This is a genomic window from Rhizobium sp. BK098 (assembly GCF_014193155.1).
Taxonomy (GTDB): Bacteria; Pseudomonadota; Alphaproteobacteria; order Rhizobiales; family Rhizobiaceae; genus Rhizobium.
On record NZ_JACHYY010000008.1, the window covers coordinates 1 to 56156 of the forward strand.

Below are 56156 nucleotides of genomic sequence, written 5' to 3' on the forward strand. Positions count from 1 at the left end.
GCCACCAGATACGATAAGACCCAAAAATCATTCTCGGCATTCCTCGCTTTGGCCGCAGCCAAAATATGGCTGCCATACTTTGTCAACAGGGCCTAGAGTTGGGAGGCATCCTCTGGGTCATTGTATCGAGGTTTGTAAAACTCAGATGGCGTCTTCCAGGCCAGGAAAAAGTCCAGTGGATCCTGGCTGCCTAGGAAGTCGCGAGCGAGCGCAAGTCTTTCCAGCACGTGTCTTCGCTCGTCGTCGACTAGCATAGCAGCACGCTCCTCTACGCCCCTCAGAAACTGTTCCACTCCAATCACGTGAGACCATCGTTGAATAATTTCGGTCAAATGCTCCCGGCTTTCGCGAGAAGATTTTTCGACCAGACGTTGATCCTCCTCCTTCGCCCGGCGCTCCTGGGCTGCGAGTTGCTCTTGGCGAGCTATCTCAGCCCGGCGGTCCGCTTCCTCAAGTCTAGTAGCAAGCTCGACCGCCGCCCCTTCTATAGCCTTTACGATGGCGGAGAGCGTCTTTTCCAAGGTGGAATTTGCGGTCTCGTCCCAACGACTGGACCAGGAAACACGATGATAGGGGCTGTATGCCATAAGTCTCAGCCGCCCGGAGGGGATCTCCTTGTTTGTAGTCCAGGTAAAATCTCTCGCATATCGGGAAGCCTTCGGAGGAACGTAGTCCGCCTCGCGGATGTATTTGCTGTCACCAATATAACGCATGAGCACCTCTTCGGACGTCTCCACGATCGCGAGGCCGATGGGAATCGTTCCGACATACACTAAAGTCGAGCGCCCCGGCGACCAAAGGCTATTCTGATAATGGTTGCGCTGTTTGCCGGTATCTTGGCGCTCGTCGATCCGTGGTCGCGAAAATCGCTGATCAGATGGGGCCAGAACCACACGATGCCCTGCCGTCTCAAGCGAATTGAAGAGATTGTTGGCGAAGCCAAGGATTTTGCTCAAACAAGCTTTGGAGGTCGTCACATCGAGAAGCACCTTTTTGTACGGTTTGAGGTAGGCGCCGTCCTTGACCGGCCGGCCATTTTCGAAATGTTCTCGGGCACTTTGCACCAGCGCGTGAGTGCCGGACTTTGCCAAACGTGCCTCCAAAGAAGCAGGCGGAGCCTTAACCGAACGGTGATGACGCCGAGGTTTTTCTGGAGTGCTAAGCTCTCCTCCCTTGGACCAAGAAAGCTGATCACCAGGTCGAGCCTCAGGAAGGTCCTCGCGTGATGGTGCTTTCCCGACAGCCAGCTTCGCCCAATAGCCGCGCTCCGGGCGGGGGACATTCAGCGAAGCACAAACGCGGGCCATGTAGCTGTTTGACACTTCGAATTGCTCGGCGACCTTGGTCATGGGCTTGGACCAAACGAGTTCGTAGAGTTCGTCTCTGCTAATCAAGGCAAGCTCTCCTTTGTCGATTCCATCAGTTCGCTAGCGCCCGTGCAGGAGTGCGAGATCACAAGGCATTGCGACGGTGTGCGCCGTCGATCAAACAGCGAATGATGGGAGCTTGTCGATGGCAATCTTCTTTGCCGAAATCGTCACGTCACCGTAATTTTCGCCTGCGGTGCGCGGTGCGTGCCCTTGTATCGCGTCGAGAACTCGGCCATCGATCCCGGCCTCGAGGCCGAATGTCTTAAACGCATGCCGCCAACCGTGATTGGGCGAAACGCCGTCAGGAATGACATGGTTCTTTTGAAGCCAATTGGAAATTCGCCCAGAGACCGTTTGAGCGGGGTCCGCGGTCCTCTTGCCCTCCATAGGAGGGTAAAACAAGGCTCCGCCAGGTGAGTTCTGCACGAATTTCAGAAAGCCCTTTTCGATGATCTGCGGATGCAGCGGAACGTCCCGGTATTGTCGATTCTTCACTTTCCCGGCGTCCGGCGTGATCCTGATGTAGGCGACACCATTATCCTCTCGTACATCCTCCTTCCGCAATTGTGTAATCTCTGAAATACGTGAGCCCGTCAGCGCACAGATCAGTGGCGCCCACTTCTTGGCCGCGCTGGTGCCCGGTTTTTCGCGTGTCTGCGGATTGTCAGATTTGGGAGCTTCGTAAGCGAGAGAGAATTTCAATACGGCAACCGCTTCTTCGCGGGTAAAGCCCTTGGGGCGTGTCACCGGCTTGAGTGCTACCTTCAGCTTCACGTCCCTGGCCGGGTTGGTCTCGAGCAGGTCGTTTGAGACGGCCCAGTTCAACACAGCGTTCACAGCCGTCAGGTAGACATCCCTGACTGTGCGAGGAGCAAGTGTGGTGATTTTCGCGTCCTTCCACTCGACGATGTGTTTTTTGGTAAGCTTCTTGGCATCTGAGATCTTAGTGAATTTCACGAGATCTTCGATAATAGGGCGCCAGCGCTTCTCTGCGCCGGCGCCTTTGCCGTTTGCTTTCAGCTCAGCCATGTAGCGATTGAAAAGTTGCTCCATCGGCACAGGCGGAAGTTCCTCTTCGACGGACATCGACCTCCGAATGACTGGATGCGCCGGCTCGCCAGAATAGTCGCCTTCGTCCCGCTCAGCGACACGCGCCAAAGCCTCGAGCTCGGATATGCAAAGGGCACGCGCTACATCACGCCATTCATCGGTGCCGAACTCTGCTATTGTGTTGCCGAGTTGGCGATATCGCTCTAGCCGGCCACCAATAAGCTCAAGGAGAGCCTGATCGTTTAGCTTACCAGCTATGCCCGCACGGAGATCTGAGACGTAAATGTCATTGATGCCGACGGCGGGCCAGCCGGCACCGCTTCTCCGAAAGTAGTCATCAAGCGACAGCCGCTCTTGATAGTTTCGGGCTGCGATCTGTTCTGGGGTGAGCGGGTATCGGCCGGGTGCGGCGCGAATGCCGCTTTCTTGCTCGGCCCGCCTTTCCGCCAGATGAAGCTTGTGCTGTAGATTGGCAACGGCACTGTGGAGCCGTATGAGAGCAAGTCGGCGGTCCGGTCCCAGCGCTTCGCGAAGTTCTGTCCTGTTTTCGAGATAAGGACGTAGATCTTTAGGGATGACGAGACGGGCGAAATAGCGACCTTCTCTGTTCAATAAATATCTGGGCTGGCGGGCCATCTAGCTTCCGTTTTGTAACGCGATTTGTAACGGAAGAATGTACGAAAGCCTCTGGAATGCAAGGGCTTCAATGAAATCAATGGGGTAAGATGGTGCTGCTAGAGAGATTTGAACTCTCGGCCTCTCCCTTACCAAGGGAGTGCTCTACCCCTGAGCTATAGCAGCATTCCGTGGCGCGGTGTCGTGCGCCGTATTGGGCGAGGCGGCTATTGCCATAGGTCGGGGCGGAGTGCAAGCCGCAAATTGCAAGTTCTGTGAAAGATCGTTGGAAAAAATGTGTCGGTCTTTTGACGCCTAAGGTTTTCCGCTATGAGGAAGACATGGGTGCGGACAAGACGAAAATCGATGAAGGGCAGGCTTTGCAGGGCGGTTCTGCTCCAAGTGGGGCCAGCGGCGAGGCGGGCGAGCCCGTGAGCGGCAGGCAGGTCACGGAGGCCGATCGGCGGCGCGAGCGCGCGGCACAGAAGCTGCGGGAGAACTTGTCCCGCCGCAAGCAGCAGGTCCGGGCGCGGCGCGCCGGCCAGGCGGACGAGACGGATGGGCTGCCGGCTGCAAAGGCTGGGGATAATGCCGATTCCGCCGCAAAAAGGGACGAATCGCAATGATTGATGTCGTCCATCATCAAACGAATTGATGCGTTAATCTATTTCGTCTAAAGAGCGCCTTTTACCAAGGTGCACGAAACTTAGGTGCGCAAAACTCGGCGCCCGCAACCCGGGCGCTCGGAACTATCAGGAAAGGCGGGCCTCGCCCGTATTGCTTATATGGATCGTATCAGGATTGTCGGCGGCAACGAGCTCAACGGTATCATTCCGATCTCCGGCGCCAAGAATGCCGCGCTGCCGCTGATGATCGCCTCGCTTCTGACCAGCGATACCCTGACGCTCGAAAACGTGCCGCATCTGGCCGATGTCGAGCTTTTGATGCGCATTCTCGGCAATCACGGCGTCGATGTCGCCGTCAACGGCCGGCGCGAGCGCCAGGAAGACGGCTATTCCCGCACGATCCATTTCACCTGCCGCACCATCGTCGATACGACCGCGCCTTATGAGCTCGTCGCCAAGATGCGCGCGAGCTTCTGGGTCATCGGACCGCTGCTCGCCCGCGAGGGCCAGGCGCGCGTGTCGCTGCCCGGCGGCTGCGCCATCGGCACGCGTCCGGTCGATCTCTTCATCGAAGGCCTGCAGGCGCTCGGCGCCACCATGGAAATCGACGGCGGCTATATCAACGCCACGGCGCCGAAGGGCGGCCTCATCGGCGCCCGCTATGATTTCCCGAAGGTTTCCGTCGGTGCGACGCATGTGCTGATGATGGCGGCCACGCTTGCCCGCGGCACCACCGTCATCGGCAATGCTGCCCGCGAGCCTGAAATCGTCGATCTCGCCAACTGCCTGATCGCCATGGGCGCGAAGATTTCCGGCGCCGGCACCAGCACGATCACCATCGAGGGCGTTACCTCGCTTTCCGGCGCGCGTCACCGCGTGCTGCCCGACCGTATCGAGACCGGCACCTATGCCATGGCCGTCGCCATGGCCGGCGGCGACGTCACGCTCGAAAACACCGATGTGGCGCTGCTCGACACGGCGCTTGAAAGTCTGCGCCGCGCCGGCGCCACGGTTTCGCCGACCAACAACGGCATCCGCGTCATGCGCAATGGCGGCGGTATCCAGCCGGTCGACGTCGTCACCGATCCGTTCCCCGGCTTCCCGACAGACCTGCAGGCGCAGTTCATGGCGCTGATGACCCGCTCTTCGGGCGTCTCGCATATCACCGAGACCATCTTCGAAAACCGCTTCATGCATGTGCAGGAGCTGGCCCGCCTCGGCGCGAAGATTTCCCTTTCCGGCCAGACGGCCCGCATCGAGGGCGTCGAGAAGCTGAAGGGCGCGCCCGTGATGGCGACCGACCTTCGCGCTTCCGTCTCGCTCGTGATCGCTGGCCTTGCCGCCGAAGGCGAGACGCTGGTGTCGCGCATCTATCACCTCGATCGCGGTTTCGAGCGGCTCGAAGACAAGCTGACGCGCTGTGGTGCAGTGGTCGAGCGCATCAGCGACTAAGATCGTCGCGCACCCCCCCGAGCAGCGCTCCGGTTTTTGCATCCCGCTGTCGCAAAAGCGCGACAGCATTTTGCGGGATCCGGCCTATTTCCATCCATCGGCGAGAAGAGAGCGGACAACCCCGCTTTCTTCGGTTGCGTCTTTTGCGCTCGCATTTTATGTCCAGAATGGAGAAACCTCGGCAATCGTGCTTGCCGGGCGTTCTAGAGCAATTCCAGGAAAAGTGCGTAGCGGTTTTCCGTCCGGAATTGCGTAAGTAGAAAGGATAGAGCGTTTTCGCGATTCGAAGAAAAGCAGAAACGCTCTATTGGCGCGATTAGGGATAAAAGGACGAATGAGCGATCTCAAGCTAATGGCACTCGACACCGAGGACCTGGATGTCATCTCTGCCTATATGCAGGATAGCGTCTTCAAGGTCGGCGACATGTCCTTTGCGCCGAAGCAGGAGCAGTTTTCGCTCGCGGCCAACCGTTTCGTGTGGGAGCAGTCGGATCAGCGCAGCAAGCCTTACGAACGCCATCGTTCCGCGCTGGTGTTCAAGCGCGTCAAGGCAGTCCGCTCCAGTGGCATCGACCGGCGCAAGCGTGATGAGGTGTTGTCGCTGCTTGCCATCCGCTTCGAGCAGAAGGGCGAGGGGCCTGACGGCACGATCGAGCTTGCCCTTGCGGCCGACGCCACGATTGCGCTTGATGTCGAATGCATCGAGGCCCAGCTCGCGGATATCGGCGGCGCATGGGAAACGGCCCATAAGCCTCGACATCCCGACGCGGGCGAATAGATAGCGACGTTTGGATTTTTGCCGCCGCAGGCGGCCGCAGTGAAAGAGGAATATCAGTTTGGCTATCTGGCTGGATCAGGCGTCGGAAGGGTTCGAGCAGCAGTTCGCCGCATTCCTGACGACCAAGCGGGAAGTGTCCGAGGATGTGAATGCGGTGGTGCGCGGCATCATCGACGATGTGCGGGCGCGGGGCGATGCCGCCCTTGCTCACTATTCCAAGAAATTCGAGGGCATCGATTTCGCCGTGACACCGATGCGCGTCACCGAAGCCGAGATCGATGCGGCCGTTGCCGCCGTTCCGGCCGAGGTCCTGGGCGCGCTGAAGGTCGCCGCCACCCGCATCGAATCGCATCACCGCCGGCAACTGCCGAAGGACGATATCTATGAGGACGATCTCGGCGTCGGCCTGGGATCGCGCTGGACGGCGATCGAGGCCGTCGGCCTCTATGTACCCGGCGGTACGGCTAGCTATCCGAGCTCGGTGCTGATGAATGCCGTGCCGGCCAAGGTCGCCGGTGTCGACCGCGTCGTCATCGCCGTGCCGACCAAGGATGGCGCCGTCAATCCGGCCGTGCTTGCCGCCGCCCGCATGGCCGGCGTCGAGGAAATCTACCGTATCGGCGGCGCGCAGGCGATTGCCGCGCTTGCCTACGGTACCGAGACGATCGAGCCGGTCTATAAGATCACCGGCCCGGGCAATGCCTATGTTGCCGCAGCCAAGCGCCAGGTCTTCGGCACCGTCGGCATCGACATGATCGCCGGCCCTTCCGAAGTACTCGTCATTGCCGACAAGAACAACGATCCGGATTGGATCGCCGCCGACCTGCTGGCGCAGGCCGAGCACGACGAAAGTGCTCAATCGATCCTGATTACCGACGATGCCGAATTTGGCAGAGCCGTGGAAGCGGCGGTCGAGCGGCAGCTGAAGCAGCTCAGCCGCTCGCAGACGGCGGCAGCGAGCTGGCGGGATTTCGGCGCGGTCATCCTGGTCTCCGATCTGAAGAAGGCCATTCCGCTTGCCAACCGGATCGCCGCCGAGCATCTGGAACTTGCGGTCGACGACCCCGAGCCGCTGCTTGCCGGCGTGCGCAATGCCGGCGCGATCTTCATCGGCCGTCATACGCCGGAGGTGATCGGCGATTATGTTGGCGGCTCGAACCATGTGCTGCCGACGGCCCGCTCCGCGCGCTTTTCCTCCGGGCTCTCGGTGCTCGATTTCGTCAAGCGCACCTCGATCCTGCGGCTTGGGCCGGATCAGCTTCGTGCACTCGGGCCGGCGGCGATCGCGCTTGCCAATTCCGAGGGGCTGGATGCACATGCGCGATCGGTCGCGATCCGCCTCAATCTCGAGGGGTAAGGCATGACCAAGGGCGTCTTCCGGCTGAGCGATGTGGTCCTCGACGACACGATCGGCCGTTCGACGCCCGATGTCGAGCATGAGCGCGCCGTCGCCATTTTCGACCTGATTGAGGAAAACAGCTTCACGCCCGTCGGGCATGAGGGCGGGCCCTATCTGCTCAATCTTTCGCTGGTCGACCAGAAGCTGGTCTTCGACATCCGCATGGAAGATGGCGGCGTTGTCGCCACCCATATCCTGTCGCTGACGCCGTTTCGCCGGATCGTGAAGGACTATTTCATGATCTGTGAGAGCTATTACGAGGCGATCCGCTCGGCCACGCCAAGCCGTATCGAAGCGATCGACATGGGCCGGCGCGGCATCCACAACGAAGGCTCGCAGACGCTGATGGACCGGCTGAACGGCAAGATCAGCGTGGATTTCGACACGGCGCGCCGGCTCTTCACGCTCGTCTGCGTGCTCTATTGGCGCGGGTGATTGCCATGGACGAGCCGCAGGCGATCGAGCACAATGGCAGGTCGTCCGGGGGCAAATCCCCCGGTGCCATCCTCTTTATGTGCGGCCTGAATACCATCCGTTCGCCGATGGCCGAAGCGATCGCTCGGCAGATGCTGCCGCAGGGCACCTATATCGCCTCGGCCGGCGTGCGTGCCGGCGAGCGCAATCCCTTCGTCGATGTCGTGCTTTCCGAGATGGGGCTTTCGCTCGGCCGGCGCCAGCCGCAGACCATGGAGGAGCTGGAGGACGATTTCTTCGATGTCATCATCACGCTCTCTCCCGAGGCGCATCACGCCGCGCTGGAACTGACGCGGGCCAATGCCGTCGACGTTATCTATTGGCCGACGATAGACCCCTCCGCCACGGACGGAACCCGCGAGCAGATTCTCGATGCCTATCGCGGCGTAAGGGACTATCTTCTCGGTCTCATCGAGAGCAGGCTTGTGGAACATCGTGGTTCGCTTTAGAGCCGCAAGTGAAACAAATGCAGAAACCCTTATCAACGTGGTTCACAAAACCGCGGCGATTGTGTAGTTTCCGCCCAAATTTCCGGCGACCCAGCCTTTTTGTCACGGGCGCCGACCTCAACCGACAGGAAAAGAAGCTTTAATGCCGAAAGAAGAAGTCCTCGAATTTCCCGGTGTCGTTACCGAACTCCTGCCGAACGCAACCTTTCGCGTGAAGCTGGAAAACGAGCACGAGATCATTGCCCACACCGCGGGCCGCATGCGCAAGAACCGCATCCGCGTTCTGGCCGGCGACAAGGTGCTGGTGGAAATGACCCCTTACGACCTGACCAAGGGCCGCATCACCTACCGTTTCAAATAGTACGCCGCTCGCTGGAGCCGGATGCCCCGACATTTTTCGGCATCATGCTCCGGAGCCGGCTCTCATTCCCGCATGACAGGTCGAGATCTGATGGCGTTGAAACACAAGCTGATACTGGCCTCCGGATCGCCGCGTCGCGTCGAGCTCCTGCATCAGTCAGGCATCGAGCCCGCGCGCCTTATGCCCATGGACATCGACGAGACGCCGAAGAAGGCGGAGCATCCGCGCTCGCTGGCGCGGCGGCTTTCGGCGGAGAAGGGTGATGCAGCCTTTGCGGCTATCAAGAGCGATGCCGCCTGGCAGGGGAGCTATATCCTTTCGGCCGATACGGTCGTTGCCGTCGGACGGCGCATCCTGCCCAAGGCGGAATTCGTCGATGAAGCGGCTGCGGCGCTGCATCTGCTCTCCGGGCGCGGCCATGTCGTCTATACCGGCATCTGCCTGATCACGCCGGACCGCAAGGCGCGCCAGAAGGTCATCGAGACCAAGGTGCGTTTCAAGCGGCTCTCCGGCCGCGACATCGACATGTATCTCGCCTCCGGACAATGGCGGGGCAAGGCCGGGGCCTACGGCATACAGGGGCTTGCAGGCTCCTTCGTGCAGAAGCTGGTCGGTTCCTACACCAATGTCGTCGGATTGCCGCTTTATGAGACCATGCTGCTGCTCGCGGGCGAGGGGTTCGACGTCCACGCCGGATGGCAGGAAGGATAGAGCTGATGACGAAGGCTGAAGAGATCAAGGTTGGCTCGAAGGTCGAGCCGCTGCGCAAGACGCGTCCCTGTCCGGAATGCGGCCGCCAGTCGGTGCGCGAGCACTATCCCTTCTGCTCGGATCGCTGCCGTTCCGTCGATCTTTCGCGCTGGCTCAACGGCTCCTATGCCATCCCAGTGACCGAAGACGAGACGAAGGCCGACGGCTCCCATCAGGACTGAATGAGGTTTTCCAAAGAGGTTCTATGTTGCGAACCTCCTCATTTTGTTCGCGAATTGGCAAAATTCGATTTCCTGTCAAAAAAGAGTCATTTGCGGCTGGACATGGCCGAACAAGATGCTATAACCCCGCTCGCTTCCGGGGTGAACCAACCGCCCAGCGCCTTTCACGGCTCTTCTCTCGACGCGAAGCACGGATGCCCAGATAGCTCAGTTGGTAGAGCAGCGGATTGAAAATCCGCGTGTCGCTGGTTCGATTCCGGCTCTGGGCACCACTACCAACTTTCGAAATTTTCCACTTCTGTCGGATGCCTGGTCGGTCCTGGCGACCTCGGAACGAGGGTGGAGTACGCTTCTGCGTCCATACGACTATCAAGTCGGAAGAATTATCAAACGATGCTCTCTTCGGGGTCAGGTCCTTCGGCGGTTCGATGGGCGCGGCGGAGGCCAACTCCTCCGCGATCCTCAGGATCATGGCTCGCAGCTCAAAGCCAAATAGCCAACGGCGCTCGTCCGATGGAGGGAGAGTGTTTGTAAGCGGCTTTCAGCTTCGCTCGCTGAACGTTCGGCGTCATGACAGAAATCGTTCAGCGCCAAAAGAAAGGCGACCTTGGTCAGTTGATCAGAGCGGACTATGCCGCATTGAAACAAAACGATCAGCTTTGATTCAAAACCTTCCTTACTATAGTCATTTGGATCGAACCATGCCTGCTTTACCACCTCATTAAACACTATTCGAACTTTGTCCAAATCGTTCGGCATCAAAGTGTCATTGGAGAGGCGTTGCAAACGCTCCATGGTATCCCTTTCAACCAGCCTAGCGCTGGAAGCGCCCAAAGGAACTATTGAATGCTTCCGGATTCAGGGGGGCGGCTAAAGTACAGTTTGAGGACGCGTTGGCCGATCGCGCTCGATCCGTAGGGCCTTAAGCATTGCAGCCTTCTCGATTCGGGCGGCAACGTCACCTGTTGTAATGGGACGGAAGACCGTGTCGGTTTTCTCTCTGATGGGGCATTGGAACCGCTTTGAACGTTTTGACATGATCACAACCAAAGATGAACTGACGGAAGGCTGAGGCTGAGAATAGCCGCCGCACCAGCGATCAAGACAGAGGTCTCTATCAGCATGCGCATCGAGCGTCGTACTGTGTTGGCAATAAGAACGTTTTGCATTTTGGCTCCTTGTTATAATTATTTTCTAGGATTTAGGCATACTATCACATTTTTTAGAAAATTTTCATAATATTTTTGATTGTTAATTTTAGCGGTAACTTACTGTTTTGGCTCTGTCATTGGGAGAGATTGAATAGCCCCGAGTTTCGTAGAGATCTCGGGTCAGATTTTTTGCTGCTTCTCGAACGCGACAGGCGATAGCATCCCGTTCCTGACGTGTTTGCGTTTCGGCTTGTGGAACATCTCGATGTAATCGAACACGTCCCGACGTGCTTCATTGCCTGATCGGTAGACCCTGCCTGCATCGGAACTGCGCGGCTGCGATATCGATACAATTGCGACATGACATGCTAGAATGTCTACGAATGGTAGAATGGTTCGATTCCGGCGCTGGGCACCATCTTTTCTCCCAAATCATGCGGACAATGAAGCGCGACGCTGGCTTCGACCAATTCTTCGTTCAGATCGCGTTTTCGGATGAGTGCCCGCCGTGCATGCTTGGTCATTGAAGTGAAGATTTTTGCGTGCGGTGTTTTGATCGCAACCATCTTATGGTTGTGTTTCATTAATTCGGTGCATGATCCCATCAAGATATTGATGACATTCGGAATCAAGCGTACGAATTATTGACAGATCACCTATTGATTCGAAGCGAGTCATACCGCACTTTAGATATGGCGGGATAAAGTGATCTCGTAAAAGCCGGCGTTAATTGCAATAGCAAGCTACCGAGGCGCCATGTTAAACAACGATGTTCTGTTCAACACGTTCGCCCGTACTTTTGAAGCACGGCGCGAAGTCGAGATGTCATTCTCAGAATACCTGGAAGCCTGCCGGGATGACCCGCTCATGTACGCAAATGCGGCAGAGCGGCTACTGGCAGCCATGGGCGAACCACTGCTGATCGATACGGCCAAGGATACAAGGCTTGGGCGTATTTTCATGAACCGGACCATCCGGACTTATCCGGCTTTTTCGGGCTTTTTCGGCATGGAAGAGACGATCGAACGCATCGTCGCCTTCTTCCGACATGCGGCCCAGGGGCTGGAGGAGCGCAAGCAGATCCTCTATCTGCTCGGGCCAGTCGGCGGCGGCAAGTCATCGCTTGCCGAGCGGCTGAAATCCTTGATGGAAGTTCATCCCATCTATGTGCTGAAGGCCGGAAACGAGCTGAGCCCGGTCTTCGAAAGCCCGCTCAGCCTGTTCGATCCCGTCACCATGGGGCCGATGATCGAGGAGCGCTACGGCATTCCGCGTCGGCGTCTGACCGGGCTTATGAGCCCCTGGTGCCTCAAACGGCTGGAAGAGTTCGAAGGCGATATTTCCCGCTTCCGCGTCGTCAGGATACAGCCCTCAAGGCTGCGGCAAATTGCCGTCGCCAAGACGGAACCGGGCGATGAGAACAACCAGGACATTTCCTCGCTGGTCGGCAAGGTGGATATCCGCAAGCTCGAAAGTCTCGCGCAGAATGATCCGGATGCCTATAGCTACTCCGGCGCATTGAACCGTGCCAACCAGGGCATTCTCGAGTTCGTCGAAATGTTCAAGGCGCCCATCAAGATGCTGCACCCGTTGCTGACGGCGACGCAGGAAGGCAATTACATCGGTACGGAAAATATCGGTGCGATACCCTTCTCCGGCATTATCCTGGCGCACTCAAACGAGTCGGAATGGCAGACATTCAAGGCCAACAAGAACAATGAGGCATTCATCGACCGTATCTGCGTGGTGAAAGTGCCTTATTGCCTCAGGGTCACCGAAGAGCAGAAGATCTACGAGAAGCTGATCGAGGAATCCGAGCTCAGCGACGCGCCCTGCGCGCCGTCGACCCTGGAAACTCTCGCCCGCTTCACGGTTCTGACGCGGCTTTCCAAGCACGAGAATTCGACCGCCTTCTCCAAGCTTCGGGTTTATGACGGCGAGAGCCTGAAGGAGACCGATCCGAGAGCGCGCAGCGTGCAGGAATATCGCGATACGGCCGGTGTCGATGAAGGTATGGATGGGGCCTCTACCCGTTTTGCCTTCAAAGTGCTGGCGGCGACCTTCAATTACGATACGACAGAAGTCGGTGCCGATCCGGTGCATCTGATGTACATGCTGGAGCAGGCAATCCGCCGCGAACAGCTGCCGCTTGAAACCGAGAAGCTCTATATCGAGTTTATCAAGAGCGAACTCGGACCACGCTACGCGGAGTTCATCGGCAACGAGATCCAGAAGGCCTATCTGGAATCCTATTCGGATTACGGACAGAACCTCTTTGATCGCTACGTCGACTATGCCGACGCCTGGATCGAGGATGTGGACTTCAAGGATCCCGATACAGGCCAGCTTCTGGACCGCGAGCTTCTCAACCAGGAGCTCACCAAAATCGAGAAGCCGGCCGGCATCGCCAATCCGAAGGATTTCCGCAACGAGGTCGTCAAGTTTTGCCTGCGGGCGCGAGCGAGCCACGGCGGCAAGAACCCGTCCTGGACCAGCTACGAGAAGATCCGTGAAGTCATCGAAAAGCGGATGTTCTCCCAGGTCGAGGACCTTCTGCCCGTCATCTCGTTCGGTTCCAAGAAGGATGGCGAGACGGAGAAGAAACATGGCGAATTCGTCGAGCGGATGGTCGCGCGGGGTTACACCGAGCGGCAGGTCCGGCGCCTTGTGGAATGGTACATGCGTGTGAAACAGGCGGGATGAGCCACCAAGGAAGAAGGAATGCACATTGTTGACAGACGCCTGAACCCAGGCGGAAAAAGTCTGGAAAATCGTCAACGATTTTTGCGAAGAGCAAAAGCGCTGGTGCAGAGAGCGGTCTATGAATCCTCTCAAAATCGCGACATTCAGGACATTCTGAAGGGTGGCGAAGTCAGCATTCCCCTGGATGGAACCGAGGAACCTCGGTTCCATCGTGGCCCAGAGGGCCTGAAGGAACATATTCTTCCCGGTAATAAGGACTTCATCGAAGGTGATGTTCTGCCGCGGCCAGAAGGTGGCGGCGGCAAAGGTCGCGCCGGTGGTGACGGCTCTGGGGAGGATGCCTTCCGCTTCATCCTGACGCGGGATGAGTTCCTCGATCTCTTCCTTGATGATCTCGAATTGCCCGATCTTGCCAAGCGGCGGTTGATGTCGGCGGATCAGATCAACCCGGTGCGCTCGGGCTATTCGGTGACGGGATCTCCCGCCAATCTCGCCATCAACCGTACGATGCGGCTTGCGATGATGCGCCGTGTCGCGCTGCATCGCCCGAAGCCGGAAACGGTCGAAAAGCTCATCGAGGAGGCCGAGGAGTGCACGGACGAGAAGCGCCGCGCACAGCTCGAAGAAGAGATCAAGAGGCTGGAATCGAAGGTCCGGCGCATTCCCTATATCGATCCGATCGACATTCGCTATCGTCGTTTCGAGAACGAGCCGAAACCGGTGGCACAGGCCGTTATGTTCTGTCTGATGGACGTCTCCGGTTCGATGACCGAGCATATGAAGGATCTCGCCAAGCGCTTCTACATGCTCCTCTATATTTTCCTGACCCGGCAGTATCGCCGTGTGGAGATCGTCTTCATCCGCCACACTGACGTCGCCGAGGAGGTGGACGAGGAGACCTTCTTCCGCAGCCCTGCAACCGGTGGCACCCAGGTTTCGAGCGCGCTCGAGGCGATGCGGCGGATCGTGCGTGACCGCTTCCCGGCGTCCGACTGGAACATCTACGCCGCCCAGGCGTCGGACGGCGACAACGCCTATTCAGACAATGCGACGACGGCAGCGCTGATGACGAGCGAGATCCTGCCCGTCTGCCAATATTTCGCCTATCTCGAAGTGGGGGAATCGCGCAGCGTCGCAATCTCGTCCGGCTCGGCGATCTGGTCGCTCTACGAACGGCTGCAGGCGGGATGGCCGGTGCTTTCCATGCGGCGTGTCAGCGATCGCAGCCAGATCTATCCGGTCTTCCACGATCTCTTCCAGCGCCGGACGGCGGAAACAAGGAGCGGATAATGGCAAAGAAGGCATCGATGGAGCGGCTTTTCGAAGGTGCGGACTGGGATTTCGCCACCATCCAGCGAATTCACGATGCCTGTGAGAAGATCGCCGTCGGCGAACTCGGTCTCGATGTCTATCCCAATCAGATCGAGATCATCACTGCCGAGCAGATGCTCGACGTCTATTCCTCGATCGGCATGCCGCTGTTCTACAAGCACTGGTCCTTCGGCAAGCATTTCGCCCATCACGAGGCCTTCTACCGCAAGGGCCTGCGCGGCCTTGCCTATGAGATCGTCATCAACAGCTCGCCCTGCATTTCCTACCTGATGGAGGAGAATACGGCGACGATGCAGGCGCTCGTCATCGCGCATGCCGCCTTCGGCCATAATCATTTCTTCAAGAACAATTATCTCTTCAAGCTCTGGACCGATGCCGAAGGCATTCTCGATTATCTCAACTTCGCCAAGAGCTATATCGCGCGTTGCGAGGAGCGCTACGGTCACGCCGCGGTCGAGCGCACGCTGGATGCCGCGCATGCGCTGATGTCGCATGGCGTGCATCGCTATGCGGGCAAGAAGACGCCGGACCTGCGCGACGAGGAGAAGCGCGAGCGCGAGCGGCGCGAATATGACGAGAAGATCTTCAACGATCTCTGGCGCACGGTTCCGGCCGGGTCTGGCAAGAAGACCCATGATCTCGATCTGGAGCGCCGGCGTGCGCTGGCCGGTCTGCCGCAGGAGAACATCCTCTATTTCCTGGAAAAGATGGCGCCGCGGCTGAAACCCTGGCAGCGCGAGATCATCCGCATCGTGCGGCATGTCGCGCAATATTTCTATCCGCAGAGCCAGACCAAGGTGATGAACGAGGGCACGGCGACCTATGTGCACTATCGCATCATGACGCGGCTGCACGAGCTTGGCGGCATCGGCGACGGCGATTTTCTGGAATTTCTGAAATCGCATACCAACGTGGTTTTCCAGCCGACCTTCAACGATCCCCGTTATTCCGGCCTCAACCCGTACGCGATCGGTTTTGCCATGATGCAGGATATCGAGCGCATCGTAACGAAGCCGGAGGAAGAGGATCGCCAATGGTTCCCGGAAATCGCCGGCACCGGCGATGCCATGGCGGTGCTGCGCGATCTCTGGGCCAATTATCGCGACGAGAGTTTCGTTGCGCAGTTCCTCAGCCCGCACCTGATGCGCAAGATGCGCATGTTCCAGCTGACGGATGATCCCGAGGAGGAAGAGGGGCTGAGGGTTGCAGCCATTCATGATGAGCGCGGCTACCGGCGTATCCGCCGCGAGTTGTCACGGCAATATGATGTCGGCTGGATCGATCCGCATATCGAGATCGTCGATGTGGATCTTGCCGGCGATAGGCGGCTGCTGGTCAAGCATACGGTGCTGAACGGCGCGATGCTCGACGACATGGATGCCAAGCGCGTGCTGCAGCATCTGGCCGATCTCTGGAGCTACGACGTGCTGATGCAAGAGGTCGATCGCTCGGGCGCGGTGCTGCGCGATCATCTTGTGCATCCACGGTCTTCGGCGCTGGCGGCGTAAACACCTCTATCCCCGTTTTATGTCTTCGGCAGCCGGTGGTGGCCGCTCACCTGCATGCCATCCTCAGGCTGCAACTTCAGAAAGCCGGGTATGCCGAGCAGCGGGATGACCGCCATCAGCAAAAATGCAATGTGGAATTTTTCCGGCGTCAGCGGCGATCCATCCAAGGTCACCAGCCCCAGTAGCATGGCGGCGACGGAGACGCCGAAGCTGACGCTCAATTGCTGCAGCACGCCGCCCAAGCTGGTCGCGCGGCTGAGCTGTGCCGCCGGGGTATCGGAATAGGACAGCGTGTTGGACGTCATGAACTGACCGGCCCGCGCCAGCCCGAAGATGAAAACATAGACGATGATGAACCAGTGCGGCGTGTCGGGCGTGATCAATGCGAAGCCCGCGACGACGGCGGCACCGAATACGGCGCTCCAGGTGAGCATGCGATCGAAGCCATAGAGCTTCAGCAGTTTTGCCGAGACCGGCCGCACGGCAAGCGCGCTTAGGGCGCTGACGAAGGTCAGCGTGCCCGAGACGATCGGGCTCAAGCCGAAGCCGATCTGCAGCATCAGCGGTAGCAGGAAGGGCACGCCATTAAGCCCGACACGACAGATGCCGCCGGCAAGGGTACCGATGCGGAAGGTGCGCAGCTTGAAGAGGGTGAGATCCACGGCTGGCGACGCCGCCGTTTTTGCGTAGCGGATGAAACCGACGAGCAGCAGACCCGCGGCAGCAAGCGTGAGGACAATAGCCCAGCCGGGGATCGTCGGCCGGCCGATATTTTCGATGCCGTATTGCAGCAGCACGCAGCCGAGGCCGACCATGATGAAGCCGGGAAAATCGAATTTGATCGTCGCGTCGCGTTCGGTATCCTCGACATAGCGCAGCGCCATGGCCATGCCGATCAGCCCGAAGGGCAGGTTTACCCAGAAAATCCAGCGCCAGGACAGATAGGTCGTCAGGAAGCCGCCAAGTACCGGGCCGATGACAGGTCCCATGACGGCTGGCAGGGTCATGTAGGTCATGGCAGTCACGAGTTGGCTGCGCGGGAAGCTGCGGATGAGGATGAGGCGCCCGACCGGCGTCATCATCGCGCCGCCAAAGCCCTGCAACGCGCGCGTGGCGATGAGCATCGGCAGGCTGGTCGCCAGCCCGCAGAGGATCGAGCCAATCGTGAAGATGAAAAGGGAAAGCGTGAAGATGCGCCGGGCGCCGAAGCGATCCGCAAACCAGCCGCTCACCGGAATGAACATGGCAAGCGTTAGAATATAGGTCGTGACAGCCAGATTCATGCGAAGGGGCGTCGTATCGAGGCTCTTGGCGATATCGGGAACGGCGGTGACGAGGATGGTCGAATCCAGCTGCTCCATCAGGAAGGCGACGGCGACCACGGCGGGGATGATGTAGCGCAGGCGAGGATTGCGTTCGACCGCAAAAGTCTGACCCTGCGGATTGGGATCTATCGAATCCATGGAATGTAACGGCTTTCCAACGCCCGGCTGGGGACCGGCGCGTTTGACGATTTGCATGGATCCCTTCGGAAACCGCCTCGTGCTCTCGGGAAACATGGTGCTGGCGGCCGGTGATCCGCCGGCCATCGGAATCGTTGCCTATATGAGCATCATCCCTGGCGCGGTGCAACAGGAACACGGCCTCTTGAATTCCCGGAAATCCATATGATCAGTTGGTTGATGGGGGAGAGGGCAATGTCCAGCGTGCCTTGTCGAAGACGATCGCGGTTCGGAGCTGCTCCGGCGAGGTTCTGCGCAATTCCAGCTGCAGATTGAAATTGTTGTTGCTCTGGAATTCCTTGAAGAAGGCAAGCTTGGCGCCGAAGGCTTGCAGCGTCACGTCCTGCAGTTTGCCGATTGCCTCGAGCGCGGCCTGAAAGTCCAACCAATGGGTCTCGTTCAGCAATAGGACGACAGTATCGACAAAAGTGCCGGCAACGGCCTTTCCGTCGTCATTGTCCGGCATGATGACCTTGATGCGGATGGCATCGATTTCACCTGATGGTTTGCCCCTGGCGATGATGAAGAAGGAAGCCGCCTTGGGATCGCCATAGGCGCCCTTCTGAACGGCATAGCTGCACTCCGAAGTGCCGGTCCCCAGCTCGCTTTGCCGCCATTCGCCCACGGATAGGCCGAATTTCTGGAGATCAGCGCAAAGCGTCTGGCCCGATATCCGCCAGCTTCGCACGAAGGCACTCAGCAGAGCGTCGATAGGCTCGTCCAGTAGATGGGATCTTTTCTTGACGAATGGCTTGGCGGTGACGGTCGCCGGCTTGACGCGGACGCTGCTTGATGCCGGGGCTGATGTCTTTGGCGCCGCTGCCGGAGGCGTGGCTGCATGAGATGGCTGTGGTTCCTGCACGGGCGTAGTCGGCGCTGCTGCGTGTTGTTCCGGTTTCGGAAAAAGATTGAGATGATAACGATCATCCAGCGCTCGCAGATTGCGCATATCGTTAGCCAGGAGCGCGGTTGCGAGGATGATCGAACCGATGACAACGGCGGCAATCCAAAAGACAGCTCTGCTTTTCTTGCGAGGTGGCGCCACCGACATGGTTCAGATCACAGCTACTCCCGAGGAAACTTACTTGCTGCAATAACTGTATGTTGCGCAGCCATGTTCATGGCTACAGCATATGCGTTTATGAACGATTGATCATTCTAATGTTTCTTTGTCAATTCATGATGTTGCTCAAAGCAGACCGCGATCTTGGGCAGCCGGTTTTTCTGGCTTTTTGCATGTTCTTGTCGCAGAACCGCAGCACGTCCCTGTGTAGTCTGTTCTACGCGAAATATGCCTTGAGTGCCTTGACGGTGGCGGCATCCGTGCGGCGGGCCGATGGCGCCGAGAAGCCAAGGGTGATGGCTCGCTCATCCGTCTCGGAGACGGGTGCCGAGCAGGAGGCATGGATCTCGCTGATCTGCAGGTGCGGCCATAACTGGCCGACCGTCGCAAGCGTCACGCCGGAGCCAGGCATGACGGAGATGCGACCAGCGGCGGCTGCAATCGCCTGTTCGAGCACGGCGAGCCCTTCCGCCGCGGTCTTTGCGCCGCCGGATGTCAGGATGCGTTCGAAGCCGAGGGAGATAGCGACATCGACGGCTTCCTCGACGTCGGGCACCAGATCGAAGGCGCGGTGCAGCGTCTTGCCGAGGCCTTCCGCATAGGCGGTGAGAGCCGAGAGCGTGTCAACATCAAGTCGCCCATCGGGCAGGGAGGCACCGAGCACGACGCCTGCCAGACCGACGGTCCGCGCCGCATCGATGTCGCGCTTCATGATTTCAAGTTCATCCGCCGAGTAGACGAAGCTGCCGGCGCGCGGACGGATAATGGCGTATGCCGGGACGGGCATCCTCGCCGCTGCGGCCATCAGCCCGGCACTCGGCGTCAGCCCACCAAGAGGAAGCGCGCTGCAAAGCTCGATGCGATCGCCGCCGCCCTCGACAGCGGCCTTGAGGCCGGCAATATCCTCGACGCAGACCTCAAGCAGCATGGATGCGCTCTCCGGCATATTGCAGGCCCAGCAGAGCGGCACCGATGAGGCCAGGTTCCAGCTTGCACTCGCTCGGCACGACGAGAGGCCGGCCGAACTTGCGCAGGATGCGGGCACGTACTGCCTCGTCCAGTCGTACCAGGAGCGGTTCGACGTTGGAAAGGCCGCCGCCGACGGGCACGATGGTCGCGCCGGTTATGTTGATGGTCAGCGCCAGCGGCGAGGCGACCAGATCGACCATCACGTCGATCGTGCGTTCCGCGCGGCTTTCGCCCTTCAGCCAGTCGCCGATGATCTCTTCGCTGGAAAGTTCCAGGTCGTGAAGCGTCTTGTGCAGGCGTTCGATACCGCGGGCGCCACCGACCGTGTCGACGCAGCCCTTCTGGCCGCAGCCGCAGGGATAGGCGGGAATGGCAACCGGCGGATTGCCGGCAAGGGAGGCGATGATCGGGCCGTGGCCCCATTCCCCGGCAAAGCCGCCGGCTGCATTGACCAGCCGGCCATCAGCGACAAGGCCACCACCGACGCCGGTGCCAAGAATGGCGCCGAACACGATGCGATGGCCACGGCCTGCGCCCGACATGGCTTCGGCCATGGCGAAGCAATCGGCATCGTTGGCAATCAGCACGGGATAGCCGAGTTCCGCTTCGAGGTCAGCGGCAAGGTGTCGGCCGTGAATGCAGGGAATGTTGGCGCAGGTGAGTGCCTGCGTATCGGGATCGACGACGCCGGCGATCGAGAAGGAGAGGCAATCCGGCTTGTCTTGCGCCTCCGCGATCACGTCGTGCAGGGCGGCAACGAATTCGACGAAGTCATGCCTGGGCGTCGGGCGCCGTGCCAGCGGAACGATATCCGTCATGGAGCGGGCGATGCCGCCTTTGATGGCGCTGCCGCCGATGTCGAAGGAAACGATCATGGATACCGACCCGCTGGAAACATGGCGCACTTGCTCGCACCCTTTGCCGGTCTTTGCAAGATCAATCCGGTGCGGGCCAATCCTTCCCGGGCGGGCAGTCGTCAATCCGTTGGAAGCGGCAAGGTGATTCTTGCTTCGAAGCCATCGGTCCTGCCGGCCGCCGGCGAGAGCAGATCGAGATGACCGCCGATCTGGCCAACGATGCGCTCGACGATCGACAATCCCAAGCCTGAGCCCGCCGCTTTCGTCTTGCCGCGCCAGAAACGCTTCTTTAGGCCGGCAAGCTCATGGGCGGACAGCACGGCGCCGCCATTGACGACGCGGACGGTACGATCGTCAACGCTCACGGTGACCTCGTCATCGGCCGGACCGTGGATCAAAGCGTTTTCGATCAGATTGCGCATGACGATCGCAAAGGCATCGATATCGACATTGCGGATCAGTTTCCCGGAAGTCTCGTTTTCCAACAGGACGCGGCCCGCCGTGCCGGTATCGCGGTTGTAATCGCCGATGACCGTTTCGATGACGGCCGTAAGATCGGCCGGTTTGTCGCCGGTGCCGATACCGGCCTGAGCGCGAGAAAGCTGCAGCAGCTTTTCCGCCAACCGGCTGAGATTGGAGAGAGATGTTTCGATGCGGCCGGCGCGTTCCGCCAGTTGCCCTTGCGGCAATTCGGCGATCAGCCGCTGCGTCTGGGCAAGCGCTCCCGCAATCGGAGTGCGCAGCTCATGGGCGCTGTTGGCGGTGAATTCCCGCTCCGCTTCAAGGGCGAGCCGCAGGCGTTCGAGCAGCAGGTTGACGGAACGGGCGATCGGCTGCAGTTCGAGCGGCAGCGTTTCGCTCTCGAGCGGCGCCATGTTGCCGCCGTCCTTGGTGGCGATCTCGGAGCGCAGGCGGTCGATCGGCCGCAGCGATCGGCCAACGATGATGCCGATGGCGATGATGCTCGCCGGAATGAGCGCCAGCAGCGGCCAGAGCAGCGCGACGCCGCTCTCGCGCAATGCCTCGCGGCGATTCTTGAAGGCATCGGCGACATGCAGGAAGATCGTCCCATCAGCCGAGGATTCGGTATAGATCCGGTATCGTGATGTATTGTGGAAGCCGATTGCCAGCGGCACCTCATAGGCGGTTGGAGGGGCATCGTGGGAATGCAGGATGACCTTGCCGTTCCCATCGAGCACTTGGTAGGTCAGATATTCGCGGTTCAGCCCCTTGTTGAGCGCTTCCAGGCTCTGGGGATCGCCGGAATGGTCGCGGTTGGCGAGATCGTCGAGCACCAGCGGCAGTAGACGCTCGGCGGTTTCCTGCAATGCGCCGTCGAAGGTTTCCGAGAGTTCCTTGTTGACGACATAAACGCCAATGCCGACCGCGATCAGCCAGAAGATGACGACCGTGCCGGTCAGCGCAGTGATCAGACGCCGGGTGATGCTGGCGCGGCTCGCGGTTTTGGCCTCACTCATCGTTCGCCCAGGCAATAGCCGACACCGCGGGCCGTCTTTATGCGATCCTTGCCGATCTTCTTGCGCAGGCGGCTGACATAGACTTCCACCGTGTTGCTCTCGATCTCGGAGCCGAAGGCATAGAGCGCTTCCTCTATCTTGTCCTTGGAGACGATGGCGCCCGGCCGCGTGATCAACAGGTCGAGCACGGCCCATTCCCGGCCGGTCAGGATGACATCCTTGCCTGCCAGCTTGACGCGGCGCTGCGGTTGATCGATTTCCAGGTCGTCGAAGCGCAGGGTCGGCTGCGGGCTGCCCGCATACCGTCGGGCAACCGCCAGGATGCGGGCCGTGAGTTCGCCGAGATTGAACGGCTTGACGAGATAATCGTCGGCACCGCTGTTCAGGCCCTCTATTCGGTCGGAAATCTGGTCGCGTGCCGTCAGGATGATGACGGGGGTTTCATCCGGCCTGCGGCGCAGCCGCTTCAAGAAATCGATGCCGCTGCCGTCCGGAAGTTGCAGATCCAGCAGGACGAGGCCGTATTGCACGGCGCTGGTGACCTCTTCCGCATCGGCCAGGTTCTTGACCCAATCCACGGCGTGAGGCCCTGCCGCGATATGGTCGCGAACCGCACCGCCGATCGTGTCGTCGTCCTCCACCACAAGAATGCGCACCTGCACCTCTCAACCGTTGAACGTACTTCAGTTAATGCCGACGAACCTATCGGGTCAATAACGGCTGAAATAAGCCATGACTGGATGCACAGTTCATGGCTCGCTGACACAGCGAAAACGTTCCCGGTACCTATGGACAGACAGAAACGCGATGGTTACTTGTGCGGAGAACGAGGCGGCACGGGTGCCGCCGGAGGCTATCGGAGGATATCGGTCATGCTGAAGGGAATTTCACCGCTGTTGAATGCGGATGTGCTCTACGCACTCAAATCCATGGGGCATGGCGATATGCTCGCTGTCGTCGACACGAATTTCCCCGCCGAATCGGTGGCAAGCCAGACCGTTCTGGGCGAGCTGCTGCGTATCGACAACGTGTCGTCTGCCGAAGCGGTTGCGGCGATCCTGTCGCTAATGCCGCTCGATACCTTCATCGATGATGCGGCGGCACGCATGGAAGTGGTTGGTGCGCCGGATGAGGTGCCGCAGGTGCAGCGTGAAGTTCAGGCCGTGATCGACAAAGCCGAGGGCAAGCATTGGCCGCTGACGCCGGTCGAGCGTTTTGCCTTCTATGAGCGTGCCAAGGATGCCTTTTGCGTCATTCAGACCGGCGAGCGCCGTTTCTACGGTTGTTTTACCTTGACCAAGGGTGTCATCCCGCCGGAAGCTGAGTGATCAGGCACGCTTGATCCGGATGGCGGCAAGGGCGCTGTTTCGATAAAGGAAGGCGATGGCGAGAAAGCTGGATTCCCAGGGACGGCTTGATGATGCGGCGCGAGCCGGTTGGCTCTATTATGTTGCCGGCCGCACGCAGGACGAAATCGCCGTCGCGATGGGAGTATCCAGGCAGTCGGCCCAGCGGCTGGTGTCGCTTGCCGTCGCCGAGCGGCTGATCAAGGTCCGGCTGGATCATCCGATCGCCGTCTGCATGGAATATGCGGCAGAGCTCAAGAAGAAATTCAATCTGCGGCATATCGATATCGTGCCGAGCGATCCGGACAGCACATCCTCCACCATCGGCATTGCCGAAGCGGGTGCTGCCGAAATCGAGCGCTGGCTGCGGCGGCCCGAACCGATCGTGCTGGCGATCGGCACGGGGCGCACGCTGAAGGCTGCGGTCGATCAGCTGCCGGCGATCGAATGTCTGCAGCACCGGGTTGTGTCGCTGACGGGCAATATCGGCCCCGACGGTTCGGCCGCCTATTACAACGTCATTTTCAGCATGGCCGATGTCGTCAAGGCGCGGCATTTTCCCATGCCGCTGCCGGTACTGGTGTCTTCCGCCGAGGAGCGCGAATTGTTGCATGCGCAGGCACTGGTGCGCTCGACGCTCGATATCAGCGCGCAGGCCGACGTGACCTTCGTCGGCATCGGCGAGATGGGTGTCGAGGCGCCGCTCTGTCTCGACGGCTTTCTCGAGAGAGACGAGATGCTGGCATTGATGGATCGGGGCGCTGCCGGCGAGATCTGCGGATGGGTTTTCGATGGCAATGGCAAGCTCATGCCCGATGATGTCAACGAGCGCGTCGCCAGTGCGCCCTTGCCGTCGCGCGATACCTGCAGCGTCATCGGAATCGCCAAGGGCCGGCGCAAATTCGAGGCAATCAAGGCGGCCGTCGTCGGTCAGCAGATCAATGGTTTGATCACCGACGAGGCAGTTGCTGAATTTTTGCTCAAGGCGTGAGCAAAAAATTTAACTCATAAAAACAAAGAGATAGGCTGCTTGCTCGGCAATGCAGCAACGAATCTGCATTGACATTTTGTCGCAAGAAGTGAGTAATTGCTCACGAGCAAAGCGAATGCTCATTTTAATCTTCTGGGAGGAAGATATGAAATTGAAAACTTTACTGCTGAGCGCCTGCTCGGCCTTGATGTTTGCCGGCCTGGCATCTGCCGAAACCCTCACGATTGCGACGGTCAATAACGGCGACATGGTCCGTATGCAGAAGCTTACGGACGATTTCAAAGCCAAGAACCCCGGCATCGACCTTCAATGGGTCACGCTCGAAGAAAACGTATTGCGCCAGAAGGTTACGACCGACATCGCTACCAAGGCCGGCCAGTACGACGTGCTGACTATCGGCACCTATGAAGTGCCGATCTGGAGCAAGCTCGGCTGGCTTGCCTCGCTCGACAAGCTTTCCGCCGACAAGAACTATGACGTGGATGACCTTCTCCCGGCCATTCGCAGCGGTCTGACCACCGGCGGCAAGCTTTATGCAGCACCGTTCTACGGCGAAAGCTCGATGGTGATGTACCGCAAGGACCTGTTCGAAAAGGCCGGTCTTAAGATGCCGGACGCACCGACCTGGGACTTCGTTGCCGATGCGGCCCGCAAGATCACCGACAAGGACCATGAAGTCTACGGCATCTGCCTTCGCGGCAAGGCAGGCTGGGGCGAGAATATGGCGTTCCTGACGGCGATGTCGAATTCCTTCGGCGCTCGCTGGTTCGATGAGAAGTGGAAGGCGCAGTTCGACCAGCCGGAATGGAAGAACACGCTCGACTTCTACGTCAAGCTGATGAAGGATGCCGGCCCTCCGGGCGCTTCTTCCAACGGCTTCAATGAGAACCTGGCCCTGTTCCAGTCCGGCAAGTGCGGCATGTGGATCGACGCGACCGTTGCTGCCTCCTTCGTTTCCGATCCGAAGGAATCGAAGGTCGCCGACAAGGTCGGCTTCGCCCTGGCGCCGGATAAGGGCCTCGGCAAGCGCGGCAACTGGCTCTGGGCATGGAACCTCGCCATCCCGGCTTCCTCGAAGAAGACCGAAGCGGCGGAAAAGTTCATCTCCTGGGCAACCAGCAAGGAATACACCAACCTGGTCGCGCAGAAGGAAGGCTGGCTGAATGCACCTCCCGGCACCCGCACCTCGCTTTATGCGAATGCGGACTACCAGAAGGCAGCACCTTTCGCCAAGATGACGCTCGACTCGATCAACTCGGCTGATCCGACGCATCCGACCGTCAAGCCGGTTCCCTATGTCGGCGTCCAGTTCGTTGCTATCCCTGAATTCCAGGGCATCGGCACTGCTGTCGGCCAGCAGTTCTCGGCTGCTCTCGCCGGCCAGATATCGGTCGACCAGGCTCTGAAGGCTGCCCAGCAGCTGACGGAACGCGAAATGAAGAAGGCCGGCTACCCGAAGTAAGGGCCTTCGAAGCTAAGGAAAGCAGCGCACCCTCTCGAGCACTGCTTTCCCCTAGGCCGCCGAGCGCCGAACTGCCCTTGGCGGCCCTTTTGTTTCAGCCGGTCCGCGGCCACCCCCTCCTTTAAAGATAGGTCGGTACTTGCCATGGCAACGTTGCACACCCGTTCCACCGCACGCGTCATGATGGCGCCTTCGGTTCTGCTCCTCTTCGCTTGGATGATCGTCCCGCTCGTGATGACGATCTATTTCTCGACGCTGAACTACAATCTGCTGAATCCCGGCACGCATGATTTCCTCGGGTTTCTCAACTACGAATATTTCATCACCGATCCGGCCTTCCTCAGCTCTCTGATCGTAACTCTGCTGCTTGTCGGCGGTGCGTTGCTGATCACCGTCGTCGGCGGCATCGCGCTGGCTCTCCTTCTTGATCAGCCGATCTTCGGCCAGGGCATCGTGCGCATGCTGGTGCTTGCGCCCTTCTTCGTGATGCCGACGGTCGCAGCCCTCATCTGGAAGCATATGTTCATGAACCCGGTGAACGGGCTCCTGGCACATCTCTTCCGGTTTTTCGGGCTTGATCCGCTGACCTGGCTGGAGACGGTTCCGCTGCTGTCGATCATCATCATCATCGCCTGGCAGTGGCTGCCTTTCGCGACACTTATCCTGCTGACTGCCCTGCAGTCGCTGGATGAGGAGCAGAAGGAAGCCGCCGAGATGGATGGCGCCGGACCGGTTTCGAAGTTCATCTATATCATCCTGCCGCATCTGGCGCGGGCCATCACCGTCGTCATCCTGATCGAGACGATCTTCATGCTGTCGGCCTTCGCCGAGATCCTCGTCACCACCAATGGCGGTCCGGGCACGGCGACAACGAACCTGACTTATCTCGTCTATTCGCAGATCGTTCTGTCGCAGGACGTCGGCGGCGCATCGGCGGGCGGCATCATCGCCGTCATCCTCGCCAATATCGTCGCGATCTTCCTGATGCGCGCAGTCGGCAAGAATCTGGAGGCTTGAGATGGCACGCAAAGTCACCACGCAACGCAAGATCGTTGTATCGATCGCCGCCTGGATCGTGGCAATCCTTATCTTCTTCCCGATCCTGTGGACGATCCTGACGAGCTTCAAGACGGAAGGCGATGCGATTGCCTCGCCGCCGCAGTTCCTCTTCTTCCACTGGACGCTGGAGAACTATTTCGAGGTGCAGTCACGCTCGGACTACTTCCTCCACTTCGGCAACTCGGTCATCATCGCCTTCGGTTCGACCATTCTCGGTCTGCTCGTCGCAGTACCCGCCGCCTGGGCCATGGCATTCTCGCCGACCAAGCGGACCAAGGACGTCCTGATGTGGATGCTGTCGACGAAGATGATGCCGCCGGTCGGCGCCTTCATCCCGATCTACCTGTTGTTCCAGAGCTTCGGTCTCCTGAACAACCAGTTCGCCAGCCGGGTGGGCATGGTCGTCGTGCTGATGCTCATCAACCTGCCGATCATCGTCTGGATGCTCTACACCTACTTCAAGGAAATTCCCGGCGAAATCCTCGAGGCGGCCCGCATGGACGGTGCGACGCTTGCCAAGGAGATCATCTACGTCCTGACGCCGATGGCGATCCCGGGCCTTGCCTCGACGATGCTGCTCAACATCATCCTCGCCTGGAACGAGGCCTTCTGGACGCTCAACCTCTCCGCGGTCGACGCGGCGCCGCTGAGCACCTTCATCGCCTCCTATTCCAGTCCCGAGGGCCTGTTCTATGCCAAGCTTTCGGCGGCATCGACCATGGCGATCGCTCCGATCCTGATCCTTGGCTGGTTCAGCCAGAAGCAACTCGTTCGCGGCCTGACCTTCGGCGCGGTTAAGTAAGGAAGAGAAACATGGGTAGTATTGTTCTCAAACAAGTCTCCAAGGTCTTCGGCGAAGCCAAGGTCATCCCTTCCATCGACCTCGAGATCGATAACGGCGAGTTCGTGGTATTCGTCGGCCCGTCGGGCTGTGGCAAATCCACGCTGCTGCGCCTGATCGCCGGCCTCGAAGACGTCTCCGGCGGTCAGATCATGATCGACGGCAAGGACGGCACCAATCTGAAGCCGTCCGATCGCGGCCTTGCCATGGTGTTCCAGTCCTACGCGCTTTATCCGCATATGAGCGTGCGCAAGAACATCGCCTTTCCGCTGAAGATGGCGAACATGCCGCAGGCGGAAATCGACAAGAAGGTTGCGGATGCCGCGCGGGTCCTCAACCTGACGGACTATCTGGAGCGCAAGCCGCGCCAGCTTTCCGGCGGTCAGCGCCAGCGTGTTGCCATCGGCCGCGCCATCGTGCGCCAGCCGGCCGCCTTCCTATTCGACGAGCCCTTGTCGAACCTCGATGCGGCGCTGCGCGTCAACATGCGCCTTGAGATCAGCGAGCTGCATCAGCAGCTGAAGACGACGATGGTCTATGTGACGCACGACCAGGTCGAGGCCATGACCATGGCCGACAAGATCGTTGTGCTCAACCGCGGCAATATCGAGCAGGTGGGTTCGCCATTGGAGCTCTACCGCAGCCCGCGCAACCTCTTCGTCGCGGGCTTCATCGGCTCGCCGAAGATGAACTTCGTCAAGGGCGCCTATGCACAGAGCCTTGGCGGCGACACGATCGGCGTCAGGCCGGAACATACCCTGCTGTCGACTACCGCAGGCGACTGGCAGGGCAAGGTGCTCGTGGCCGAGCATCTCGGCTCCGACACTTTCCTGCATATCGACGTTGACGGGATCGGCACGGTGACTGCGCGCGGCTCGGGCGATTTCCCGGCCCGGGCCGGCGATACCGTCTACCTGACACCGGACAAGGCGCATATTCACCGGTTCAACGCCGAAGGGCTTGCGATTTCAGCTTAAAAGCCAAGGCCGTGTGCGCTGGAGCGGGCACGGCCGACGCATCTGTTCCGGTTCGCATCATCGATCTGCGTGCACCGGTCAAGCATACCAGCCGGCGCGGGTTTCCCTGCCGCCCGGAGCCAAGACCTTTCAGAAGGACCAGAGACATGACGTGCAAATTATCGCTCGCAACTCTCCAGCAGGCGGCTGCAAAGGTGGCCATTCCTGCCTATGACCGGAAGTCGCTTTCGGCTGGTATCGTGCATTTCGGTGTCGGCAATTTCCATCGTGCCCATCAGGCAATCTATCTCGACGACCTTTTCAATACGGGCGAGGCGCATGACTGGGCGATCATCGGCGCCGGCGTATTGCCGTCGGATGCAGCCATGCGTGAAAAGCTGGCCGCCCAGGACTTCCTGACGACCGTTGTCGAGCAGGACAACAACCGCACGGCTGCGCGTGTCACCGCGCCCATGATCGACATCCTGCCGGTCGGCGACGCCAGGGCGATCATTGCCAAGCTCGCTGACCCGACAATCCGCATCGTCTCGATGACGATTACCGAGGGTGGCTACTTCATCGATGCCTCGGGCAAGTTCAATCCCGCCCATCCGGCAATCGTGGCCGATGGGCAGAACCCGGATGCGCCGAAGACGGTGTTCGGCCTGATCGTCGCCGGTCTGAAGGCGCGTCGCGCTGCCGGCCTGCCGCCCTTCACCGTCATGTCCTGCGACAATATCCCCCATAATGGCGGCGTCACCAAAGCCGCCGTCGTCGGCACGGCAAAGCTTTCCGACCCGGCCTTTGCCGATTGGATCGCCGCGAACGTCGCCTTCCCGAACGGCATGGTCGACCGCATCACGCCGGCAACGGGTGCGCGTGAGATCGATCTCCTGAAGGACGTTTTCGATATCGAAGACAACTGGCCGGTCTATTGCGAAGAGTTCAAGCAATGGGTGCTGGAGGACAATTTCCCGGCCGATCGTCCGCCGCTTGAAAAGGTCGGCGTCACCTTCGTGCCCGACGTCACTCCCTATGAGCACATGAAGATTCGCATCCTCAATGGCGGCCATGCGGCCATCGCCTATCCGGCGGCGCTGATGGATATTCATTTCGTGCATGAAGCCATGGAAGAGCCGCTGATCCGCGCCTTTCTGGCCAAGCTCGAAAATGACGAGATCATCCCCGTCATCCCGCCGGTGCCAAATACCGTGCTTGCGGATTACTTCAAGCTGATCGAGCACCGCTTCGCCAATCCAAAGATCGCCGATACCATCCCGCGGCTGGCGCAGGACGGCTCGAACCGCCAGCCGAAATTCATTCTGCCATCGACGGCCGATCGTCTCCGCCGCGGCGAGGATATTGTCGGCCTCGCGCTCGTTTCGGCGTTGTGGTGCCGTTACTTCGCCGGCAAGAGCGACAGCGGCAAGGAGATCGTCTTCAACGATGCCAGCGCCGATCGGCTGCATGAGGCGGCCCTCAAGGCGAAGGACGATCCGAATGCCTTCCTCGTGTTCGACGACATCTTCGGAGATGTCGCCAAATCCGATCTTTTCCGCAAGCGCTTTGCGCATGCACTGAAAACGCTGTGGGAAAAGGGTACCCGCGTCACCCTGCAGCTATACTTGGACAACAAACTCGCGGAATAATTTCGAACGGTCGGACCTCTCCTGTTCCGGCCGTTTTCCATTGTCCCGCCGGTGTTTCGGGCATGACAGGGCTACGAATAGAATTCAGGTTGGATCTGTGATGGCGGATGCGGGAACAGGGCTCGTAATCTTCGATTGCGATGGTGTGCTTGTCGACAGCGAGCCGCTGTCGGTCGGCGTGCTCATTCAGGCGATGCATGATGTCGGCGTAGAGATGAGCGAAGAGGATGTCTATAGCCGCTTCCTCGGCAAGAGCCTGGCGACGCTCGTCGATACGATGCAGACGGAATTCGACGTCTTTATCGATCAGGCATTTCTCGACCGCATCCGCAACGATCTCTATGAACGCTTCAAGCATGAGCTGAAGCCGATCGACGGTATCGGCGCGACGCTGGATGCGCTTTCGCTGCCGCGCTGCGTCGCCTCGTCCAGCCAGCTGGAGCGCATCCGCCTCTCGCTCGGCGTGACCGGACTGCTGGACAGACTGGAGCCGAATATATTCAGTGCCAGCATGGTGAAACGCGGCAAGCCGGCGCCGGATCTTTTCCTCTATGCGGCCGAAAAGATGGGCGTGCCGCCGAAGGATTGCATCGTCGTAGAAGATAGCCCGGCGGGCATCACGGCAGCGCGTGCGGCCGGCATGACGGTCTTTGCCTTCACCGGTGGTTCGCATGCCCATTCGCCGAGTTACCGGGCGGAGTTGGAGCAGCTTTCGCCGGAAGTCGTGTTTGACGCGATGCCGGAATTGATACAACTTGTCCGCAACAAGAGATAAGTGGGCGGGACCTCTTTTGCATGCGTGATCACGTGGTTGCGGTCGATATCGGCACAGGCAGCGCGCGCGCTGGTGTCTTCACCGCGAGCGGTTCACTGCTGGGTAAAAGCGAACATCCGATCCTGATGAATCGCCCGCGTGAAAACCACGCCGAGCATGATTCTGAAGACATATGGACTGCCGTCTGCATCGTCGTTCGCGCAGCGGTAAAGGCTGCCGGTGTCGACTCCTCTGTCATCGGCGCGATCGGCTTCGATGCGACCTGCTCGCTGGTCGTGCGTGACCGCGATGGCGGGCAGCTCACCGTTTCCACCGGCGGCGAGAAAAGGTTCGACACCATCGTCTGGCTCGATCATCGGGCGTTGGCTGAGGCGGATTACTGCACGGCGACGAAGCATGCGGTTCTTGAATATTCCGGCGCTTTCATGTCGCCCGAAATGGAAATGCCGAAGCTGATGTGGCTGAAGGAAAACCTGCCGGAAACCTGGGCTGAGGCCGGCTATTTTTTCGACCTCGCCGATTTCATGACATGGAAGGCGACCGGTTCGCTTGCACGGTCGCGTTCGACGCTGGTGGCGAAATGGAACTATCTTGCGCATCGCGAGCCGGGCTGGCAGGCCGATTTCCTCAATGTGATCGGCCTTGGCGATCTGCGCGAACGCGGCAGCCTGCCTGACGAGAGCGTTGCCGTTGGACGGTCTATCGGCACACTGACGGCCGAGGCGGCGCACGCGCTGGGTCTCGACCGTAAATGCCATGTCGGTGCGGGCATGATCGACGCCTACGCGGGCGCGCTAGGCGCGCTTGCAGCCCATGCCGGCGACGCCACCACGTTGGAACATCAACTGGCGCTGATTGCGGGAACCTCGAGCTGTGTCGTTTCCTTTGCGCGCGAGCGCAAGCGCAGCACAGGCATGTGGGGGCCATATTACGAGGCTGTCTTCCCGGGGATGTGGCTCGCCGAGGCCGGGCAGTCGGCGACGGGCGCACTGCTCGATCATATCGTCAGCATGCATGCGGCCGGTGGGCCGCCGACAGCGGCGTTGCACGATCGTATCGTCCGGCGGATTGCGGAGCTCAGGCGTGCGGAGGGCGATTCCCTTGGCGGGCGTATCCATGTGCTGCCCGATTTTCACGGCAATCGCTCTCCCCTTGCCGATCCGCATGCGTTGGGTGTCATCAGCGGCATGACGCTGGATGCGTCCTTCGATGGCCTCTGCCGGCTGTACTGGCGCACCAGCGTCGGCATTGCGCTCGGCATTCGCCATATCCTGGAGCGGATGCGGGATTATGGCTATGTGCCCGACACGCTGCACGTCGCCGGCGGCCATGTGAAGAATTCGGTGCTGATGGAACTCTACTCGGACGTGACCGGCTGCAAGGTGGTCATCCCGAAGATGAACGAAACCGTGCTGCTTGGCACGGCAATCGCAGCTTCCGTCTCCTGCGGGATTCACGAAAGCCTCGGCGTTGCCGGCGCCGCCATGTATCCGGGCGGTCATGAGCGGCTGCCGAATGCCGAAAAGACGAAACTCTACGATCGTGACTACCGACGTTTCCTCGCCATGTATCGCCATCGCGCGGAGCTGGATGCCATGGAATAGGCGGATTACCGGAGCGGTGCCTGGGCGAACATGCCCTGAAGCTCTTCTATGCGGCGCGTCCTCGTTTCCGCCGCTTCGCCCGCGGCGTGAGCGACAGAAGTCGCCAGATATTCCAGCAGCGCCATTATGGCTGAAAGATTTTCGCGGCTGTTGGCGCGCTGCGGCGGCAGGGACAGCGTGATGTTTGCGAATTCATGCGCCCATTCCGTGAATTGTCCAGTTAACAGCAATACCTTGTAGCCTGCCCGACGAGCCGAGCGAGCCAGAAGCCGTGAGGTGACAAAGCTCGGGGAGTCGATGACGACAAGCAATCCGTCTTCGGCGGGCTCGCCGAACAGCTCGATGTAGCTGCCATTGGCGCCGTCAAGGAAAAGGACCTGATCGCGGGCGAAGGTCAGGCGATCGCGAAAATAGCGACCGATCCCTGCGAGACTCGGGTGAGAGGTGACAAAGACATGTCCGGAGGACAGAATTGTCGAAACCGCGTCGCGCCATTGCGGCTGGCCGGCGAGGTTGTAGATATGCTGCAGCATCTCGATCTGTTCGGCAATCTGCGTCGCAAGCGGGCGCCCTTCGCTCGCATCTTTCTGCAACTGTTCCAGGATATTGGGCAATTGCGATGTGATACCGGGCGCATTCTCCTTGAGGTGCACCTTTATCCCATCGAGACCGTGGTAGCCGAGCGACCGCAGAAACCTACCTACCGTCATCGGGCTCAATTCCAGCCTGTCGGCAACGGAGGAGGCCGTCTCGAAGGGTAGTTCATTCAAATGCTCGGAGAAATACTTAGCAATTCTTCGTTCGGCCGGAGTGCCGATCTTTATATATTGTCTAAGTTTCTGGCTAAGGTCTTCCAAGTTTTGCGCCTCTTTGATGGTCTTTTCGATGTTATGTTGCGCCAATTTCTACGCCAATTGGCTATTCAATTTTGATCGGGCCGCCGTTCTTGTTGCGGTTGTTGTTCCTAATGTGGCGTACAGAATATATTAGTGCAAAATGTATTACAATAATTCAAATTTTTAATTGTTACATTCATATATCTCTGCGGGATATTGATATCGATACAACCGTTTCTTAAGTGTCCATTTGCCACTAAGAGAGGTAGAACGAATGATTGGCCTTGCCGCCCGCCGCTCCTTCGAGAATCTTTTTGCGCCTGAAACGCGCAAAGTTTTCTGGAAGGTACTCGGCCTTACATTGCTGGCGCTCCTCGTGCTGTGGTTCGTCCTGCGGGGCGTCTTTAATTTCCTCGTATTGCCTTGGCTGCAGGGCTTCATGCCATCCACCTCGGATTGGACGGGTTGGCTCGCATTCCTTCTTGCCATCTTCGCCGGGATTGCATTGGCATTGGCGATGGCGCTGCTGATTTCACCGGTCACGGCGCTGATTGCCGGCTTATTTCTCGACGACGTCGCCGAAGTGGTGGAAAAGCGCGACTATCCTGGTGATGCGCCGGGAACGGCAATGCCAATCGTCGCGGCGATGAAGAGTTCCCTACGCTTTCTCGGCGTCGTCATCGTCGGCAACATCGTGGCGCTGTTCCTACTGTTCATTCCGGGCGTCAATCTCGTCGCCTTCTTTCTGGTGAACGGCTATCTGCTGGGGCGGGAATTCTTCGAATTTGCCGCCATGCGTTTCCGCTCGCCGGACGAGGCGCGGGAATTCCGCGTCAAGCACGCACTCACGGTCTTCCTGGCCGGCCTGGTGATCGCGGCGTTTCTGGCGATCCCGCTGCTCAATCTGCTGACGCCGCTCTTTGCTGCCGGCATGATGGTACATCTGCACAAGCTGATCTCGCACAGGGAGGCGAAGGTGCGGTCAAGATAGGCTTAGCTCGCCGCTTCCGCTCCGATGATCTGAGGCGGAAGTTCGACCAGAGGAGCAGGTATGTCCCAGGTCTTTTCCGGGGAGCGACAGAGGTCTGCGATTACGCAGCGTTCGCATTCGGGCTTGCGTGCCTTGCAGACATAGCGGCCATGCAGGATCAGCCAATGGTGCGCATGATAGAGATACTGGTCGGGAATGATCTTCATCAACCGCTGTTCGACTTCGTCGGGCGTCTTGCCCGGAGCCAATAGCAGCCGGTTGGCGATGCGGAAAATATGTGTATCGACGGCCATCGTCGCCTGGCCGAAGGCCATGGAAAGCACGACATTCGCGGTCTTGCGGCCGACGCCGGGCAGGGTGATCAATTCTTCGCGGGTGCGCGGCACCTCGCCGCCGAAATCCGTGATCAGCTTTTCCGACAGAGCCACGACGTTCTTCGCCTTATTGCGGTAAAGGCCGATCGTCTTGATATATTCGCGGATGTGCTCCTCGCCGAGATCGAGCATCTTCTGCGGGGTATCGGCAACGGCAAAGAGGGCACGCGTCGCCTTGTTGACGCCGGCGTCAGTCGCCTGCGCTGAAAGCGCCACGGCAACGACCAGCGTGAAAGGATTGACGTGCTCCAGCTCGCCCTTCGGTTCCGGCCGCTGGATGGAGAAACGCCGGAAGATCTCTTCCAAGTCCGCTTTGGAATAAAGGCTCTTTCCCGCCGGCTTGCGGCCTGCGGTCGCATTTGACTTTTTCGCGGTTTGGGCGCTGGATTTGATCTTTGGATTTGCCATAAGCGACCTATACTCAAGTCCTATGACGAAACGCAACGCCGATACGGCTGGAGACGGCAACAGGCCGGTTTTCGCTGCCGAATTGTTTCCCCATCGCTCGCTGTCGCGAAAGGGGTTCAGGGTCATGCTGGTCTTGGCGGGCATCTTCTGTCTCTTCTACAGCATTCTCTTCGTCACGCGCGGCGCCTGGCCGATCGGCATTTTCTTCGGCGCCGATTTCTTCCTGCTCTATGGCGCCTTCTGGCTGAACTACCGCTCGGGCCGTGTGCGCGAAGAGGTGACGGTATCGCGCACCAACGTTTCCATCCGCAAATTCTCGCCGACGGGCCGCATGGTGGAGCATGATTTCAATCCGTTTTGGACGCGGTTCCTGGTTCGCCGTCACAGCGAGATCGGCGTTGTTTCCATGCATGTCCGCGACAGAAGCCACGACACCGATGTCGGCTCCTTCCTCAATCCGGAAGATCGTGAGAGCTTTGCCAAGGCCTTCAAGCGTGCCTTGGCGACCGTGACGCAACGGATATGAGCGGACTTTACAGACCGGCGATATCACATTTTTGCAGAGAGACCACTGGCGCAAGAAACGGGTGGTTTTAGCCGTCTTGCCGTGGTTTTCTCCTTTTCAAGGAGAAAGATCATGAATGCGATTGCACAGCTGAAGAAAGACATCACCCCGGAAGGTCAGGATTACGACACCGTGCGGGAGGTCATCGAGCTCATCACTGAGGAATATCGCGACCAACCGTCGCTGGAGATGCTGGCCGAAAGGCTCGGCCAGTCGCCGACCCAGCTGCAGAAGACGTTTACACGCTGGGCCGGGCTGTCACCCAAGGCTTTCCTTCAGGCCGTCACGCTCGACCATGCCAAGCGGCTCCTGCGCAAGGAGGATCTGCCGCTGCTGGAGACCTCTTTCGAGGTCGGCCTTTCCGGACCAAGCCGACTGCACGATCTCTTCGTCACGCATGAGGCGATGTCTCCGGGCGAATGGAAGGCGAGGGGCAGCGGCCTGGTGATGCGCTATGCGTTTCACATCTCGCCCTTTGGTCTTGCCTTGATCATGGTCACCGATCGCGGCCTTGCCGGTCTCGCCTTCAGCGATTCCGGCAATGAGAAGGCTTGTCTCGCCGACATGACCTGCCGCTGGCCGAATGCAGAGTTCATCGAGGATCCGCATGCGACCGCACCTTACGCGGCCCGCATCTTCGAGCGAGGGAACTGGTCGAGTGATCAGCCGCTGCGGGTCGTGCTGATCGGTTCGGATTTCCAACTCCGCGTCTGGGAAAGCCTGTTGAAGATCCCGATGGGCCGCGCGGTGACGTATTCCGACATCGCAAGGGATATCGGCCAGCCGACGGCGATGCGGGCCGTGGGTGCGGCTGTCGGCCGCAACCCGATCTCTTTTGTCGTGCCCTGCCATCGTGCGCTCGGGAAGAACGGGCAGCTCACAGGGTATCACTGGGGGCTGACGCGCAAGCGGGCGATGCTGGGATGGGAAGCCGGGGATGCTTGAGGGGGGCTGAGGCTCTGAAGTTTGCGGAGGGGGGTGCGCACTCTCCGTAAACTCGTATCAAGCTTCTCAAGCCGCCTTCGCCATAGCCATCTGCAGCAGCGCCTTCGCAGCACTTTCATCCGTAATCAAAGTATTGCAGCCGATTCGCTTGATGGTGGCGCTGATCGCCCGGGCGCGGTGGGCGCCGCCGGAGGAGATCACGATGTGCTTGGCCTTTTTCAGCGTATCGAGATCGACGGACATGACGCGCTTGTTGATCGGGTGATCGACGGAATTGCCCTCGGCATCGAGGAAGTTGAACATGGTGTCGCAGACGCAGCCCATTTCGATCAGCTCTTCCAGCTCGCGTTTCGAAATGAAACCTTCCGACAGCGATGTCGAGTGCGGGCCGATGTCGCCGCAGCTGACGATGGCGAGATCGAGGTTTTCCGCCAGCCGGTAGATCGCCTCCAGCCCGCATTTCTCGATGAGATTGCGCTTGGTCTCGACCGAGTCGACGAGAAGCGGCGCCAGGAACATGTAGCACTCCGCGCCGAGCTGGCTCGCCAGACGCCAGGTGTAATCGATCGGATTGGTCTGATGGACGGCGACGATGCCGCCGAGCAGGGAAACCACCTTGCAATTGTCACGGCGGGTCGGGCGGAAGCTTGCAAGCGACGCGGTCATCGTCCGGCCCCAGCCGACGCCGATCGTATAGTTGTCGGGGATGGCTTCGGTCAGGAACTGGCCGAGCGCCAGGCCGACGCTCTTTGCCTGTGCGTTCACATCTCCATTGGCCGGCTCGGGAACGACGATCGCTTCATCGAGGCCAAAGGTGCGCTCGAGCTTGATCGCCAGTTCAACGCAGTCATCGATGCCTTCGGTGATCCAGATCTGCACCTCGGCCCGGCGCATGGCCTCATCCAGCAGGCGGATGACGGTGGTGCGGCTGATGCCCAGCTGTTCGGCGACATCCTTTTGCGTCAGTCCCTGGTTGTAATAAAGCCAGGCGGCGCGGAGCCTCAGGGAGGAGGTCTCCGAATAGGCGGTGTGGGTTCCGCGTCTCAGTTTGGCCACAGGTCCTCCGGCGAGATTGTCGCATGCGCCGTTTAACGTCATGATCCGCTTGAGATGCGAAAAGGAATGATGGCGGATGACTGGAGCAGGCGAGATCGGCTCTTCTGCTGCCGATATTCTATGACATGAAACTTATGTCAATCGAATTGCACAAATGTCCTTGACTTTTCGATGCGAGATTGCTGATAGTCGGTGATGAGGAATTCGGTCTTGTCCAACCGAGGAGGACAATGTGCGAGTGCTGCTGCAAGCAAGTGCCAGACCGGACAGGGAGCCATATAGGGCGCCCGGTGCCGGTGAAAAGCCTGCTTTCGGAAGGTTGTTTCTTCACCGCTCGGCCGTTCACCGGAAATGGAACTCCAGCGCGTTTTATCCCGTTACCGACACATAGGAGAAGGAAGGCTACACCCCGACGCCTTCGGTCCCGTCCGGCGAAAAGACCGGATCTGCTGCCAACATCTCCCATTCCAATGGGCTTCATTCAACAAGGATACCTGTTATGACTTCCAAGCTTGACCAACTCCGCGCCATGACCACGGTCGTGGCCGATACCGGCGATATCGAGGCAGTTGCCCGCCTGAAGCCGGTGGATTGCACCACCAACCCGACGATCGTGTTGAAGGCACTGGGCACGCCGATGTTCGCCGACGCGATCAAGGAAGCCGTTGCCTGGGGCAAGAAACAGGGCGGTGCCTCCGAGGCCGTGGTTGCCGCCGTTGCCGACCGCCTGGCAATTTCCGTCGGTGCAGCGCTTTCCGGCCTCGTTCCCGGTCGTGTCTCGACCGAAGTCGATGCCGACCTCTCCTTCAACACGGAAGCTTCGCTTGCCAAGGCCCGCGCCATTATCGCCGCCTACAAAGAGCGCGGCATCGAGCGTGACCGCATCCTGATCAAGCTCGCTTCCACCTGGGAAGGTATCCGCGCTGCCGAAGTGCTGCAAAAGGAAGGCATCGACTGCAATCTAACGCTGCTCTTCAGCAAGGCCCAGGCGATTGCCTGCGCCGACGCCAAGGCATTCCTCATTTCGCCCTTCGTCGGCCGCATCCTCGACTGGTACAAGAAGTCGACCGGCAAGGACTACACGGCAGAGGAAGATCCGGGCGTCGTCTCGGTGCGTGACATCTACCACTATTACAAGGCCAACGACATCAAGACGATCGTCATGGGCGCCTCCTTCCGCAATACCGGCGAAATCGAAGCGCTGGCCGGCTGCGATCGCCTGACGATCAGCCCGAACCTGCTTGACGAACTTTCCAAGGATGAAGGCAAGCTGGAGCGCAAGCTCTCGCCGGAGCCCAAGGGCTCGGTCGAGAAGATCGCGGTCGACGAAAAGACCTTCCGCTGGATGATGAACGAAGATGCGATGGCTACCGAGAAGCTCTCCGAAGGCATCCGCGCCTTCGCCAAGGATCTCGGCACGCTGCGCGCCATGGTCAGCAAGGAACTGCAGCTCGCAGCCGCTTGACGGTGATCGGGCGTCTCTCCGTCGGGGGAGCTATGATTCGACAGGGTGTCGCAGGGATGCGGCGCCCTTTTTGTTTGAAGACAGGGTTTTGAGGTCGCCGCAGTTAGACGGCATGCGCGGCCTTAGAGAGACCAGAGGCGCTTTGCATTGAGGTGATAAAGCCGATCGCGTTCATCGGCACTGACACCATGCATCAGGGCATGAGTGGCGGCGACCCAGGTGGAGAGATTGCCGCCAAGCGTGCAGACGGGCCAATCGCTGCCCCAGATGACACGGTCCCAGCCGAAGCTTGCGATGCAATGTTCGACGAATGGCCGCAGCGTTTCCGGCGACCAGTTGTCCGGATCGGCATAGGCAACGACGCCGGAAATCTTCACGATGATATTCGGCCGTTTCGCCACCTCGCTGATGCCCAACGACCAGCTTTCGCTCAGCCCATCCTTCACCGCCGGCACGCCACAATGGTCGAGGATGAAGCGAACATCGGGATTGAGGTCGATGAGTGCGATCGCCTTGGATATCTGATGCGGCAGGACGCAGAGATCGAAGGTAAAGCGGGTATCGCTTAGCCGCTTCAGGTTTTCGCGGAAGAGGACACCCTCTGAGACGTCATCCGGCACGACATGCAGCACGCGGCGGAAGCCTTTGACGAAGGGGTCGGCGAGCGCGCGCTCGAGATATGCGGGAAAGTTTGCATTTTCGGGGCGGCAGGCGGCGATGGCGCCGCGCAGCAGGCTGCCAGGCTCGCGGCTCAGGCCTTTGACATATTCGGTCTCGCGCTCGATATCCTCTTCGGCGACATCGACTTCCATGTGCAGCGTGTCGGTGATCCCAAGGCGTTTGGCCTCTCGCGCATAATCTTCATAAAGGCTGTCACGATCGAGTGCGCCGGCATCTGCCAGCCAAGGATAGCCGAGCCGCTTGCGGTCGACGATGTGAAGATGGCTGTCGAAAAGCATGGCGTTCCCCCCGAGCTGCTAGCTCTCTACATACTCACAGAAAAATTATTCATTCAAATAAAAATTATAGCTCGGCCTGATCCACAGTTCCTGCGACGATTTCAGAGATTGCCTTGGCTGTTTGCCGCACATATTCGACCACTTGCTGACGCGTGGGCGCCTTCGGGTTCACGGCCTGGATATAGGGGCAGGTCAACGAGGCCAGCGCATTGCCGTCCATCGCCAGAACGGGCGCGGAAATATTGTGAACGCCACTCGTCTGCAGGCTGTCCATGGTTTCGAAGCCGTTCTCGCGGATTGCCGAGAGCTTCTCTTCGAGATCGGCAGGTGGCTCCTCAGGGTCCGGTTCCTGGCGCCTTTGCTCGTTGATCATCATCTGGCGCTGTTTTTCATCCTTGAATGCCAGGAGAATGTGACCTGAGCCGGTATTATAGAGATTGAGCTGGGCACCGACACGGATCGAGATGCCCCAATAGGTCGGCGAATCCTGTTGGGCAATGACGACGACGGAGCCGCGATCGTATATCGCCAGATGACAGGCCTGCTCGGCTCGGTTGGAGAATTCGCGCATCAGGGGCGTGGCGAAGGAGACGAGGCGGCGCACCGGCGCATGGTAATGCGCCAGGCCGAAAAGCTTCAGGGTGAGATAGAAGCGATCGCCGTCCTGCCGCTGCACATAGCCGCGCCGCACGAGACGATCGAGCATGCGATAGAATTCGTTGGGACTCTTGTTGAGCGCCTTGGCGATTTCCGCCTGCGTCAGCCCGCCATCGATCCTCGCCAGCAATTCGAGAATGTCGAGCCCCTTGTCCAAGGCCGGTGCGCGATAACGATCACTGTCGTCTTCTATGCTCATGAACAAGCCCTCATGCGATAAAATATATCAATCATTCATATATGAATGATGGAATTTTACAAGTGAGTGAACGCGACTTGACGATCAGTGAATAAGATGTTTGCTTATAAATTATTGGCCTGTAAAGGGTCCAGAGGGCAATCGGACGATTGGTCCCAGCCTGGAGGGGAGTGATTAGCGATGGACCGCCAAGTGGCGAACGACATACAGTCCTCGTTGACAAGCTGAGCGGCCGCTTCGTGCGGTCCTCAGAAGGTAGCGCAAGGCTACGCTAACTGATTGTTATTGCATGATCTTATCCCTGGTGCCCGCGATGTAGCTGGCGGAACTGGATAGGATCATGGTACCGGAGGAAAGGATCAGGATTATGGGTCATGGATTGGAAGGCAGGAAGGTCGTCATCACGGCGGCGGGACAGGGTATCGGCCGGGCGTCGGCGGAGCGCTTCATCTCGCTTGGTGCGCATGTCTACGCCACCGATATCAACGAGCAGACACTCTCTACGCTGGACGGTGCGACCAAGCATGTGTTGAACGTGCTCGATAGCGCTGCCGTCAAGGCCTACGCGGAAGAGCTTGGCCCGATCGACGTGCTCTTCAACTGCGCCGGTTTCGTGCATGCCGGCACGATCCTGGACTGTGAGGAAAAGGATTGGGATTTCTCCTTCAACCTCAATGCCAAGGCGATGTACACGACGTGCCGCGCCTTCCTGCCGGGCATGCTGGAAAAGGGCAAGGGTTCGATCGTCAATATGGCCTCGGTCGCTTCCAGCGTGAAGGGCGTGCCCAACCGTTTTGCCTATTGCGCTTCGAAGGCTGCCGTAATCGGCCTTACCAAGTCGATCGCTGCCGATTTTGTTGCCAAGGGCATCCGTGCCAATGCGATTTGCCCTGGCACGGTCGATAGCCCCTCGCTGCATGAGCGGCTGAAGGCAACCGGTGACTATGACAAGGCGCTCAAGGATTTCATCGCCCGCCAGCCGATGGGCCGCATCGCAACCGCCGAGGAGATCGCCGCGCTGGTGACCTACCTTGCCGGCGACGAGGCGGGTTTCACCACAGGCCAGATCCACGTCATCGACGGCGGCTGGACGGGCTGAAGCCGTTTTTCGCTATCGGAGGCTTCGTGTTGCGGGGCCTCCTTTTATTTGCCACTCTCGTTTGCGAATCGGTTTGTAACAGACGGTTTGCGATCGGGAGAGCGGCATGGATGCGAACGGATTGTTGCATCGTTCAAGAGGCCTCGTGCTGTGGCGCAAGCACTATGTGATCGTGATCTCGGTGCTTGCTGGTCTTGCCGTTTTCCTGCTTCTGACCTCCAGAGACTTCAATGCCAGCAATCTGCTGATCGCCTGGGATACGACCGCCGTCGTCTTCATCGTCTATAGCCTTTACCACATGCTGACGGCCGACCCGCAGCGCATCCGCAAGCGCTCGGCCGATCTCGATTTCTCGGATGGTTTCCTGCTGTTCCTGTCGATTGCGGCAGCGCTCGCAAGCATCGGCGGCATCGCGCTTGATCTGCTTGGCGTCAAAGACGCTTCACCGGAAATCGCCTTCTACCGCGTGATGATGGCGATCGTGACGATCCTAATATCATGGACGTTCTTGCACACGCTGTTCACCATCCACTATGCGCACCGGTTTTACAGCATTCCGGGCAAGGGGCAGGGGCTGAAATTCGCCGAGCCTTTGGAGGAACCGATTTATTGGGATTTCCTCTACTTCTCTTTCACGATCGGCGTTGCGGCGCAGACCGCCGATATCGGTATTTCCACAGTCTCGATGCGTAAGCTGGCGCTCCTCCATGCGATCCTGTCGTTCCTGTTCAATACGACGATCCTGGCGCTCGCCATAAACGTTGGGGCGAGCCTGATCTAGGCCCGCCCCTTCGATAGTCGCGGCTTATATTGCTAGACGACCGCATTGCCGGCCATGACGGCGAGAACCAGGAACACCAGGAAGATGATCAGGAAGATGGCGAAGAGAACGCGCGCGATGGTTGCGGTTGCGGCGGACACGCCGGAAAAGCCGAAAAAGCCGCTAATCAGCGAAATCACAAAGAAAATGAGAGCCCATTTCAGCATTTAGCTGTCTCCTCTGCGTTGTACTTCATAAAGACGCGGGAGGAGGGTGATTTGTTCCGAGGGCGTTTCGATTAACGCCCGATTCTGCTGGTTAAGGCTGGATCGGGCCTCGTTCATATTGGGGCTTGCCGGCCCTTCGCATGGCTCAGGGCGTTCGGCGCTGTAATCGATCCACTGGATCGATTACTTCGGCTACGCCGAACCGCGCCTCACCCATGATTGATCATCACATGCCGGACGGCCGTATAGTCTTCGATCGCGTAGACCGACATATCCTTGCCGTAGCCGGATTGTTTGAGGCCGCCGTGGGGCATTTCGTTGACCAGCATGAAGTGGGTGTTGATCCAGGTGCAGCCATATTGCAGGCGGGCGGCCGTCTGCATGCCGCGGCTGATGTCCTTCGTCCAGACAGAGGAGGCGAGGCCGTAGTCGCTGTCATTGGCCCATGCGACGGCATCGTCGGGATTGGTGAAGCGGGTGACGGAGACCACAGGACCGAAAACTTCGCGGCGGACGATCTCGTCATCCTGCGTCGCGCCGGCAACGACCGTCGGCGCATAGAAGAAGCCGCGTTCGCCGGAGATCTTGCCGCCTGTTGTGATCTCCATATGCTTGTGTTCGGCGGCGCGGGTGACGAAGCTTTCGACGCGGTCGCGCTGACGCTTGGAGATCAGCGGGCCGATTTCGTTCTCGGTATCCTCAGCGAGGTTGAACTTGATGCTGGAGACGGCAGACGTCAGGTCGGCAACGAAGTTGTCGTAGACCTTGGCGTCGGCATAGATGCGGCAGGCGGCGGTGCAGTCCTGGCCGGCATTGTAGTAGCCGAAGGTGCGGATACCGGCGACGACGGCGTCGATATCGGCGTCATCGAAGATGATGACGGGGGCCTTGCCGCCGAGTTCGAGATGCGTGCGCTTGACCGTCTTGGCGGCCGCCTGCAAGACCTTCTTGCCGGTCGCGACATCGCCGGTGATCGAGACCATGCCGATCTTCGGATGGTTGATCAGTGCGTTGCCGACGCTCTCGCCGCGGCCGAGGATGACATTGACAACGCCTTCCGGCAGCACATCAGCCAAAAGCTTCGCCATCTTCAGCGCCGTCAGCGGCGTCTGTTCGGAGGGCTTGAAGACGACGGTGTTGCCGCCGGCAATCGCCGGCGCCAGCTTCCAGGCCATCATCATCAGCGGATAGTTCCACGGTGCAATCGAGCCGACGATGCCGATCGGGTCGCGGCGGATCATCGAGGTGTGGCCGGGCAGATATTCGCCGGCGACCGGGCCGTGTAGGTTGCGTACCGCACCGGCAAAGAAGCGGTAGCAGTCGACGATTGCCGGAATTTCATCATTGAGCACGGCATTGATCGGCTTGCCGCAGTTCAACGCTTCCAACGCGGCGAAGCCTTCGGCGTCCTTCTCGATGGCATCGGCGATCTTGAGGAGATAGGCCGAACGCTGGCTCGGCGTCGTCTGCGACCAGCTCGAGAAGGCTTTTTCGGCAGCGTCGACGGCGGCATCGATCTGGCCGAGTGACGCCTCGGGCAAGTTGAGAACGGTCTCGCCCGTCTTCGGGTTGAGAACGCGTTCCTCCGTTTCCGTGCCGGCTTCGAAGCGGGAGCCGATCAGCATTTGGGTATCCATTATTCTCTCCCTTTTATTTGCCGCCGCCGGCGATCTGATCGCCGTCGCGGGTAAGATAGTAGGCTGCCAGGATCGGCAGGAAGGTGACAAGCACGACGACCATGGCGACGACGTTAGTCACGGGTCGCTGGCGCGGACGAATGAGTTCCTCCAGCATCCAGATCGGCAGCGTCATCTGCTGGCCGCCCGTGAAGGTGGTGACGATGACTTCATCGAAGGACAGCGCGAAGGCGAGCATGCCGCCGGCAAGCAGTGCCGTGCCGATGTTCGGCAGGACGACATGGCGGAAGGTCTGGAAGCCATCCGCGCCCAGATCCATCGAGGCCTCGATCAGCGAACCGGAGGTGCGGCGGAAACGGGCGACGGCGTTGTTATAAACAACGACGACGCAGAAGGTGGCATGGCCGAGAACGATGGTCCAGACCGAGAAGGGGATGTCGAACAGGCTGAAGGCGGAGCGCAGTGCGATGCCGGTGATGATGCCGGGCAGCGCGATCGGCAGGATGACCAGCAGCGAGATCGCCTCGCGGCCGAAGAACTTTGTCTGGCTGACTGCGGCGGCGCAGAGCGTGCCGAGCAGGAGCGCGATAATGGTGGCGATGGTTGCCACCTGAACGGACAACGCGAGTGCCGACCAGACATCCGGCCTGTTCCAAGCGATGCCGAACCATTGCAAGGTAAGCCCCGGCGGCGGCCACTGGTAGCTCTTTTCCTCCGTCGTGAAGGCATAGACGAAGATCAGCAGGATCGGCAGATGCAGGAAGAGCAGGCCACCTGCTGCTGCGATCTTCAGCGGGAATGAGGCGCGTTGGCCACGATCAGAGCGCATCGAAAGCTCCCTGTTTCTTGGCGATCCAGAGATAGATGGCCATGATGACGATCGGCACGACCGAGAAGGCGGCGGCAAGCGGCACGTTGCCGGCGGTTCCCTGTTGCGCATAGACGGCCTGGCCGATGAAGAGGCGCGAGGAGCCGATGATCTGCGGGATGATGTAATCGCCCAAGGTCAGCGAGAAGGTGAAGATGGAACCGGCGACGACACCCGGCAGGGCCAGCGGTAATAGAACCGTGCGGAAAGTCTGGTTCGGCGTCGCGCCGAGATCCGAGGAGGCTTCCAGCAGATTCGCCGGCACGCGTTCGAGAGCGGCCTGCGTCGGCAGGATCATATAGGGCAGCCAGATATAGACGAAAACGAGGAAGGTGCCGATATAGCTGACCGAGAGCGAGTTGCCGCCGATGACGGGCAAAGCAAGCACGCCGTCGAGCAGCCAGCCGAGATGCAGCTTGTCGAAGATCCAGGTGAGGATGCCTTCCTTGGCGAGGATCAGCTTCCAGGCATAGACTTTCACCAGATAGCTCGACCAGAGCGGCAGCATGACGCCGAGATAGAACAGTGCCTTCCATTTCCCTTGCGCATAGCGCGCCGCATAATAGGCGATGGGGAAGGCGACGAAAGCGGAGGCAAGGGTGACGAGGGCGGCCATGACCACCGTGCGCACGATGATGTCGAAGTTCGCGCTATTCAGCAGCTGCGCATAGGTCGAGAGCGTGAATTCGTAATTCACCATTCCCGAGAAGTCGTCGATCGAGAAGAAACTCTGCAGCAGCAGCGCAATCAGCGAGCCGATATAGATGATGCCGAGCCAGAGCAGCGGCGGCGTCAGCATCAGGAACAACAGCAGTTTCGGGTGCCGCCAGAAGAGATCGGAGAGGCGACCGAAGACGCCGCCGCGCCGCGGCAGGATCGAGGCCGGTGCCTGGCTCGACGAGGCGGGGAAGGCGGCGGCGTTCATGCGGCGTCATCCATGTAATGGATATCGGCAGGCAGCCATGCGAGGCGAACGGACGCACCGGTATCCGGGGCTAGTTGTCCGGCGGGTACTGTCACATGCAGCCGGGTGCCGTTTGCTTCGACGGAGAGGCGGGTAGCGGCACCGAGAAAGCTCGTCGCTTTCACGGTCGCCGCCACGCCGCTCTCCTCAGTCAACCGGATGGCTTCGGGGCGCAGGCTCGCCCAACGCCGTTCGCCGCCGAGCGACGACATGGTGTCGGGGGCAATGACATTGGAGGAGCCGACGAAATCGGCGACGAAGCGGGTCTTCGGCCGCTGATAGATATCGTGCGGCGAGCCCTGCTGCACGATGCGGCCGTCATTGAAAACGGCGACGCGATCGGCCATGGATAGGGCCTCGCCCTGATCATGAGTGACGAAGACGAAGGTGATGCCGAGCGCGCGCTGCAGGCTCTTCAACTCCTCCTGCATCTGCTCGCGCAGTTTCAGGTCGAGCGCGCCGAGCGGCTCATCAAGCAGCAGCACCTTCGGCTTGTTGACCAGAGCGCGAGCGAGCGCCACGCGCTGTCGCTGGCCGCCGGAGAGCTGGCCGGGACGGCGGGCGCCATAGCCAGGTAGCTTAACCAGCTCCAGCGCCTGTTCGGCGGCCTTCAGCCGTTCGGCCTTGCCGACACCCTTGACCATTAACCCGTAGGCGACGTTGTCGAGGATATTGAGATGCGGAAAGAGCGCATAATCCTGGAACACCGTGTTGACGTTACGCCGGTAGGGCGGCACGCCTTCGGCAGTTTCGCCGAAGATCTCGATATGGCCGCCCGTCGGCTGCTCGAAACCCGCGATCAGCCTGAGGCAGGTGGTCTTGCCGGAACCGGAAGGGCCGAGCATGGCGAAGAATTCGCCGGGCGCGATCTCCAGATCGACGCGGTCCACGGCGCGGACCTGGCCGAAATGGCGCGACACCTGCTGGAAACGAACGGCGTTCATTGGTTTCTCCAGGGAAGAGGTTGTTTTTCCCTTCTCCCTAGCGGGGAGAAGGTGGCCCGAAGGGTCGGATGAAGGGGGCGGCATAACGCTGTCCTTCGCTAGCTGCTCAGGACATTCGTCACTTCGCTCCTCATCCCCCTCATCTGCCTTGTCAGGCATCTTCTCCCCGCTGGGGAGAAGATAGAGATCACCGCCCGCCGATCACGCCGATATAGTCTGAGACCCAGCGATGATAGGGCACGCATTCGCTCTGCGTGCTGCATTTCGCGACCGGCGTCTTCCAGAACTTGATCTTGTCGAAGTGGTCATAGCCATTGGTGGCGCAACCGCTGTCGGTGAGCAGCTCATCGCCCTTGCAGGCGGCCGGAACGGAAGGTACGGCGCCGAACCAGGCGGCGGCATCGCCCTGAACCTTGGCCTGCAGCGAGTGTTCCATCCACATATAGGCGCAGTTCGGATGCTCGCTATCGGCATGCAGCATGGTGGTATCGGCCCAGCCCGTCGTTCCCTCATCCGGGAAGGTGGAGGCGATCTTCTGCTTGTCGGCCTGCAGCAGGTTCACCTGGAACGGCCAGGAGCCGGAGGCAACGACGCCTTCGTTCTTGAAGTCGTCGGTCTGGATCATGGCATCATGCCAGTAGCGGCTGACGAGCTTGCGCTGGCCGCGCAGCAATTCGAGTGCGGCCTTGTACTGATCTTCGTTGAGCTCGTAGGGGTCCTTGATGCCGAGTTCTGGCTTGTGCGCCATGAGGTAAAGGGCGGCATCGGCAATGTAGATCGGGCCGTCATAGGCCTGAACGCGGCCCTTGTTGGACTTACCATCTGGCAGCGTCGTTTCTTCGAAGACGACATTCCAGCTCTTCGGCGCCTGGTCCTTGAAGGCGGCGGTGTTGTACATCAGCACGTTCGGTCCCCAGAGATAGGGAACGCCGTAATGGACGCCGTTGACAGTATGCCAGGGGGCATTCTTCAGGCGTTCGTCGAGGTTCTTCCAGCTCGGGATGAGGTCGGTGTTGATCGGTTGCACGCGCTTTCCGGCGACGAGTCTCAGCGAGGCATCGCCGGATGCGGTCACGAGGTCGAAGCCGCCTTCGTTCATCAGGGCGACCATTTCGTCCGATGTCGCCGCCGTCTTGACGCTGACCTTGCAGCCGGTCTCCTTCTCGAAGCCGGTGACCCAATCGTAATTCTTGTCGCTTTCGCCGCGTTCGATATAGCCGGCCCATGCGACAATGCTGACGGCGCCCTCGCCCTTGCCGAGCGTCTTCAATGGCTCGGCGGCGATGACCTGTGTTGCAAAACTAAGGCATGCGAGCACGGCCGTGCATGATTTCAGCAGATGCTTCATCGGACTCTCCCGGTTTTTGAGCCTTGATGGCGTGGAGCCAGTGGCTGGCTTTTTGTTCCCGGAAGAAAAGGTGACGCGATTTTGCCGCATTCGCAAATTCATTTATCAGAAAGGCGATATCGGAAATTCCGATTCCTAGCGCATATGCATGAGCTGGTAGCGAGCCTCTGCTACCGCTGCCGGCCCGAGCGCATGCTTTCGGCGACGCCGACGAAATCGCGGGCCGCTTGCGGCAGGCTGGAACCCTTGCGCCAGACCATGCCGACCTGCACGACCGGCAAAGAGCCGGAGACGTCGCGGCTTTCGATGCGATCGCCTTCCAGCGACCAGGGGCGATAGACGAGGTCCGGCAGCAGTGCGACACCGGCGCCCGTCGCAACCAGGCTGCGCACCGCTTCGACAGAGCGGGTGCGGAAGGCGACATGCGGGCGGGCGCCGAGCGCGGTCAAAAGCTTGCCGGTGTTTTCCTCGATTTCGTCGATGGTCAGCATGATCAGCGGCTCACGGCTGATGTCGGCGACACTGATGATATCGGCCGAGACAAGGGGGTGGCCCATCGGCAGCCAGAGCCGGTAGGGCGAAGTTTCGAGGATCTCCGCCTGCAGGGCCATGCGGTCGCGCAGGTTGGAAATGACCATGACGGCGACGTCGAGTTCGCCACCCACCAGAAGATGTTCCAGATAGCCGCCATTATCCTCGATGGCGCTGACCTCGACGCCGGGGCAGGCACGGCGATAGCGTGCCAGAAGATCTGACAGAACATAGCCGGCGACAAGCGACGTCACGCCGATATTCAGCGTGCCGCCGGCTTCGTTCCGCTTTCCGGAAAAGCTGGTGCGAGCATCGGAAACGGTTGCGAGGATCTTCGTCGCGTGGCGCAGGAATTGATGACCGTTGTGGGTGATCGACAGCCCACGCGGATGGCGCTCGAACAGCTCGACGCCGAGGTCGCTTTCCAGCTCCTTGAGGGCTTCGGTCACAGAGGATTGCGAGATCGACAGGTTCTGCGCGGCCCGCGTCACGGAGCCCTGTTCCGCCACGGCGACGAAGTATTGCAGCTGTCTCAGCGTGAAGGCCATGTTCCGGTTAGAGCATGTTCGCGTCAGGAAAGGCAAGTGCTCGTCATAGCTGTGAAAGTTTGGACCTTTTTTGGTAACGATGTCGAACACGATGCAAGTTTTACCTCGGTTTTAAGTATTCCGAAACGCCAGTTCCCTAACGTGAGGGTTGATCATTTTTGTCGCCTTGGAGTGGTCTATGAGGGAGCAGTTGGCGTGAGCGCCTTACTGCACATTTTCCGGGTACCCCGGAAACTTGTCGTACTGATCGGCGGAGTGGCCCTTCTCGTGGGGTCCTCCGGCGTTTTTGCGCTTTATGTTGGCAAGGACAGGCTGCTCGGTCTTGTATCTGCTTCCCCCGACGGGCTCCAGTGCACCGACGTCAATCTCATCACGATCCGCAAGGACAACCGCTTCTGGGTTCGCAAATATATTCGCACCGAGCCGACCGATGGGTTGACGCGGGTCAGAACCGCGCTCCGCGTTGCCAAGGCCGTCTATCAGGAACAGAAGCCGGATCTCGTACAGGTTGTGGTTCTCGACCAGAACGGACCGACGTTGCGCTCCGACCTGCGCGGCCGGGCCTTTGGCGCCGATGTCGTCTATGTGGCCCATCCCGACCGGCTGGTCGATGGCAGCTCCGAAGCACCGCTGACGGCGCGCTATTACGATGGTGGCGCCAGTAATGCTGGCCTGTTTTACGGCGAGCAGATTACCATGCTGCCGCAGGATATCGATGCGGCGATCGCTGGATTGAAGGATCTGTCCGACTGCGGCAATGCGCTGGCAGCGGACAATGGCGGCGACGCCAAGAAGGACAAGATGAAGGCAGCGATCGCTGCGGAAGAGAAAACGGCCGCAAAACAGGGCGAGAGCCGCGATGCCAAGCCGCCGATGCCGGAGCCGAAATCGACCGGCAATGTGCGGCCGGGCTATGATGAGAACGGCGAGTTCATCGGGGCTGATGCCGGTTCCAAAGACAAGAGCCCATCACCGGGTTTGGACCCGACCATGACGGGTGCAGCCGACCGTCGCTCGCCCGTCACCAACTGATCAAAGCTGGCTTCGCACCATCCGGCGGACAAGTAACAGTCTTATTCCGCCAGATGTTTTTCGCCGATAGCCTGGTAGAGCGCGAAAAGCGCCTCGTGAACCTCACCTGCAAGACGATAGAAGTCCGGATTCGCCAGGATGGCAGGGTGCTGAAGAAGCAGGTCGTCGGTCATGTCGAGCATGATCGACACCGTGTGCATCGCCTCGTGGCAACCGAACGTTCCCGGTGCGTATTGCGAGAGATCGATGTCGCCGATCTCAGCGAGATCGGCCAGCCGCTGATGCTCGCTATCGTCTGCGGCTGGCATCTCTTTATCCGTCATAATACGCACCTTTGATGTTCGAAGGACCAAACCGGTCTCAATCGGCCTTGTTGCGACGGGCCGGGAAAAGAATGATGTCGCGGATCGATGGCGAGTTGGTCAACAGCATGATGAGGCGGTCCACACCAATGCCGAGACCGCCTGCCGGAGGCATGCCCTGGTCGATGGCATCGAGGAATTCCTCGTCCAGCTGCTTTTCTTTCTCACCGCGTGCGTGCGCCTGCTGGAGCTGCTCGACCATGCGGGCGCGCTGCTCTTCCGGATCGTTGAGTTCCGAGAAGGCGTTGCCGAGTTCCCAGGCGTTGCAATAGGTCTCGAAACGTTCGACGAGGCGCGGCTCGCCCGGCACTTCCTTGGCGAAGGGCGAGATGTCCTTCGGGAAATGCGTGACGTGTGCCGGCTGGATCAGTGTGCCCTCGACCTTCTCTTCGAAGATGAAGGCAAGGCATTCACCCCAGGTCGCATCCTTCTCGACGGCGAAGCCGGCAGCCTTGGAGGCGGCGCGGGCTTCTTCGTCGGTCTTGATCGCCAGGAAGTCGATGCCGGTCGCTTCCTTGACGGCATCGGGCATCGGCACGCGGCGGAACGGGCCCTTGAAGGAGATCTGCTTGTCGCCGAACGCGAATTCGGTGCTGCCATGGATCGACATGGCGAGCGTCGAGAACAGACGCTCGACGAGGTCCATGATGTCCTCGTAATCGGCATAGGCCCAATAGCACTCCATCATCGTGAATTCAGGATTGTGCCGGGTGGAGACGCCTTCGTTGCGGAAGTTGCGGTTGATCTCGAAGACCTTGTCGGTGAGGCCGGAAACCAGCGTGCGCTTCAGGAACAGTTCCGGCGCAATGCGCAAGTACATGTCGAGCTTCAGCGTGTTGTGATGCGTCTTGAACGGCTCGGCCGTCGCGCCGCCATAGACCGAATGCAGCATTGGCGTCTCGACTTCCATGAAGCCGTCATTTTCCATGAAACGGCGGATGCCGGAAACGATGCGGCTGCGCTGCTGGAAGCGGAGCTTCGATTCCTCGTTGGTCATGATGTCGAGATGACGCTTGCGGTAGCGCAGCTCGATATCGGAGAGGCCGTGCCACTTTTCCGGCATCGGCAACAACGACTTTGTCAGCATGGTGATCTGCTGGGCATTGATCGTCAGTTCGCCACGCTTGGTGCGGCGCACGACGCCGGTGACGCCGATGATGTCGCCGATATCGATCATCGGCAGCAACGCGCGAGCTTCTTCCGAGGTCACGTCCTTGTGGCTGAAGATCTGGATCTTGGCCGAGGCGTCGTGGATGTCCATGAACATGCCGGAGTTGCGCGAGGAATAGACGCGGCCGGCAACGGTGACGACATCGCCGGTTTCGGTATCCGGCTCCAGGCCTTCGTATTTCGCAGCGAGCTCGGCATTGGTCATGGTCCGGTGGAAATGCGCCGGATAGACGTCGCCGATCTGCTCGCGCAGCAGCTTCAGCTTCTGCGCGCGAACTTCCGTTGCGTCGGAGGAGAGGGCGGAGGCTTCGGTCTTGTCGTTCATGGTTTTAAAGTCCGGTTCAGTTCTTCGGGCCAACGAGGGTCGCAACGGTCTGCGCGGCAAGTTTCAGTCGCTGGCGGACGACGGAGCGGCCGAGGATCGCCATGCTATCGAAAAGCGGGAGGGAGCGCGAGGAGCCCGATACGGCGACGAAAAGCGGCGCGACGATGACCTTCAGTTTCTTGCCCATGCGGTCTGCAATGGCGCGCAGCTCGGCTTCGATCGTCTCGACATTCCATTCGAGGATCTTTTCCAGATCCGGCTGCACAGTGTTCAGGATCTCAAGCAGTTCTTCCGGCGTCGACTTGATCTTCGCGAAGGCAGAGGGGTCGAGGTTGAGGTCGGACTTGAACAGGAAGCCGGCCAAGTCGGGCAGTTCGCCAAGCTTGGTGATGCGCGACTGCGACAGCTTCAGGCCTTCCTTCAGGCGATCATTTTCCATCGCCCAGATCAGTACCCGATGCTGGAACTCTTCTTCTGACAGCTTCTCGCGGATCCAACGGCCGTTCAGCCAATCGAGCTTCTGGATGTCGAAGATCGCGCCGGCCTTGGAGAGGTTTTCCGGATCGAACTTTGCGGCAAGCTCGTCCATGTTCAAGAGCTCTTCACCTTCGGCGATCTGGATGAAGAACAGGCCGAGGAAGTTCATCAGCGCTTCGGGGATATAGCCGAGCGCTGTGTAATAAGAGATCGAGGTCGGGTTCTTGCGCTTCGACAGCTTCGACTTGTCGGCATTGCGCATCAGCGACAGGTGCATGAACACCGGCGGCTCCCAGCCGAGATACTGATAGATAAGGATATGCTTCGGCACCGAGGCGAGCCATTCCTCGCCGCGCGCGACATGGGTGATCTTCATCAGATGATCGTCGACGACGTTGGCCATGTGATAGGTGGGCATGCCGTCGGCCTTGAGCAGGACCTGCATATCGACGGCATCCCACGGGATTTCCACATCGCCGTAGACGCCGTCATGGAACTTGCAGGAGCCTTCAGTCGGGATCTTCATGCGCACGACATGCGGCTCGCCGGCAGCAACGCGTGAGGTCACTTCCTCGGCCGAGAGGTTCAGACAGTGGCCGTCATACTTCGGCGGCAGGCCGGCGGCGCGCTGCGCCTCGCGCATCTTTTCCAGGCGCTCCGGCGTGCAGAAGCAGCGGAAGCCGTGACCGGCCGTGACGATCTGCTCGACATAGGGCTTGTAGAGGTCCTTGCGGTCGCTCTGGCGATAGGGGCCGTAAGGGCCGCCGATATCCGGGCCTTCCGACCATTTCAGGCCGCACCATTTCAGCGCGTCGAGCACCTTTGTCTCGAATTCCGGGGTGGAGCGGGTCGCGTCGGTATCCTCGATGCGCAGGATGAACTCGCCGCCGTGTTTCTTGGCGAAGAGACAGTTGAACAGCGCGATATAGGCGGTACCGACATGCGGCTCGCCGGTGGGGGAGGGTGCGATGCGGACGCGAACGCCTGAAGTGGTCATCTTGTTTGCCCGTCATAAAAGGCCGGGCCGCGCTTGGGACAAGCGCCGTCCAGCCGAAAATGTCTATCTGGATCAGGAAACCGGCCGGAAAAGGGCGTCTTGCCGCTTCTATCAGCGTTTTCCGTATGGCTGGCCTTAGGCCATATTCAAGGGGTGACGTCAAGGGAAACTGCGCCGCGAGGGCAGGCATAGGCACCGAGGACGCCGTGATGCATCGAAAAGGGCCTGCCTTCCAATTTCACGAAGCGTCTTTACACTACGTAAGTGTTTCAGGAGAAAAGCCTTATGCTTGCCCAATTTGATTTGCAATTTTCGCGGCAGTGGCGAAATAGGTTTTCAATCGTCATTCCGGGGATCCCATGAAGAAACTAATTTTGAGCTTGCTATTGGCGGTCTCGATGGCCGACGCCGCCGCTGCCCAATCGACTATTACGCGCGATGGCTCGGCGAAACTGATCGAATCCTATCGCGCCTATATTGGCAACGACGATCTCTATAATTCCAAGGGCGAGCGCCTGACCGCACCCTGGCAGATCATCCGCCAGGACCGCGCCAACTATCACGCTTATCGCCGCCGTGACCGTGGCGACAAGGGCGACAGCTTCTTCTCACTGCCCTCCAATCGCCAGAAGCTGGAAGCCATGCTGGCCAACGGCAATATCGCCGACGATGCCGGGAATTATATCGTTCGCGGCAACGTCTGGATCAAGGTCGACATTTATGGCCGCGGTGATGTCGGCGAATGGGTCGACGTGCACGTCCAGGATTGATCGATATGATGAAGCCGCACCTCATCATCGGTGCGGCTTTCCCGATTAGTGACTGCCCGAGGTTTTTTTCCGACGGTTCCGCGCCATCATGTTCAGCACTTCGACCAGAGCGGAGAAGGCCATGGCGGCGTAGATGTAGCCCTTGGGAACATGCACGCCCATGCCTTCGGCGATCAGCGTCGTGCCGATCATCAGCAGGAAGGCTAGCGCCAGCATGACGATGCTCGGGTTTTTCTCGATAAAGTTGGCGAGCGGGCTGGCGGCGACCAGCATGACCGTAACAGCGGCGATGACGGCGACGAACATGATCGGCAGGTGCGGCGTCATGCCGACGGCGGTGATGATGCTGTCGATCGAGAAGACCAGGTCGAGCAGCAAGATCTGGCCGATCGCCGACGCGAAGGTCGTGGTCGTCGATTTGGCGATGAAATCCTCGCCCTGCTCCTGCGGATCGACATTGTGATGGATCTCCTTCGTCGCCTTCCAGACAAGGAAGAGACCGCCGCCGATGAGGATCACGTCCTTCCAGGAGAATCCTTGGCCGAAGATTTCGAAGACCGGCTGGGTGAGCTGGACGATCCAGGCGACGGTTCCGAGCAGCGCAAGGCGCATGATAAGGGCGAGGCCGATACCGATCTTGCGGGCTCTGTCGCGACGTTCGGCCGGCAGCTTGTTGGTCAGGATCGAGATGAAGATGAGGTTGTCGATGCCGAGGACCACTTCCATGACGACGAGCGTGACGAGTGCCACCCACGCCCCCGGGTCCTGTATCAGCCCCACAATATCCATTGACGATGCCCCCTTGATCAGCATTTGCCGATGCTGACCCCCAGCCCGGCCTCTCCAGAATGGCCGTAATGTAAGGAGTGTCATGGTTCGTACAAGGCCGC

Annotated in this window: 54 protein-coding genes, 2 tRNA genes and 1 pseudogene; 30 read left to right on the forward strand and 27 right to left on the reverse strand. The window is 59.6% G+C overall.

The annotated features are described in order from the left end of the window. Positions 1-92: 92 nt before the first annotated feature. The 3 genes from FHT73_RS20005 to FHT73_RS20015 all read right to left on the reverse strand — a co-directional run bounded on the left by FHT73_RS20005 (position 93) and on the right by FHT73_RS20015 (position 3221). Complete coding sequence (locus tag FHT73_RS20005; protein WP_210290440.1) at positions 93-1394, reverse strand: hypothetical protein; 1302 nt, start codon at positions 1392-1394, stop codon at positions 93-95. A 90-nt stretch (positions 1395-1484) separates the two neighbouring features. After that, positions 1485-3056: a tyrosine-type recombinase/integrase gene (locus tag FHT73_RS20010; RefSeq protein WP_183714211.1), complete on the reverse strand. Its 1572-nt coding sequence runs from the start codon at positions 3054-3056 to the stop codon at positions 1485-1487. A 90-nt stretch (positions 3057-3146) separates the two neighbouring features. Next, positions 3147-3221 (reverse strand) — tRNA-Thr (locus FHT73_RS20015). A 245-nt stretch (positions 3222-3466) separates the two neighbouring features. Here FHT73_RS20015 and FHT73_RS20020 point away from each other — a divergent pair. The 10 genes from FHT73_RS20020 (at position 3467) to FHT73_RS20065 (ending at position 9778) form a co-directional block, all read left to right on the forward strand. After that, positions 3467-3661, forward strand: coding sequence for a hypothetical protein (locus FHT73_RS20020; protein WP_183714732.1), 195 nt, complete (start codon positions 3467-3469; stop codon positions 3659-3661). Positions 3662-3820: 159 nt separating this feature from the next. After that, positions 3821-5113, forward strand: coding sequence for a UDP-N-acetylglucosamine 1-carboxyvinyltransferase (murA, locus tag FHT73_RS20025; protein WP_112335243.1), 1293 nt, complete (start codon positions 3821-3823; stop codon positions 5111-5113). Positions 5114-5447: 334 nt separating this feature from the next. Beyond that, positions 5448-5891 (forward strand): DUF2948 family protein, encoded by a 444-nt coding sequence (locus FHT73_RS20030; protein ID WP_183714214.1) that lies wholly within the window; start codon positions 5448-5450, stop codon positions 5889-5891. A 58-nt stretch (positions 5892-5949) separates the two neighbouring features. After that, entirely contained in the window at positions 5950-7248 is a 1299-nt protein-coding gene (hisD, locus tag FHT73_RS20035) for a histidinol dehydrogenase (RefSeq protein WP_183714217.1), read from the forward strand. Positions 7249-7251: 3 nt separating this feature from the next. Further along, positions 7252-7725, forward strand: a complete 474-nt coding sequence (locus tag FHT73_RS20040; protein WP_112602971.1) for a UPF0262 family protein — start codon at positions 7252-7254, stop codon at positions 7723-7725. Positions 7726-7730: 5 nt separating this feature from the next. Then, complete coding sequence (locus FHT73_RS20045) at positions 7731-8213, forward strand: low molecular weight phosphatase family protein (RefSeq protein ID WP_015341223.1); 483 nt, start codon at positions 7731-7733, stop codon at positions 8211-8213. A 142-nt stretch (positions 8214-8355) separates the two neighbouring features. After that, positions 8356-8574, forward strand: a complete 219-nt coding sequence (gene infA, locus FHT73_RS20050) for a translation initiation factor IF-1 (RefSeq protein WP_004117876.1) — start codon at positions 8356-8358, stop codon at positions 8572-8574. 90 nt (positions 8575-8664) lie between these two features. Then, the gene (locus FHT73_RS20055) at positions 8665-9285 is read left to right on the forward strand and encodes a Maf-like protein (protein ID WP_112335240.1); all 621 of its coding nucleotides are present in this window, start codon (positions 8665-8667) and stop codon (positions 9283-9285) included. A gap of 5 nt (positions 9286-9290) precedes the next feature. Continuing rightward, positions 9291-9506, forward strand: coding sequence for a DNA gyrase inhibitor YacG (gene yacG / locus FHT73_RS20060; RefSeq protein ID WP_183714220.1), 216 nt, complete (start codon positions 9291-9293; stop codon positions 9504-9506). A 196-nt stretch (positions 9507-9702) separates the two neighbouring features. Continuing rightward, positions 9703-9778, forward strand: a tRNA-Phe gene (locus FHT73_RS20065). 196 nt (positions 9779-9974) lie between these two features. Here the strand turns inward: FHT73_RS20065 and FHT73_RS20070 are convergent. After that, on the reverse strand, positions 9975-10301 hold the full coding sequence (locus FHT73_RS20070) for a hypothetical protein (protein ID WP_183714223.1): 327 nt from the start codon (positions 10299-10301) through the stop codon (positions 9975-9977). Between the two features lie 536 nt (positions 10302-10837). After that, positions 10838-10972, reverse strand: a pseudogene (locus FHT73_RS20075) (IS3 family transposase); the annotation flags it as partial. 441 nt (positions 10973-11413) lie between these two features. Between FHT73_RS20075 and FHT73_RS20080 the strand changes: the two are divergent. Genes FHT73_RS20080 through FHT73_RS20090 form a run of 3 tightly spaced genes read left to right on the forward strand, consistent with a single transcriptional unit; the run spans position 11414 to position 16200 of the window. Then, a complete protein-coding gene (locus FHT73_RS20080; protein WP_112335236.1) occupies positions 11414-13360 on the forward strand; it encodes a PrkA family serine protein kinase in 1947 nt (648 codons plus the stop codon). 18 nt (positions 13361-13378) lie between these two features. Then, positions 13379-14650 (forward strand): YeaH/YhbH family protein, encoded by a 1272-nt coding sequence (locus tag FHT73_RS20085; RefSeq protein ID WP_112335235.1) that lies wholly within the window; start codon positions 13379-13381, stop codon positions 14648-14650. Beyond that, positions 14650-16200, forward strand: coding sequence for a SpoVR family protein (locus FHT73_RS20090; RefSeq protein WP_112602965.1), 1551 nt, complete (start codon positions 14650-14652; stop codon positions 16198-16200). The genes FHT73_RS20085 and FHT73_RS20090 overlap by 1 nt, the downstream gene beginning before the upstream one ends. 17 nt (positions 16201-16217) lie before the next feature. On the opposite strand, the gene FHT73_RS20095 is transcribed toward FHT73_RS20090, so the two are convergent. The 6 genes from FHT73_RS20095 to FHT73_RS20120 form a co-directional block, all read right to left on the reverse strand. After that, entirely contained in the window at positions 16218-17663 is a 1446-nt protein-coding gene (locus FHT73_RS20095; RefSeq protein ID WP_112602963.1) for a DHA2 family efflux MFS transporter permease subunit, read from the reverse strand. A gap of 208 nt (positions 17664-17871) precedes the next feature. Beyond that, complete coding sequence (locus FHT73_RS20100; RefSeq protein WP_112602959.1) at positions 17872-18753, reverse strand: DUF6030 family protein; 882 nt, start codon at positions 18751-18753, stop codon at positions 17872-17874. A 229-nt stretch (positions 18754-18982) separates the two neighbouring features. Beyond that, positions 18983-19693: a copper homeostasis protein CutC gene (locus FHT73_RS20105; protein ID WP_183714226.1), complete on the reverse strand. Its 711-nt coding sequence runs from the start codon at positions 19691-19693 to the stop codon at positions 18983-18985. Next, positions 19683-20609, reverse strand: coding sequence for an ROK family protein (locus FHT73_RS20110; RefSeq protein WP_183714228.1), 927 nt, complete (start codon positions 20607-20609; stop codon positions 19683-19685). Before FHT73_RS20110 ends, FHT73_RS20105 begins: the two co-directional genes overlap by 11 nt. Positions 20610-20710: 101 nt before the next feature. Further along, on the reverse strand, positions 20711-22069 hold the full coding sequence (locus tag FHT73_RS20115; protein WP_112602953.1) for an ATP-binding protein: 1359 nt from the start codon (positions 22067-22069) through the stop codon (positions 20711-20713). Continuing rightward, complete coding sequence (locus FHT73_RS20120) at positions 22066-22725, reverse strand: response regulator transcription factor (RefSeq protein ID WP_015341212.1); 660 nt, start codon at positions 22723-22725, stop codon at positions 22066-22068. Before FHT73_RS20120 ends, FHT73_RS20115 begins: the two co-directional genes overlap by 4 nt. Positions 22726-22941: 216 nt before the next feature. Between FHT73_RS20120 and FHT73_RS20125 the strand changes: the two genes are divergently transcribed. The 9 genes from FHT73_RS20125 to FHT73_RS20165 all read left to right on the forward strand — a co-directional run bounded on the left by FHT73_RS20125 (position 22942) and on the right by FHT73_RS20165 (position 32752). After that, positions 22942-23397, forward strand: coding sequence for an RbsD/FucU family protein (locus FHT73_RS20125; RefSeq protein ID WP_015341211.1), 456 nt, complete (start codon positions 22942-22944; stop codon positions 23395-23397). A gap of 55 nt (positions 23398-23452) precedes the next feature. Further along, a complete protein-coding gene (locus FHT73_RS20130) occupies positions 23453-24406 on the forward strand; it encodes a sugar-binding transcriptional regulator (RefSeq protein WP_112602951.1) in 954 nt (317 codons plus the stop codon). A gap of 145 nt (positions 24407-24551) precedes the next feature. After that, the gene (locus FHT73_RS20135) at positions 24552-25868 is read left to right on the forward strand and encodes a sugar ABC transporter substrate-binding protein (RefSeq protein WP_183714231.1); all 1317 of its coding nucleotides are present in this window, start codon (positions 24552-24554) and stop codon (positions 25866-25868) included. 144 nt (positions 25869-26012) lie between these two features. Beyond that, positions 26013-26885, forward strand: a complete 873-nt coding sequence (locus tag FHT73_RS20140; RefSeq protein WP_112602949.1) for a sugar ABC transporter permease — start codon at positions 26013-26015, stop codon at positions 26883-26885. 1 nt (position 26886) lies between these two features. Continuing rightward, positions 26887-27729 (forward strand): carbohydrate ABC transporter permease, encoded by an 843-nt coding sequence (locus FHT73_RS20145; RefSeq protein ID WP_075851745.1) that lies wholly within the window; start codon positions 26887-26889, stop codon positions 27727-27729. A gap of 11 nt (positions 27730-27740) precedes the next feature. Beyond that, positions 27741-28745: an ABC transporter ATP-binding protein gene (locus FHT73_RS20150; RefSeq protein ID WP_112410065.1), complete on the forward strand. Its 1005-nt coding sequence runs from the start codon at positions 27741-27743 to the stop codon at positions 28743-28745. Positions 28746-28891: 146 nt separating this feature from the next. After that, a complete protein-coding gene (locus FHT73_RS20155; protein WP_183714234.1) occupies positions 28892-30373 on the forward strand; it encodes a mannitol dehydrogenase family protein in 1482 nt (493 codons plus the stop codon). Between the two features lie 100 nt (positions 30374-30473). After that, positions 30474-31148, forward strand: coding sequence for an HAD family hydrolase (locus tag FHT73_RS20160; protein WP_183714237.1), 675 nt, complete (start codon positions 30474-30476; stop codon positions 31146-31148). A 20-nt stretch (positions 31149-31168) separates the two neighbouring features. Next, positions 31169-32752, forward strand: a complete 1584-nt coding sequence (locus FHT73_RS20165) for an FGGY-family carbohydrate kinase (protein ID WP_112335222.1) — start codon at positions 31169-31171, stop codon at positions 32750-32752. A 5-nt stretch (positions 32753-32757) separates the two neighbouring features. On the opposite strand, the gene FHT73_RS20170 is transcribed toward FHT73_RS20165, so the two are convergent. Further along, on the reverse strand, positions 32758-33609 hold the full coding sequence (locus tag FHT73_RS20170) for a MurR/RpiR family transcriptional regulator (protein ID WP_183714240.1): 852 nt from the start codon (positions 33607-33609) through the stop codon (positions 32758-32760). A gap of 253 nt (positions 33610-33862) precedes the next feature. Between FHT73_RS20170 and FHT73_RS20175 the strand changes: the two genes are divergently transcribed. Continuing rightward, entirely contained in the window at positions 33863-34579 is a 717-nt protein-coding gene (locus FHT73_RS20175) for a sulfate transporter family protein (protein WP_183714242.1), read from the forward strand. A gap of 2 nt (positions 34580-34581) precedes the next feature. Here the strand turns inward: FHT73_RS20175 and nth are convergent, their stop codons facing one another. Next, a complete protein-coding gene (gene nth, locus FHT73_RS20180; RefSeq protein ID WP_183714245.1) occupies positions 34582-35361 on the reverse strand; it encodes an endonuclease III in 780 nt (259 codons plus the stop codon). Between the two features lie 22 nt (positions 35362-35383). On the opposite strand from nth, the gene FHT73_RS20185 reads away from it, so the two are divergent. After that, complete coding sequence (locus FHT73_RS20185; RefSeq protein WP_112602937.1) at positions 35384-35887, forward strand: DUF2244 domain-containing protein; 504 nt, start codon at positions 35384-35386, stop codon at positions 35885-35887. A 111-nt stretch (positions 35888-35998) separates the two neighbouring features. Beyond that, positions 35999-36871, forward strand: coding sequence for a bifunctional helix-turn-helix domain-containing protein/methylated-DNA--[protein]-cysteine S-methyltransferase (locus tag FHT73_RS20190; protein WP_112400729.1), 873 nt, complete (start codon positions 35999-36001; stop codon positions 36869-36871). A 66-nt stretch (positions 36872-36937) separates the two neighbouring features. Here FHT73_RS20190 and FHT73_RS20195 read toward each other — a convergent pair whose 3' ends face one another. Further along, complete coding sequence (locus FHT73_RS20195; protein ID WP_112335217.1) at positions 36938-37927, reverse strand: sugar-binding transcriptional regulator; 990 nt, start codon at positions 37925-37927, stop codon at positions 36938-36940. 499 nt (positions 37928-38426) lie between these two features. Between FHT73_RS20195 and tal the strand changes: the two genes are divergently transcribed. Beyond that, positions 38427-39392, forward strand: a complete 966-nt coding sequence (tal, locus tag FHT73_RS20200) for a transaldolase (RefSeq protein ID WP_112335216.1) — start codon at positions 38427-38429, stop codon at positions 39390-39392. 122 nt (positions 39393-39514) lie between these two features. Here tal and FHT73_RS20205 read toward each other — a convergent pair whose 3' ends face one another. Together FHT73_RS20205 and FHT73_RS20210 are read right to left on the reverse strand one after the other, a co-directional pair. Further along, positions 39515-40351: an amidohydrolase gene (locus FHT73_RS20205; protein WP_112602935.1), complete on the reverse strand. Its 837-nt coding sequence runs from the start codon at positions 40349-40351 to the stop codon at positions 39515-39517. Between the two features lie 64 nt (positions 40352-40415). Continuing rightward, positions 40416-41207 (reverse strand): IclR family transcriptional regulator, encoded by a 792-nt coding sequence (locus tag FHT73_RS20210; RefSeq protein WP_112602933.1) that lies wholly within the window; start codon positions 41205-41207, stop codon positions 40416-40418. 367 nt (positions 41208-41574) lie between these two features. On the opposite strand from FHT73_RS20210, the gene FHT73_RS20215 reads away from it, so the two are divergent. After that, positions 41575-42306 carry an SDR family oxidoreductase gene (locus tag FHT73_RS20215; protein ID WP_112410131.1) on the forward strand — a complete coding sequence of 244 codons (732 nt, stop codon included), beginning with the start codon at positions 41575-41577 and terminating at the stop codon, positions 42304-42306. Positions 42307-42412: 106 nt separating this feature from the next. Then, positions 42413-43087 (forward strand): DUF1345 domain-containing protein, encoded by a 675-nt coding sequence (locus FHT73_RS20220; protein WP_112602931.1) that lies wholly within the window; start codon positions 42413-42415, stop codon positions 43085-43087. Between the two features lie 32 nt (positions 43088-43119). On the opposite strand, the gene FHT73_RS20225 is transcribed toward FHT73_RS20220, so the two are convergent. From FHT73_RS20225 to FHT73_RS20255, 7 genes are all read right to left on the reverse strand, one after another. Then, positions 43120-43293: a DUF1328 domain-containing protein gene (locus FHT73_RS20225; protein WP_037196276.1), complete on the reverse strand. Its 174-nt coding sequence runs from the start codon at positions 43291-43293 to the stop codon at positions 43120-43122. 209 nt (positions 43294-43502) lie between these two features. Continuing rightward, entirely contained in the window at positions 43503-44930 is a 1428-nt protein-coding gene (locus FHT73_RS20230; RefSeq protein WP_183714247.1) for a gamma-aminobutyraldehyde dehydrogenase, read from the reverse strand. A gap of 13 nt (positions 44931-44943) precedes the next feature. Further along, positions 44944-45759, reverse strand: a complete 816-nt coding sequence (locus FHT73_RS20235) for an ABC transporter permease (protein ID WP_183714250.1) — start codon at positions 45757-45759, stop codon at positions 44944-44946. Further along, a complete protein-coding gene (locus FHT73_RS20240) occupies positions 45749-46723 on the reverse strand; it encodes an ABC transporter permease (RefSeq protein ID WP_183714253.1) in 975 nt (324 codons plus the stop codon). Before FHT73_RS20240 ends, FHT73_RS20235 begins: the two co-directional genes overlap by 11 nt. Further along, positions 46720-47706 carry an ABC transporter ATP-binding protein gene (locus FHT73_RS20245; RefSeq protein WP_112410057.1) on the reverse strand — a complete coding sequence of 329 codons (987 nt, stop codon included), beginning with the start codon at positions 47704-47706 and terminating at the stop codon, positions 46720-46722. Before FHT73_RS20245 ends, FHT73_RS20240 begins: the two co-directional genes overlap by 4 nt. Before the next feature lie 187 nt (positions 47707-47893). Further along, complete coding sequence (locus FHT73_RS20250) at positions 47894-49054, reverse strand: ABC transporter substrate-binding protein (RefSeq protein ID WP_112400723.1); 1161 nt, start codon at positions 49052-49054, stop codon at positions 47894-47896. Positions 49055-49224: 170 nt separating this feature from the next. After that, positions 49225-50133, reverse strand: a complete 909-nt coding sequence (locus FHT73_RS20255) for a LysR family transcriptional regulator (protein WP_112343236.1) — start codon at positions 50131-50133, stop codon at positions 49225-49227. A 195-nt stretch (positions 50134-50328) separates the two neighbouring features. On the opposite strand from FHT73_RS20255, the gene FHT73_RS20260 reads away from it, so the two are divergent. After that, positions 50329-51165 (forward strand): hypothetical protein, encoded by an 837-nt coding sequence (locus FHT73_RS20260; protein WP_112602917.1) that lies wholly within the window; start codon positions 50329-50331, stop codon positions 51163-51165. 41 nt (positions 51166-51206) lie between these two features. Here FHT73_RS20260 and FHT73_RS20265 read toward each other — a convergent pair whose 3' ends face one another. Genes FHT73_RS20265 through gltX form a run of 3 tightly spaced genes read right to left on the reverse strand, consistent with a single transcriptional unit; the run spans position 51207 to position 54496 of the window. Then, a complete protein-coding gene (locus FHT73_RS20265; protein ID WP_015341182.1) occupies positions 51207-51473 on the reverse strand; it encodes a hypothetical protein in 267 nt (88 codons plus the stop codon). Between the two features lie 52 nt (positions 51474-51525). Beyond that, positions 51526-53022, reverse strand: a complete 1497-nt coding sequence (gene lysS / locus FHT73_RS20270) for a lysine--tRNA ligase (protein WP_112335205.1) — start codon at positions 53020-53022, stop codon at positions 51526-51528. A gap of 16 nt (positions 53023-53038) precedes the next feature. Beyond that, positions 53039-54496: a glutamate--tRNA ligase gene (gltX, locus tag FHT73_RS20275; protein WP_183714256.1), complete on the reverse strand. Its 1458-nt coding sequence runs from the start codon at positions 54494-54496 to the stop codon at positions 53039-53041. 359 nt (positions 54497-54855) lie between these two features. Here gltX and FHT73_RS20280 point away from each other — a divergent pair, with 359 nt between their 5' ends. Then, positions 54856-55266: a hypothetical protein gene (locus FHT73_RS20280; protein WP_183714259.1), complete on the forward strand. Its 411-nt coding sequence runs from the start codon at positions 54856-54858 to the stop codon at positions 55264-55266. Positions 55267-55311: 45 nt separating this feature from the next. Here the strand turns inward: FHT73_RS20280 and FHT73_RS20285 are convergent, their stop codons facing one another. Further along, positions 55312-56055: a TerC family protein gene (locus tag FHT73_RS20285; RefSeq protein WP_183714262.1), complete on the reverse strand. Its 744-nt coding sequence runs from the start codon at positions 56053-56055 to the stop codon at positions 55312-55314. Positions 56056-56156 lie beyond the last annotated feature (101 nt).

What these genes read in the sequence shown, in the direction of transcription:
- FHT73_RS20010 (WP_183714211.1), bottom strand. Translation starts at nt 3,056, where the DNA reads ATGGCCCGCCAGCCCAGATATTTATTGAACAGAGAAGGTCGCTATTTC.
- murA (WP_112335243.1), top strand. Translation starts at nt 3,821, where the DNA reads ATGGATCGTATCAGGATTGTCGGCGGCAACGAGCTCAACGGTATCATT.
- FHT73_RS20030 (WP_183714214.1), top strand. Translation starts at nt 5,448, where the DNA reads ATGAGCGATCTCAAGCTAATGGCACTCGACACCGAGGACCTGGATGTC.
- FHT73_RS20040 (WP_112602971.1), top strand. Translation starts at nt 7,252, where the DNA reads ATGACCAAGGGCGTCTTCCGGCTGAGCGATGTGGTCCTCGACGACACG.
- FHT73_RS20045 (WP_015341223.1), top strand. Translation starts at nt 7,731, where the DNA reads ATGGACGAGCCGCAGGCGATCGAGCACAATGGCAGGTCGTCCGGGGGC.
- infA (WP_004117876.1), top strand. Translation starts at nt 8,356, where the DNA reads ATGCCGAAAGAAGAAGTCCTCGAATTTCCCGGTGTCGTTACCGAACTC.
- FHT73_RS20055 (WP_112335240.1), top strand. Translation starts at nt 8,665, where the DNA reads ATGGCGTTGAAACACAAGCTGATACTGGCCTCCGGATCGCCGCGTCGC.
- yacG (WP_183714220.1), top strand. Translation starts at nt 9,291, where the DNA reads ATGACGAAGGCTGAAGAGATCAAGGTTGGCTCGAAGGTCGAGCCGCTG.
- FHT73_RS20070 (WP_183714223.1), bottom strand. Translation starts at nt 10,301, where the DNA reads ATGGAGCGTTTGCAACGCCTCTCCAATGACACTTTGATGCCGAACGAT.
- FHT73_RS20080 (WP_112335236.1), top strand. Translation starts at nt 11,414, where the DNA reads ATGTTAAACAACGATGTTCTGTTCAACACGTTCGCCCGTACTTTTGAA.
- FHT73_RS20085 (WP_112335235.1), top strand. Translation starts at nt 13,379, where the DNA reads ATGCACATTGTTGACAGACGCCTGAACCCAGGCGGAAAAAGTCTGGAA.
- FHT73_RS20090 (WP_112602965.1), top strand. Translation starts at nt 14,650, where the DNA reads ATGGCAAAGAAGGCATCGATGGAGCGGCTTTTCGAAGGTGCGGACTGG.
- FHT73_RS20095 (WP_112602963.1), bottom strand. Translation starts at nt 17,663, where the DNA reads ATGGATTCGATAGATCCCAATCCGCAGGGTCAGACTTTTGCGGTCGAA.
- FHT73_RS20100 (WP_112602959.1), bottom strand. Translation starts at nt 18,753, where the DNA reads ATGTCGGTGGCGCCACCTCGCAAGAAAAGCAGAGCTGTCTTTTGGATT.
- FHT73_RS20105 (WP_183714226.1), bottom strand. Translation starts at nt 19,693, where the DNA reads ATGCTGCTTGAGGTCTGCGTCGAGGATATTGCCGGCCTCAAGGCCGCT.
- FHT73_RS20110 (WP_183714228.1), bottom strand. Translation starts at nt 20,609, where the DNA reads ATGATCGTTTCCTTCGACATCGGCGGCAGCGCCATCAAAGGCGGCATC.
- FHT73_RS20115 (WP_112602953.1), bottom strand. Translation starts at nt 22,069, where the DNA reads ATGAGTGAGGCCAAAACCGCGAGCCGCGCCAGCATCACCCGGCGTCTG.
- FHT73_RS20125 (WP_015341211.1), top strand. Translation starts at nt 22,942, where the DNA reads ATGCTGAAGGGAATTTCACCGCTGTTGAATGCGGATGTGCTCTACGCA.
- FHT73_RS20130 (WP_112602951.1), top strand. Translation starts at nt 23,453, where the DNA reads ATGGCGAGAAAGCTGGATTCCCAGGGACGGCTTGATGATGCGGCGCGA.
- FHT73_RS20135 (WP_183714231.1), top strand. Translation starts at nt 24,552, where the DNA reads ATGAAATTGAAAACTTTACTGCTGAGCGCCTGCTCGGCCTTGATGTTT.
- FHT73_RS20140 (WP_112602949.1), top strand. Translation starts at nt 26,013, where the DNA reads ATGGCAACGTTGCACACCCGTTCCACCGCACGCGTCATGATGGCGCCT.
- FHT73_RS20145 (WP_075851745.1), top strand. Translation starts at nt 26,887, where the DNA reads ATGGCACGCAAAGTCACCACGCAACGCAAGATCGTTGTATCGATCGCC.
- FHT73_RS20150 (WP_112410065.1), top strand. Translation starts at nt 27,741, where the DNA reads ATGGGTAGTATTGTTCTCAAACAAGTCTCCAAGGTCTTCGGCGAAGCC.
- FHT73_RS20155 (WP_183714234.1), top strand. Translation starts at nt 28,892, where the DNA reads ATGACGTGCAAATTATCGCTCGCAACTCTCCAGCAGGCGGCTGCAAAG.
- FHT73_RS20160 (WP_183714237.1), top strand. Translation starts at nt 30,474, where the DNA reads ATGGCGGATGCGGGAACAGGGCTCGTAATCTTCGATTGCGATGGTGTG.
- FHT73_RS20165 (WP_112335222.1), top strand. Translation starts at nt 31,169, where the DNA reads ATGCGTGATCACGTGGTTGCGGTCGATATCGGCACAGGCAGCGCGCGC.
- FHT73_RS20175 (WP_183714242.1), top strand. Translation starts at nt 33,863, where the DNA reads ATGATTGGCCTTGCCGCCCGCCGCTCCTTCGAGAATCTTTTTGCGCCT.
- nth (WP_183714245.1), bottom strand. Translation starts at nt 35,361, where the DNA reads ATGGCAAATCCAAAGATCAAATCCAGCGCCCAAACCGCGAAAAAGTCA.
- FHT73_RS20185 (WP_112602937.1), top strand. Translation starts at nt 35,384, where the DNA reads ATGACGAAACGCAACGCCGATACGGCTGGAGACGGCAACAGGCCGGTT.
- FHT73_RS20190 (WP_112400729.1), top strand. Translation starts at nt 35,999, where the DNA reads ATGAATGCGATTGCACAGCTGAAGAAAGACATCACCCCGGAAGGTCAG.
- tal (WP_112335216.1), top strand. Translation starts at nt 38,427, where the DNA reads ATGACTTCCAAGCTTGACCAACTCCGCGCCATGACCACGGTCGTGGCC.
- FHT73_RS20205 (WP_112602935.1), bottom strand. Translation starts at nt 40,351, where the DNA reads ATGCTTTTCGACAGCCATCTTCACATCGTCGACCGCAAGCGGCTCGGC.
- FHT73_RS20210 (WP_112602933.1), bottom strand. Translation starts at nt 41,207, where the DNA reads ATGAGCATAGAAGACGACAGTGATCGTTATCGCGCACCGGCCTTGGAC.
- FHT73_RS20215 (WP_112410131.1), top strand. Translation starts at nt 41,575, where the DNA reads ATGGGTCATGGATTGGAAGGCAGGAAGGTCGTCATCACGGCGGCGGGA.
- FHT73_RS20220 (WP_112602931.1), top strand. Translation starts at nt 42,413, where the DNA reads ATGGATGCGAACGGATTGTTGCATCGTTCAAGAGGCCTCGTGCTGTGG.
- FHT73_RS20225 (WP_037196276.1), bottom strand. Translation starts at nt 43,293, where the DNA reads ATGCTGAAATGGGCTCTCATTTTCTTTGTGATTTCGCTGATTAGCGGC.
- FHT73_RS20230 (WP_183714247.1), bottom strand. Translation starts at nt 44,930, where the DNA reads ATGGATACCCAAATGCTGATCGGCTCCCGCTTCGAAGCCGGCACGGAA.
- FHT73_RS20235 (WP_183714250.1), bottom strand. Translation starts at nt 45,759, where the DNA reads ATGCGCTCTGATCGTGGCCAACGCGCCTCATTCCCGCTGAAGATCGCA.
- FHT73_RS20240 (WP_183714253.1), bottom strand. Translation starts at nt 46,723, where the DNA reads ATGAACGCCGCCGCCTTCCCCGCCTCGTCGAGCCAGGCACCGGCCTCG.
- FHT73_RS20245 (WP_112410057.1), bottom strand. Translation starts at nt 47,706, where the DNA reads ATGAACGCCGTTCGTTTCCAGCAGGTGTCGCGCCATTTCGGCCAGGTC.
- FHT73_RS20250 (WP_112400723.1), bottom strand. Translation starts at nt 49,054, where the DNA reads ATGAAGCATCTGCTGAAATCATGCACGGCCGTGCTCGCATGCCTTAGT.
- FHT73_RS20255 (WP_112343236.1), bottom strand. Translation starts at nt 50,133, where the DNA reads ATGGCCTTCACGCTGAGACAGCTGCAATACTTCGTCGCCGTGGCGGAA.
- FHT73_RS20265 (WP_015341182.1), bottom strand. Translation starts at nt 51,473, where the DNA reads ATGCCAGCCGCAGACGATAGCGAGCATCAGCGGCTGGCCGATCTCGCT.
- lysS (WP_112335205.1), bottom strand. Translation starts at nt 53,022, where the DNA reads ATGAACGACAAGACCGAAGCCTCCGCCCTCTCCTCCGACGCAACGGAA.
- gltX (WP_183714256.1), bottom strand. Translation starts at nt 54,496, where the DNA reads ATGACCACTTCAGGCGTTCGCGTCCGCATCGCACCCTCCCCCACCGGC.
- FHT73_RS20280 (WP_183714259.1), top strand. Translation starts at nt 54,856, where the DNA reads ATGAAGAAACTAATTTTGAGCTTGCTATTGGCGGTCTCGATGGCCGAC.
- FHT73_RS20285 (WP_183714262.1), bottom strand. Translation starts at nt 56,055, where the DNA reads ATGGATATTGTGGGGCTGATACAGGACCCGGGGGCGTGGGTGGCACTC.